Below are 56150 nucleotides of genomic sequence, written 5' to 3'. Positions count from 1 at the left end.
GTGACGGCGGGCGGGCAGCCGAAGGCGATGGCGACCGGGAGGCGCTCGCCCCGGCGGGCCGCGACCTGGTAGTGGTTGCGGCTGTCCTTGTGGATCTGCCAGTGCATGCCGATGGTGCGCTTGTCGTGGCGCTGGAGGCGGTACAGGCCGAGGTTGCGGATCCCGCTCTCCGGGTCCTTGGTGTGGGTCAGGCCCAGGTTGAAGAAGGAGCCGCCGTCCTTGGGCCAGGTGAACAGGGCGGGGAGCCGGTCGAGGTCGACGTCGTCGCCGCGCAGGACGACCTCCTGCACGGGCGCGTCCCCGGCCTTCACCTTCTTCGGCGGTACGTGGGTCATCGCGCCGAGCTTGCCGAACGCCTCGCGCACGCCGACGAACCCGTGCGGCAGCTCGGGACGCAGCAGGCCGCCGATCTTCTCGGAGATCTCGCCGTACGACTTCAGGCCCAGCGCCTTGAGCAGGCGGCGGTCGGTGCCGAAGACGTTCATCGCGAGGGGCATGTCGGAGCCCTTCACGTTCTCGAAGAGCAGCGCGGGACCGCCGGACTTCTGCACCCGGTCGACGATCTCCCCGACCTCCAGATACGGATCGACCTCGGCCTTGACGCGCTTGAGGTCGCCTTCGCGTTCCAGTGCCCTGAGCAGGGAACGAAGATCGTCGTAAGCCATGGGAACAAGTATCGGCCACCCGCTACCCTGACCCCGTCACCGGGGCCGGTCAGTGCCCCCGTCACCGCCTCCTGGGGGAACGCCCACCATGCTCCGGTATCTGCCCTTCCTGCTGGTCCTGGCGCTGTGGATCTACGCCTTCATCGACTGCCTGAACACCCCCGAGGAGCAGGTGCGGGGGTTGCCGAAGGTGGTCTGGGTGATCATCATCCTGCTCTTCGGCGAGGTGCTCGTCGGTCCGATCGCGTGGCTCGTCGCGGGCAAGGTCCGTACGGCCCCGGCGGGCGGCTCCACGCCCTCCGAGTGGCACCGCAACCACCGCGCCCAGTTCGTCGCGCCCGACGACAATCCGGAGTTCCTGAAGTCCCTCAAGGAAGAGGCCGCCTCTTCTCAAGACGTGAAGGACGAGTCGCTCCTGAAGGACTGGGAGGCCGACCTGCGCCGCCGCGAGGAGGAGCTGCGCCGCAAGGAGAGCGGCGAGGACCCGAAGGACAGCTGACACCTCCACGTCGCCCGCGAGCGCTCGGCAAGTCGGCCCGAATGGGCGGGAGATGATACATCGGACACGCTGCGCGACCGGAGAAGGACTGTTTCCCCGAGGAAGTTGCACAACTTTTTTCAGTCTACTGAACGGTAACAACTCCCTTCATTCGCAAGGGAGTTACTCGAACACCTCCTTCACATGCAAGGCCCGGGCACGAGGGCGCACACGAATGTCGACTCATCTATTCGAACATCGACCGCGCCCCCGCACAGCGACGCCTCCGGCCTTTCACAGCAGCCCAGTTGACCCACATGAGTGATAGGAGTTCCGGCCCCGACACCCGGTAGTCTCCTCCCTAGCTCTTCTCTGTGCCGGTGCCCGTGGGTGCCGATCGGGTTCATCAGGCCCGGCCACCTACAGAGAGGAGCAGGTCCGTGGCTAGCTCTGACCAGCCAAGCGACCGGGACGACGCCGTCCCCCCAGAACCGCGGGACCCGGACCCACCGGTCCCGGACACCGCGGAGCGGGACAGCGCCGCTTCCCCGCGCGGCATCCCGGAGCCGGACTGCGGTAACGCGCCGCGCAGCAATCGGGCACGCGTGGTCGGAGAGTGCCTTTACTGGCTCGTCCGGCTGATGCTCGACCTGTACGACAACGGCGGATGAGGTTGGGACCTCATCCGCCGTCAGTTACCGAATAGCCGGTACGTGGGCCCGTGCTCAGGTTCCCGCCAGGACACGGGCTCACGGTCGGTTCGGCAAGTCGTCGCGGAGCGGCGCACTCCGAGGGCAGCCCACTGTAGATCCCCCGAGAAAGCCACCCCCGTAAGCGGACTTATCCTCGCGCGTGCGCCGGACTTTTGTAACCCGAAGTGGTCCTGAACGGTACCGTGGCACGGGGATTGACCTACCAAAAGCGACCAACTCACCCCCCGGGATGAATTCGGCTACGCGAACGGGGGCCTGAACGGTACCGCGACGCTGGCAGCGGTAGTTGAACATATGACGAGAGGAGTCGGCGTCAGTGGCTCGTGGCACGGCGAACTTCGACGGTGAGGCCCTGCGCACCGCACGCCTGACCCGCCCGGTCGACGGCCGGCTCCTCAGCGCCGAAGCCGTCGCGAGACGCCTCGGCACCTCCAAGAGCCGCGTCCTCGCCTACGAGAACAACACCTCCAAGCCGGACCCCAAGCGCATCGCGCAGATCAGCGCCCTGTTCGACATCCCGGCCCGGGAACTGCGCACCAAGCGCGCCCTCGCCGACATCCACGGCCTGCGCTGCCAGAGCGGCCTGACCGCGGCCGAGGCGGCCTCCCTGGTCGGCATCAGCCGCAGCGGCTACGCCAACATCGAACGGCACGCCCTGCTGCCCGTACGGGACGACGGCACGGTCCGGATGAACCTCGCCCGCGCCTTCGGCGTGAGCCCCGCCGTCATCGACCGCGCGCTGTGGCGCCACCCCGCGGCGGTCACCCGCCAGGTCGAACTGGCCGAACGGCTGCGGGTCGTCTTCGAGCGGGCTCACCACAAGCACAGCCCGGCCGTGATCGACGTGGAGGACCCCCTCCTGCAGCAGATCGCCCCGCTCCTGCAACGCCCCGCGAAGGTCGCCTGCCGCCTGGTGAACGCGGAACTCGACGCCTACCGTGAGCTGTTGCGCGACCACGCGCGCGTGAAGGTCGACGAGGACTTCGCGCAGACCGCCTCCGCCGCCACCCGCGCCCGCAACCGCCGCACCCACCTGGAGACCCTGATCGAGGGCGCGGCCCCGGCCGCCGCGAAGAACCTCAGCAGGTTCCTGTCGGAGGCGATGAACGTCCGGCAGTGGCGCCTGATGGTCGCGCTGGCCAACGCCGGGCTCGGCGGCATCGCCTACGCCAGCACCTCGCGCTACGCCTCAGAGGAGGATTTCACGGTCCTCCAGATCCGCCAGTACGCCACCGTCCTGCTGCGCGGCGACCAGACGTACGCCATTCCCACCGAGAACGGCCTGATCACGGTCCGCAACAACTACGCCCGCTACGGCCGCCTGTATCCGCGGGTGCCGGCTCCCAGCCTGAGCCACTACTGGGAGCAGCGCCAGCGCCCGACGATCCTCATGCAGCGGCCGGGACGGTCGGTCCGGGAGAGCGGCTGACCCGCGGGTCTCACTCCTCCGGGTTCGCTTCCAGCCAGGTCAGGAGCATGTCGTCGAGGAGGGACTCCAGGCTCCGGCGCGACGCCTGGGCGTTGATCTCCAGTTGGACCGCCGACCAGCAGGTGAGGCTCATGATCAGAACGCGCAGGCCGTCCGTGCCGTACCGCTTCAGGATGTCATCCGCGCACTCCAGGGCCTCCTGCGCGACGCGTTCCTCCGGGTAGGTGCCGGCCGCCCTGCGCAACAGCTCGATGGAGAGGCGGGAGATCTCCGGGGCGATGGCCGCCAGCCGCTGGTCCTCTTCTTTGTCCACGCGATTCACCGTAGGAGACGGGGTGGATCCTGTAAGGCGTCCGCCGGAAATCCCCCTCTCCGGACGACGCGGAGCGCAGAGTGAGCGTATGGATCAGTCACAGGCACGCGCCTGGCTCGCCATCGCCGTCGAGGAGGCCCGCAGGGGCCTGGCCGAGGGCGGCATTCCGATCGGCGGCGCGCTCTACGGCGCCGACGGCACCGTGCTGGGCCGCGGCCACAACCGCCGCGTCCAGGACGACGACCCCTCCATGCACGCGGAGACGGCCGCCTTCCGCGCGGCGGGGCGGCAGCGGTCGTACCGGGGTACGACGATGGTGACGACCCTCTCGCCGTGCTGGTACTGCAGCGGCCTGGTCCGCCAGTTCGGGATTTCCCGGGTGGTGATCGGCGAGGCGGTCACCTTCCACGGCGGGCACGACTGGCTGGCGGAGCACGGCGTGGAGATCGTGCTGCTCGACGACCCGGAGTGCGTCGCGATGATGCGCGGCTTCATCGACAGGAACCCGGCTCTTTGGAATGAGGACATCGGTGAGTGAGCCCACGAGCACCCGTATCCCGACCATCGATCTGCGGCCCTGGCTGGGCGGGGAGCCAAAGACCCGGGCGTGGATCGCCCGGACCGTCGACGAGGCCCTGCAGACCGCCGGGTTCCTGCTGGTCACCGGGCATGGTGTGGACCCCGCGCTGCGCGCCGCGATCCGGGCGGCGGCCCGGAACTTCTTCACCCTGCCGTCCTCGGTCAAGGAGACCTACGCGGCGCAGGTCGGCGGCCGCGGCTGGCTCGGGCCCGGCGCGGAGGCCAACGGCTACTCCGAGGGGACCGAGACCCCGCCGGACCTCAAGGAGTCCCTCACCTTCGCCACGCACGAGCCCTTCGACGACCCGGTCGTCAACGCCGAGTGGTACGCACCGAACGTGTGGCCGGCCGAGGTACCCGAACTGCAGGTGCTCTGCGAGGAGTACCTCACGCGCATGGGAGAGCTGGAGAACCACCTCCTCGCCCTGCTCGGGGAGGCCCTCGGGCGGGAACCCGACTTCTTCACCCGGCACATGGATCACCCCACATACGGCTTCAACATCAACTGGTACCCCGGCGCGGACGTCATCGGCGAACCCCAGCCGGGCCAGTTCCGCATCGGCCCCCACACCGACTTCGGCACCGTGACGATCCTCGACCGGCAGGTCGGCAAGGGCGGGTTGCAGGTCTACACGGACGACGGCGGCTGGGAGGACGCGCCCCACGACCCGGAGGCGTTCACCATCAATGTCGGGGACCTGATGGCCCGTTGGACGGGTGACCGGTGGCGCTCCGGGCGTCACCGTGTCCTGCCCCCGCCGGCCGACGCGCCCACCGAGGAGCTGATGTCGCTGGTCTACTTCGGCGAGTGCACCCCGGGCACGCTCGTCGAGTCGGTTCCGGCGCCGGTGGGGCGGGTGGCGTATCCGCCGGTCGACTCGCACGTCTACCTGCGGGAGAAGCTGGATTCGATCACGATCGGCTGAGTCCCGCCGTGAACGCCGCCCAGGCGGTACGGCTGACGACCCTCCCGGCCAGCGCCTCCTGCGTGAGCATCGCGGCCTCGCGGAAGCGCTTCAGGACCCCACCGAACACGGCGGCCGTGGTGACCCCCGTTCCCGCCCCCGTCCCACCCCCGGCATTGCGTCGGCTCACCGTGAGTACCGGGACAACGTGGACCTGTACGCGACGCTCCGCCCGATCGGCGGTGGGAGGGAGTGGCAGGCCGACCCGGCGCTGATCCGTGCAGCGACGCAGGATGAACGACTGAGCGCGGGCGTGGAGGCGCTCAACGATCGTTACCGTGCTGCTTTGGTGACACCGGGTCCACTGGGCGACGACATGACGCGCCCACCTCTACCTGTGCCCGGGTGCACGACCTGCGCGGAAATCGACGCCCTGAGCGACAAGGCCTGTGCCGCGTTCAACCCCAGCGCGGTGACCGACGCGCATGTACTGCTGCGCCGGGACCACGGCGGCAGCACCCCGGCGGGGCGCCGCGTCTTCCGGCACGTGCCGTACTCGATCGTGCAGGACACCTCGGCCCGACCGGAGTACGAGGCACGCTGCGTGACCGGGGACGAGGCCGACTGCGGCGCCACGTCCGGGCCTCGCCACGATCCGGCGGAGGTCGAGGAGTGGCAGCGCCAGCACACTCAGAAGACCCGGCACACCCGCTACCGCCGCACTTTTGCGGACTACGCGGTGCTGGAGCGCCTTTGACAGGGGCGAGTTCAGAGTGTGGTGACGGGAGACTGAACGGGCGCCGTGGCCGACGCTTCGCGCGTGTGCCAGCTGTCCGATTTGATCTTGGTGATGGCCCAGTACTTGGCCGGGTAGACCACGAAGAACATCATCAGTGTGTACAGCGGCACCAGCAGAGGCGTGGTCAGTCGCTCGGTGAGGCTGAGACCAGGGCGCAGAATGGCGTAGAAAAGCGTTTCGGCGAGGAGGAACGCACCCGCAGTGGCGAAGGCGTGAGGCAGGAATGCGGCTGTTCCGCTGCGCCAGACGTTGACGGCCAGGCCTATGTAGAGGATGGGCAGCAGGGCTTCGGTGCACACCTCGATGAGTCGAGTGACCAGGGACGAGGTGGGCAGGTTGGTCAGTTCCCAGGGGATGAATCGCCAGCCTGACTTGCCCCAGCGCAGGCGCTGTCGATACGTGCCCTTGATGGTGTCGGGCATGTCGGTGGTGACGTAGGCGTGGGGGACGGAGACGACGCGACCACGCATGAGGGCGTAGTCGCACAGTTGCCTGTCGTCACCGTCCTTTCCGGAGGCCAGGTAGTGCTGAAGGTTGTCGCAGAGGACCCCTGCCCGATACAGGGACAGGGCACCGGATGTGGGGTTGACGACGCCGAAGGCGGAGCGCAGACCTCGGCTCAGAACGCAGAAGATGAACAGATTGAGATCCGACAGGCGGGCCAGCAGGCTGGCATGCCGGTTGCGCACCAGGACCGTGCCGGTGCATGCCTGGATGCGGGGGTCGTTCATGACGCGCATCATCTGCCAGACGGCGTCCTTGCGAACCTCGGAGTCCGAGTCGACAGTCAGGATGTAATCGAACGTCTGGCCGCGGCTGCGCATGTGGCGGATTGCTGCGGCCTGCGCGGAGCGCTTGCCGCCGTTGGGCTGGCGGTGCCAAGTGACCAGGGGATGCTCGAACGGGATCACGGGCACGGCGGATCCGTCGTCCACGACGTGGATGGCGGTCACCGGGCGGCTCTGGTTGATCAGCGACCACACCGTCGCATAGAGGCCTTCGAGGTTCTCCTCGTTGTAGGACGGGATGATCGCGACGACCGTCCCGGGGGCGGACCGCTCATACTGGCTCCGAGCCGGGAGCGCGGCCAGCAGCATGTACAGAAGCACGGATCCGGTGAGCAGAACGTAGTAGATCCCCAGGAACAGCCCGGAGACGTGATTGATGGAGTGGGCAGCGGCGGCCCATGCGGCCACCGCTCCCATCACCATCACGGCGGCCACGGTCTGCAGCCACTGGTGTGATGTCTTAGCCGGCATACCGGTTCTTCCTGGTGGCCACGCGGTAGGTGAGGCCGCCCACGACGATCAGTGCGACGACGAGCGCCGCGACGAGGCTGAGGGATGCGGAGATCCCGAGAACGGTGAAACCGACGCCGGTCTGAGCCAGTGTTCCCTTGCCATACATGAAGGGGTGTCCTTCCTGGTAGTGAGCTACAGATGCTCGATGTGATCGCCGGGCGGGATCGCCCGGCGGGTGTCCAGCACGTACGAAGCGTGTGCGTGAACAAGCTGCGGGTCGAACTCGGGGTGATCGGTCAGCACCAGGACGGCGTCGGCGGCGGCGAGTTGGGCGGCCTCCAGCCGAGTGGCCACGCGCAGTCCGGTGTCGTCGCCCACATGCGGGTCGACGACGGTGCAGGTCGCGCCACGTGCGGTGAGCGCGTCGATCACGTGACGGGCCGGCGATTCACGCATGTCGCTGGTGCCGGGCTTGTAGGCCAGCCCCAACGCCAGGATGCGTGCGCCGTTGAGGCACTTGGAGCGCTTGTTGAGGGCGCTCTGCAGACGCTCGACAACGTAGGCCGGCTGCCGTTCGTTGACCTCTTGCGCGAGTTCGACGAAACGGAAGGTCTCGCCGAGTTGTTGGCGCACGTGGTGGGAGAGATACACCGGGTCGATGGGCAGGCAGTGCCCGCCGACGCCGGGGCCGGGCGTGAACCGCATGAACCCGAAGGGCTTCGTGGCGGCACAGTCCAGGGCGTCACCGACGTCTATGTTCAACAGATGGCCGAGCTTGGCCAGTTCGTTGACGAGCGCGATGTTGACGTGCCGAAAGGTGTTCTCGAACACCTTCGCCAGCTCGGCCTCTTCCAGACCTGAGGCCGGCACGGTGACGTCGACGACCGAGTCGTAGAACTCCTTGACGCGGGCAAGGCAGGTCTGCGTCAGACCGGAGACGATCTTGGGTGTGTTCTCCAACCGCCAAGCGGTGTTGCCCGGGTCGATGCGCTCGGGGCTGAAGCCGACGTGGAAGTCACGTCCGGCCAGCAGACCGGATCCCTGCTCCAGAAGCGGAACGAGCACGTCGCGGGTGGTACCGGGGTAGGTGGTGGACTCGAGGACCACCGTGGCCCCCGGCTCAAGGCGCGGCGCCAGCGTCGCGGCGGCCTCGCGTACGCACGACAGGTCGGGAGCCCGGTCCCTCAGCGGGGTCGGGACCGTGATGACAGCGACGTCGAAGCCCTTCAGGTCCTCCGGCTCGGAGCTGGGGCGGTAGGAACCGGAGCTCAGCGCCCGTGTCAGTCGCGCGGAGTCGATGTCCTCGATGTACGAGGAGCCGGCGGCCAGTTGGTCGCGACGGGCCTCGTCGGGCTCGTAACCGACCACAGCGTGCCCCGCCTCGGCTGCTCGCATGGCCAGGGGCAGGCCGACGTAGCCCTGCCCGAGAACGCAGATGTTCATGGTGGATCCCCTCTGGAGCCGGCCCGCGATACATGCGGGCAGGCGAACGGCGCCCCTGAAGTGCGGTCGCTGCCCTGATCTGGGCAGGCGTCCGCGGCGTCGGGTACTGCATGGGTTTGCGGTACGGGTCCGCACCTTTGCTGCCACCCCCGCCGGGTTGCAGCAGACGTCCCGCTAATTCACTGCCGGCTCGACGACCGGTTCAGGCCCCCTGCCTGAAGGTGCGCAAGACGCACACGTCGATCTTCACAACTCCCCCTCATTCACACCGTTAAGAGTTCAACAGACTGGCGAAAAGTGGAAGCCCTGAAGTCGATTCAAGATCTGTGACTTATCTCGCAACGAGCAACCATTCAGCCTGTTGAGCCATCAGCAGGCAAGCTTTGGCCATGACTTGGGCGTCTCTTCGACACACGAGCGGGCGCGAACCGGGGGGCGGCGGTTTGGCGGCAGCCCTCGACGGCGCTCTCCAGAGGTGCGCCCTCATGGCCGATATCGATCTTCACAACTCTCGCCGAAATCGTCGTCCGACAAGGCTGCGACGGGCAGCCAGGGACATCGGCGGGGTCCGGAAACCTCGACAGTACTCAGAAGACGCGCACACGGTTTTGCTATTGACAACCGTTGCATTGCTAAAGCCCGTACACACGACGAAGGCCGGTGGGTCAGAGTCCCGCTTACGCGTGCTTGACCGGTGGCGGTCGGGCAGGCACCGGGTCCTGCCCCCCCCCCGGCCGACGCGCCCACCGAGGAGCTGATGTCGCTGGTCTACTTCGGCGAGTGCGCCCCGGGCACGCTCGTCGAGTCGGTGCCGACGCCGGGGGTGGGGTGGGTGGCGTATCCGCCGGTCGACTCGCACGTCTACCTGCGGGCGAAGCTGGATTCGATCACGATTGGCTGACGAGGTCTGAAAATTCGTGACCCAACGGACATCACGCGATCTAGTGCGAATCAACTTCCGCTCTTTACCCTGGCGTTGTAAGCCGTTCCAGGGGGAGGTGCGGTGCACAGACCGTTACACGGGCGGGGAGCGCTGTTCGACGGTGAGCCGCCGGGGCTGGTTCCCAGGCTGGTCGGGCTGCGCCCGTACGAACACCTCGCCGCGAAGGTCGACCATCCCCGCGCGTTACCGCTGCTGGTGCTCGCGGGCGGACGGGGTCTCGGCAAGAGCGCGGTGCTGTCCGAGCTGTGGGACGCGTACACGGAGCGGACCCGTAAGGGGGAGACCCGCAAGCGCACCCCGGTCGCGCTGATCGACTGCGAGGACGAGCAGTTCGCCGAGCCTGCGCACGAGGAGAGCCCCGAGTCCTGGTCGCCGGTGTGGCAGGCGCTGCTGGTGATCGCCGAGCAGTTGACCGAGCCGGTGAAGGCGGCCGGGCAGCTCACGTTCCCGAGGCTGACGGCGGGCCTGGTGGCGGTGCGGGCGAGCGACTGGAGCGGTCGTACGGACTCGGAGCGCATCCGGCGTGAGCTGGTGCGGATCCTGCTGCTGAACGAGCGGGGTTCACGGTTCAGCATGGCCGGGCGGTGGGCGGCGAAGGTCGCGGCGAAGGTGATCGCGGCCGCGAGCGGAGGCGGCCCGTTCGTCGCGGCGACCGTCGAGGCCACCCTGGAGGCGCTGTCCGAGGGCGTCACCGGACGCCGGGAGCAGCGGCCGTCCACCTGGTACCGCACGTATCCGAACGCGGGCGGCAACGCCAAGCGCGGTCTGCTGCTGCTCGCCGGGAACTTCCGGGCCGGCGGCACCTCGCGGGAGCACGCCGAGCGGTGGCTGGTGCGAGCACTGCTCGCCGACCTGGCCGAGGCGTACACGGGCCTGGGCTCGCACCTCACGCGGCTGGGCCGGCCCCTGGTGCTCCTGGACAACGTGCGGGACGGGCCGGGCCCGGGGCTGCTGGACGCGGTGCTGCGGGACCGGTCCGAGGGGGTCGCGGACCAGGTGGTGTTCATCGCGACCGTACGCGGCACGGAACTCGCGGCCCTGCGGGACGCGGTACGGCGGGAGCTGCCCGCCGTGGCGCGGGCCACGGAGTGGGAGCCGGGCGCCTCGCCGTCCTCGCGTGCGCTGCTGGTGCCGCTGCCGCCGCTGTCTCCGGACGACACCCTGCACATCGTGGGCGCGGTGTGCGACGACATCGAGGTGCCGCCGCAGCTCCCCCACGCGGTGCACCGGCTGACCGGCGGCAATCCGCTCGGCATCGTGCTGGTCGCCACCGCCGCGAAGCAGCATCCGCGCCGGGCCGCCTCCCTCGGCAGGCTGCTCACCGCGCGGATCACGGTGGAGGAAGACCAGGACGAGGGCCGTCCCGCCTACGGCGAGCTGCTGGACCGGCTGGTCCCGGCCGACCGGCTCGACGAGCTGACGGTGCTGGCCGCGGCCCACGACCACGACTCGGCGGTCGCGCTGGCCACCGCCCAGCTCCCGGACGACTTCGGCTCGTCGGGCGTACGGTCGCTGCGGGTGCGGCTCGCCGGGGAGGGGTTGCCCGCCGAGCCGGGCCACTTCGTGGGCGACCCCTTCGTGCGCGCCCTGCTGCTGCTCCGGCTGCACCACCGCACCGCGGACCACGCGAAGTGGCGTGAGGTGCACGAGACGCTGATCCGGCACTACACGGACGACGGGGAGGACAGCGACGGCGAGTCGGCCCGCTACCGCCTCCACCACGAGCTCGCCCTGGGCGACACGGCGGGCGCGGTGGCCCATCTGCGCGACACCTTCCACAGCGTGGACACCCGCACCTGGCTGGACACCCTGCGCTTCCTCGCCTCGGCGCCCTACTTCCACGCGCACGACGCCGAGGGCCGGGACTTCGCCGACCACGACGACCGGCGGGCGGCGATCGCGCTGGGCCGCACGGACGCCGGCCAACGGCCACCGGACGGCCTCGACGGCCTCTTCCACCTGCGGATACGGCGACTGCTGCACGCCGTCTGGCAGGTGGCCGACCCGCTGGTGCTGCCCGATCCGAGGGTGTGCGACCGGCTGCGGTTCGAGCTGCTGCAACTGTCCGACCTGCGGCCCGCGGGCGGGGCGCTGCTGTTCACGGCGTCGCAGACCTGGCCGCGGGACGCCCGCGCCGGGCGGCCGTTGCGCACGCCGGGTGAGGACGAGTCCGACGACCGGGACGGGGAGGCCTGATGGGAAGCCGTGCTGTGCGGTGGCTGCGCGACGTGTGGCAGATCCGCCTGTACCGCTATGTCGCCGTGCTGGTGGCGGCGGCGCTGATGGCAGGCCTGTTCTTCGGCATCAGGGCGCTGGCGCGGGAGGACCGCTCGTGTGCCGCCGGGGTCGAACGACCGGAGGACGGCGACGAGTGCGTGGGCGTCGCGACCACGGCATACGACTTCGGGCGGTCGCAGTTCCGGGAGGTGGTGCGGGCGATCGGCCGGGAGAACGAACGACTCGAGCCAGGCAGTTATGTGACGGTCGCGGTGATGCTGCCGTACACCGCGTCCAACCCGTCCACGGTGAGCGACATCCTGCACGAGGCGCAGGGCGCGTATCTCGCGCAGTGGCAGGCCAACCACAGCTCCAACGGGCAGGCACCGGCGATCCGGCTGGTGCTCGCCAATCCGGGGGCGACCGGCGACCACTGGCGGCACATGGTGGACCAGCTGGAGCGGATGGCGAAGGGCGCCGACCGGCTGCGCGCGGTCGTGGGGGTCGGTATGAGCACCGACAACAACAAGGCGGCGGTGCAGGAGCTGACCCGGCGCGGGATCCCGGTGGTCGGCAGTTCCATCACCGCCGACGACCTCGCAGGCGGCCAGGGGGGCTCGGACCCGTTCCCCGGGCTCGCCCGTGTCGCCCCCACCAACACCGACCAGGCCCGCGCGCTCGCCTCCTTCGCGAAGGTGTCGGCGGGCAAGGCGCTGCTGGTGTACGACAAGCCGGGCGACCCGTACACGCGGACCCTGCAGACGTCGTTCGCGAAGCTGATCGAGGGCTCGCCGTACGAGCCGCAGCCGTTCACGCCACCGGCCGACCGCAGTCAGGAGGGGACGACCGCGAACACGTTCCGGCAGATCACCCACCTGGTGTGCGACACGTCCCCGGAGACCGACACGATCCTGTTCGCGGGCCGGCACACCCAGCTGCGGCAGTTCATCAACGCGCTGGGCCGGCGCGGCTGCCAGGAGCGGAAGTTCACGCTGCTCACGGGGGACGAGGGTTCGTACCTGACCCATGAGAAGGACCTGGACCGCGGCGCCCTCAAGCGCAACCTCTCCGTCCGCTACACATCCCTCGCCCATCCGGACGCCTGGCTGAAGGACACGGCGAAGACCGGCGGCTCGGCGACGGACACGCGGGCCCTGACCGCGCTGCTGGCGCGTGCCGCGCGCGAGCCCGTCGGGCCGCTCGGCCCGGTCGGTCTGGACGACGGGCAGCTGATCATCGGGTACGACGCCATGCTCCTCGCCGTCCACGGCATCCGCGAGGCCACCCCCGACGGCAAGGTGGTCGCGCCGCTCGCGGACGTCGGCCTTCAGTGGCCGCAGGTCAAGGGCTCACTGCGGGTGAACGGCGTGAGCGGCTGGATCTGCCTCGACGTACACGGCAACCCGTACGACAAGGCCGTCCCGGTCGTCGAACTCACCGCCGAAGGTGGCTCCCGCTTCGTCCGCATCGCCTGGCCGGAGGGCAGGCCCCCGGGTAAGGAGTGCCTGCCGCCGTCGTGACCGGACCCCTCGGCGCGTCACACGCCCGCGTACGAGTGCTTGCCGCTCACGAAGATGTTCACGCCGTAGTAGTTGAACAGCCAGCAGCCGAAGGCGGCCATCGCGAGGTAGGCGGCCTTGCGGCCCTTCCAGCCGGCGGTGGCGCGGGCGTGCAGGTAGCAGGCGTAGGCGACCCAGGTGATGAAGGACCAGGTCTCCTTGGGGTCCCAGTTCCAGTAGCGGCCCCAGGCGTCGCCCGCCCAGATGGCGCCCGCGATGATCGTGAACGTCCACAGCGGGAAGACGGCCGCGTTGACGCGGTAGGCGAACTTGTCCAGGGAGGCGGAGGACGGCAGCCGGTCCAGGAACGAGTTGGCGAACTTGCCGGGCTTGCCGCCGGTCGCCAGCTTGTTCTCGTAGGAGTCCTTGAACAGGTACAGGATCGTGGCGACCGCGCCTACGTAGAACACCGCGCCGCAGAAGATCGCGGTGGAGACGTGGATGTACAGCCAGTACGAGTGCAGGGCGGGGACCAGCTGGTCGCTCGCCGTGTACAGGACGGTGACCGCGAGGCCGAGGTCGAGCAGGACCGTGGTGATCAGGAACAGGCCGAGCCAGCGGATGTTCTTCTTCAGCGCCAGCAGTCCGAGGTACACGCCGACGGCGACCGTCGAGAACGTGATGTTGAACTCGTACATGTTGCCCCACGGCGCCCGCTCCACCGAGGCCGCGCGGGCGACGACACCGCCCAGCTCGACGATGAAGGCAAGCACGGTGAGGGAGATGGCGATCCGCCCGTAGAGGTCGCCCTGCTCGTCGCCGCCGTGCGCGCCCGGCCCGTCGGGCACGTCACGCGTGCCGGACGCGGACCGGACGACGACCTTCGGCCGCTCGAGGACGGCGGTGCCGCCGCTGTTCTGCACGGTGACGGCGGGCGCCTTCGCCTTGGTCTTCACGTCGGCGGTGAGCGCGGCGGCGGTACGGCCGACCTTGCTGCGGCTGCCGAGGATCCACTCGGCCATGTAGGCGAAGAAGGCGAGGGTGTAGACGGCCATCGCCGAATAGATCAGCGTGTTGCTGATGTTGGCGAGATTCTCGTTGGTGGCGGCGGCCAGATCGGTTGCGGCGGCGAGAGTCACTTCGTCTCAGCCCCTTCGGCAGGTACGACTTGGGGGTCGGGGGAATCTGGGAGGTCTGCGGAGTCGTCGTGGTCGGCTGCTCCGGGGGCCTGGTCGTACAGGATTCCGGCGAGGTCGCCGAGCTCCTCGGGCACCTTGGCGGACTCGCTGCGGCCGAGTCCGGCCATCTCGACGACGGTGACGCCGTCGGCTCCCTTCACCGCACGCACCCACACCCGTCGGCGCTGGATGAACAGGGAGGCGGCGAGGCCGAAGATCGCGGTGAGGGCGCCGACGAGGGCCCATCCGCCGCCGGGTTCCTGGACGATCTGGAAGTTCGCCCACTCCTTGGTGCCCTCGTAGGTGATCGAGCCGGCGCCGTTCGGCAGCTTCATGGTCTCGCCGGGCGTGAGGTTGTCCCTGAGCTGGGCACCCTTGGCGTCCTTGAAGTCCTTCATGTGCGCCTTGTCGAGCTGGTACACGCTCTGCGGGATGCCCGAGTTGACGCCGAGGTCGCCGTGGTACGGCGCCAGGTTCATCACCGGATTCAGCAGCGCCGGGAACTGCGAGGCGACCTCGTTGCCCTTGACGTAGGTCGGCAGGAAGAAGGCCTGGAAGGCGAGCTGTTCGCTGACGCCCTTGGCGTTGCGGTAGCCGTCGAGGACCTTGATCACGCCGGAGGAGGTGACGTTGGAGTCGAGCGGGAGCAGGGGCACGGCGTCCTGGTAGACGATGTTGCCCTTGCCGTCGCGGACGGTGACCTCGGGGGCGTAGCCGTGGGCGGTGAGGTAGACCTTCGCGTCGCCGATCTCCAGCGGGTGGTTGACCTTGACGAGGGTCTTCCTGTCCTTGCCGTAGGCGCCCTCGCTGTAGGTGATGGCGGCCTGGTAGGTGCGCGGGGTGCCCTTGTTGGGGCCGGAGGTCTCGTACGTGCCGGTGAACTTGTTCAGGGTGAAGCTGAACGGCACCAGGTCGTCGGTGCTGAAGAGGTTGCCGGACTTGATGTCGTCGTAGGAGATGAGGGTGTTGGAGAAGCCGTCGCCGTCGCCCTCGACGACCAGCTTGTTGCCCTCGGACTTGTACAGCTGGCCCACGGCGAAGGCGACCAGCAGCACGATCAGCGCGATGTGGAAGGCGAGGTTGCCGATCTCGCGCAGGTAGCCCTTCTCGGCGGCGACGGCGTCACCGGCGAGGTGGGCGCGGAAACGGCGCTTCTTCAGCAGGGCGAGCGCGGCCTCGCGGACCTGCTCGGGCTCGGCCTCGGTGCGCCATGTCGTGTACGCGGGCAGCCGGGTCAGGCGCTTGGGGGCGCCCGGCGGGCGGCTGCGCAGCTGGCCCACGAACTGCCAGGTGCGGGGCACGATGCAGCCGATGAGGGAGACGAACAGCAGGATGTAGATCGCGGAGAACCACACCGAGCCGTAGACGTTGAAGAGGCCGAGCTTGTCGTAGATCGGCGCGAGGGTGGAGTGGCTCTTCTCGAAGTCGGCGACCTTGGTGGCGTCCGGGCCGGTCTGCGGGATCAGCGAGCCGGGGATCGCGCCGAGCGCGAGGAGCAGCAGGAGCAGCAGGGCGACCCGCATGGAGGTCAGCTGGCGCCAGAACCAGCGGGCCCAGCCGATGACACCGAGGGCGGGTACGTTGGCGAGGGTCTCGACGGGCGCTGTGGAGAGCTGGGAGCCGGCGGCGCCGAGATCCTGGTCGTCGGGGGCGGCGGCCGGGGTCGTCTCGCCGGTTGCAGTGGTCTTGCTCATGGATCAGATCCCCACGGTGAAGCCGGCGGACCAGGACTGAAGGTCCTGCACGATGCGGTCCCACACACCGGTCAGCAGCAGCAGACCGGTCAGGATCATCATCGTGCCGCCGATCCGCATCACCCAGACATAGTGACGTTTGACCCAACCGAAGGCGCCGAGCGCCTTGCGGAAGGCGACCGCGGCAAGCACGAAGGGCACACCGAGGCCGAGGCAGTAGGCGACGGTCAGTATGGCACCTCGGCCGGCGCTCGCCTCGTTGTAGGAGAGCGCGATCACAGAGGTCAGGGTCGGGCCGATGCACGGTGCCCACCCGATGCCGAACAGCGCGCCCAGCAGCGGAGCGCCGACCAGTCCGGCCACGGGCCGCTTGTGGATACGGAACTCCCGCTGGGTCATGCCGGGCAACAGCCCCATGAAGAAGATGCCCATGAGGATCATGAGGACGCCGAGCACCTTGGACAGGACGCCCTTGTGCTCCTGGAGCGTGTCCCCGAAGTAGCCGAACAGGGCACCGCTGGAGACGAACACGGCGGTGAAGCCGAGGACGAAGAGGGAGGCGCCGGCGACCATCCGCCCGCGCCGGGCCTCGGCCAGATCCGTGCCGGCGACCCCGGTGACGTACGACAGATAACCGGGGACGAGCGGCAGGACGCAGGGAGAGAAGAAGGAGACGAGACCGCCCAGCAAGGCGATGGGCAGCGCGATCAGCAAAGCGCCGCTCATCACCGTCTGATTGGGGTCGGTCGCCGCGGCGAGCGTGGTGAGCGCGCTCACGTCACTTCTCCGCGAGGACCGGGTCGATCATCGAGCGAAGCCTGTCCTCGCTGAGGGCGGCCAGTGAGCGGGCCGCGATCTTCCCGTCCCGGTCGAGTACGAGCGTGGAGGGGATCGCCTGCGGGTTGAGCGTGCCCTTCTTGAAGCGGAGCATCAGCTTGCCGGTCGGGTCGTACAGGCTGGGGTAGGTGACGCCCTGCTGCTTCTCGAAGGCGAGGGCGTTGCTGGTCTTGGTGTCACGGGTGTTGATGCCGACGAACTGGACGCCCTTGCCCTGGAGGTCCTTGTAGACCTTCTCGAAGTTGGGCGCCTCGGCGCGGCACGGGGCGCACCAGGAGCCCCACACGTTCAGGACGACGACCTTGCCCTTGTAGGAGTCGACGTCGAGCTGCTTGCCGTTGATGGTCTTGCCGGAGAGGTCGGGGGCCTGGGCCCGCTCGCCCTTCTTGGCGGTCGCGATGCCGTCCTTGCCCATGACGAAGTTGGTGTCGCCGCCCCCGCCGGACGTACCGCCCGAACTGCATGCGGAAAGGGTCAGTGCGGTGACCGCGGCGCCTGCGCCGATCAGGGCGGCGCGGCGCGAGCGGATCCATGCGGTGGAGCTCTGGGGGGCGCGGCTGGCACTCATGTGAAAAGTTTCGCATGCCCGTTCCGGGGATCTTGCGCACCCCCCTTGCGGGCGGAAACCCGCATTTCAGGCGGCGTTCGAGGAGCCCGTCGCGGGGGTCTTCGGGGTCTCCTGGAGGAACGTCTTCCAACCCCCGGCCGGCTGCTGCCCGACCCCGAGCGTGCGCAGCTTGGCCAGCACCTCGGGCTTCTGCACGTCGATCCAGTCCACGAACTGCCGGAAGGAGACCAGCCGTACGTCGCCGCCCTTCTCCTTCTCGCGCGCGATGTGTTTGAAGGCCTCCTCGACGGCGTCCATGTAGATGCCGCCGTTCCACTGCTCGAAGTGGTTGCCGACGAAGAAGGGTGCGCGGTTTGTCTCATATGCCCGCTTGAAGCCGGATATGTACGCCTGGGCCGACTGCTTGCGCCAGCCCGGGTAGTTGGCGGGCGGCGCCTTGGTCGAGTTGATCGACTGGTTGGCGAGCATGTTGTAGTCCATCGAGAGGACCTCGAAACCACGTCCGGGGAAAGGTATCTGCTGCAACGGCAGGTCCCAGATCCCCTGCTTCTTCTGCGGCCAGACCTGCGTGCCGCCGGAGGAGGAGGCGTCGTAGCGCCAGCCGAGGGCCTTGGCCGTGGGCAGCAGGTTGCTCTGGCCGAGCAGGCAGGGCGTGCGGGCGCCGACGAGTTCCTTGTCGTAGTCGAAGGGCAGGGACGGCATGTCGGTCCAGCCGGTGTTGGTGCGCCACTCCTTGACGAAGGACTTCGCCTGGTCGATCTCGCTGCGCCACTGCTTCGGCGTCCAGTTGCCGACGGTCCCGCTCCCGGAGCAGAAGTGCCCGTTGAAGTGCGTGCCTATCTCGTGCCCTTCGAGCCAGGCCCGGCGGACGTTGGTCAGCGTCATCTTCACGTGCTCGTCGGTGAGGTAGCCGATGTCGGAGGCGCCGCGCGGGTTGTTCGGCGGGTCGTACAGCCGCTTCTTCGACTCGGGCAGCAGATACAGCCCGGAGAGGAAGAAGGTCATGCTCGCGCCGTGCTCCTTGGCGAGGTCCAGGAAGCGCGGGAAGAGTCCGTTGCCGACCTCGCCCGCGCCGTCCCAGGAGAAGATGACGAACTGCGGGGGCTCCTGACCGGGCTCCAGCGGCACCGGCTTGCCGGGCTGGTGGGGCTGCTTGCCGGTGAAGGAGGTGGAACCGTCGCCGATGGGGCGGGCGGTGGGCTTCGGGCTGCCGGAAGGTTTGCCGGAACGGCCCTTACCGGAACCGGTACTGTCCTTCGACCCGTCTGACGACGTGAGGCTGCCGCAGCCCGCGAGTCCTGCGGCGGCCGCGGCGCCCGCGCCGAGTCCGAGCATCCCCCTGCGAGTGAGAGCGCGCATTGCTTCCCCGATTCGTACGTCCTCTGGTGGTCACCCAGTCAGAGGACGTGACGAAGGGGGAGGTTCCCCGCGATTACCTCAAAGTTGCAATATTTGTCACGAACGTGTCATAGAGGCACTCGGGTCGCTCAGCTCACGCCCCGAAGGCCTTGCCCTGCCCCTTCACCGGCTTGGCACCGGCGAGAAGATGGGCCGGGACCAAGTCGCGGGCGGGCTCGGTGTAGCCCACGGACACGATCTTGTCGCCCTGGTACGTGAACGTCGTCAGCGAGGCGAGCGTGCACTGCCGCTTGCGCGGGTCGTGCCACAGCCGGCGCCGCTCGACGTACGAGCGCACGATCCAGATCGGCAGCTGGTGACTGACGAGCACGGCCTCGTGCCCGCGGGCCGCGTCCTTCGCCGCGTCCAGCGCCCCCTTCATCCGGACGACCTGGTCGACGTAGGGCTCACCCCACGACGGCTTGAAGGGGTTCACGAGGTGCTTCCAGTTGCCGGGCTTGCGCAGCGCACCGTCGCCGACGCCGAACGTCTTGCCCTGGAAGACGTTCTCGGCCTCCAGGAGCCGCTCGTCCGTGGCGAGGTCCAGGCCGTGCGCCTTGGCGATCGGCGTCGCGGTCTCCTGGGCCCGCTCCAGCGGGGAGGCGACGACGTACGTCACATCGCGGGAGGAGAGGTGCTCGGCGACCCGGTCGGCCATCTGCCGCCCGAGCTCGGAGAGGTGGTACCCGGCGAGCCTGCCGTACAGGATCCCGTCCGGGTTGGCCACCTCGCCGTGACGCATGAGGTGGACGACGGTGATGTCCTCGTTGCTGGTCATGCCGCTGTGGCCTCCGCAGCCGCTCGGGCCGCCGCCGGGAGGGCGTCGGCGATCCGCTGGACGGCCCGCTCGTCGTGGGCCGTGGAAACGAACCAGGACTCGAAGGACGACGGCGGCAGGTAGACGCCGTTCGCCAGCAGCGAGTGGAAGAAGGCGGTGAAGCGGAACGACTCCTGCGCCTTGGCGTCGTCGTAGGTGCGCACCGCGCGGTCCGTGAAGAAGACGGAGAACATGTTGGAGGCGCTCTGCACGGTGTGCGCGACGCCCTCCTTGGTGAGCGCCTCGGACACGAGCGCCTGGATCTGCTCCGACACGGTGTTGACCTTGACGTACGCGGCGTCGTCGAGGAGGCGCAGCTGGGCGAGCCCGGCGGCGGTGGCGATCGGGTTCCCGGAGAGGGTGCCGGCCTGGTAGACGGGCCCGGCGGGCGCGAGGTGCGCCATCACGTCGGCGCGACCGCCGAACGCGGCCGCGGGGAAGCCGCCGCCCATGACCTTGCCGAAGGTCATGAGGTCGGGCTTGACCCCGTCGATCCCGTACCAGCCGGCGCGGCTGGTGCGGAACCCGGTCATGACCTCGTCGGAGATGAAGAGCGCGCCGTTCGCCCGGCAGGCGTCCTTGAGTCCCTGGTTGAACCCGGGCAGCGGCGGTACGACGCCCATGTTGCCGGGCGAGGCCTCGGTGATCACGCAGGCGATCTCGCCGGGGTGCCGGTGGAAGGCCTCCTGCACGGCCTCCAGGTCGTTGTACGGCAGCACGATCGTGTCGCCGGCCTGGGCGCCGGTGACGCCCGGGGTGTCGGGAAGCGCGAAGGTGGCGACGCCGCTGCCCGCGGCGGCGAGGAGCGAGTCCACGTGGCCGTGGTAGCAGCCGGCGAACTTGATCACCTTGGACCGCCGGGTGAACCCGCGGGCGAGCCGGATCGCCGACATGGTGGCCTCGGTCCCGCTGGAGACGAGCCGCACCTGCTCCACGGGCTCCACGCGCGCGACGATCTCCTCGGCGAGCGCGACCTCGCCCTCACCGGGCGTACCGAAGGAGGTACCGCGGGCGACGGCGTCCTGCACGGCGGCGATCACGTCGGGGTGCGAGTGCCCGAGGATCATGGGCCCCCAGGAGCAGACCAGATCGACGTACTCACGACCGTCCGCGTCCGTCAGGTACGGACCGGTACCGGACACCATGAACCGGGGCGTTCCGCCCACGGCGCGGAAGGCGCGCACCGGGGAGTTCACGCCACCCGGCGTGACGACGGCCGCACGGTCGAATAGAGCCTGCGAGACAGGCGCATCGTATGAATAAGGCAGTTCGCTCATGACCTGCGACTTCTCCGACCTCTCGGACTCCGGTTGCCATGTGACTACCTCAGGGTAGGCCAGCGGGCGCGGCGGGCAGCGGGGAGCGGGCCCCGGGCTGCCGGGAGACCCCGCGCAGCCCCTCGGCGCCCCTTGCTGAACCGGCGCACAGTCCGCATAACGTGGCGCGCGACCCGGGGCCCCGCATGATCTGCGAGACTGAGACCTGATACACGCAGCTCAACCGGGCCATGGTGTACAGAACCTTGCACCGTGGCGCGTTCAGGGCTGCAAAGATCCTGCGGACAGGTGTTTCAACGCACGTTTCGGCGGGCGACCGTGGGGGAGGTCACTGACACGATGATCGGGTTGCGCGGCGGGGGCCACGCGTCCTAAAAAAGCAGTCGGGTGGAGATATGCATCGCGGTGGCGGACTGGGCGAGGGGACTGACGATCTGGGTCCTCGACGTGCCCGGCGGGGAAGGCACCGACGCGACGCGGAGGACGCGACCGAAGCACGTCAGACACACGGTGTACCGAGTGAGTCCGATCGGCTCGACCGACGGGTCGAGCAGTTGAAGGCGGGGAGCAGGAATGGTGGTCGGGTGGGGGTGACGTACAAGTACTTCGGCGCGCCCGACGGCGCGACCGCGGCCCGCGTCCCGATCTCGATGCGCCCCGAGGAACTCGGCGGTGACGAGCTGGGCATGAACGGCATGTTCACCAAGATCAAGCCGGAGACGATGGCGGCGATGGTGCTGACCGGCATCGAGGGCGTACCCCTGCACAAGGTGCCGCCCCTCGAACTGGTCGTCCTGCACCCCGACTACGCCGTGGTCAAACTCCCCATGACGGTCGTGGACCCCCTCCGCGACATCGGCGAGGAAGCCGTCGGCGCGGCGGCCTTCATCTGGTCCACGGTGCCGGACCGGGGCGGGCCTCGGGACGCGTTCAACGTGTACCAGCTGCTGCACGAGTGGCAGGACTTCTCGCATCGGTTGCATGAGGCGGGGCATCAGCCTTATTGCCTGGTGTGGCCCTGAGCGGGAGTTCCACTGGTTTCGGGCGGGGTTTTCGGACCCCGCCTTCGTCATGTGCCGGGTGGAGCCGTCAGGCGGCCAGGCACTGCGGGTGCCCTCACCGACACGGTTCGATTCGGCGGGGGGCGCACCTACGCCGAAACGGGCTCAGTGCCGATGCCCCTCGCCGGTCTCTCCCGTGGCCGCCGCCCCGCCGGAGCGGACCGTGAACGCCGCGGTGTGAACGCGTCCCTCATGCTTGAAGTCGAGGAAGAGGCGGTAGGTGCCGCTACTGGGCGCCGTGGCCGTGAACGAGATGTCGGGGCCGGGCCTGGTGGCGCCGTCGCCGGGTTCGCCGCCTGGGTGGACGTGGAGGTAAGCGAGGTCACCGGAGCGCAGGGCGACGAGGTGGCCGTACGCACCGAGGTAGGGCTGGAGGTCGGTGACCGGCCTGCCGTCGCGGGACACCGTCAGTTTCAGTTCGCCGGCCGCGCCCGGGCGCAGCTTTCCGGCGAGCTCGACGTCGTAGCCGTCGGTCTTGGCCGTGGTGCTGGGCGCGGGCAGGCCCTTCGGTTCGTACCGGCCCGAAGCCTCGAGATCCGCGCCGAGGACGAGGTTCTTCGCCCCCTTCTGCGCCGGGGTGAAGTCGGCGAAGACCCGGTAGCCGCCTGCCCGGGGCAGGTTGACGGGGGTGCTCCAGGTTCCGTCGGCGGCGCGGGTTGGGTGCAGGTGGCGGTAGGTGTTCAGGTCGCGTGAGGCCAGGATGAGGTGGAGTTCCTTGTCGTGCTCGCGCCGGTACTCGGTGACGGCCGTGCCGTTCCCGTCCCGGATGGCGAAGCGCAGATCGGCCTGCCGCCCCGCTGCGGCCCTTGGGGTCTTGAGGTCGAGGGTGTAGCCGCCGTCGGAAATCTGCAGCCCGCCGGCCGCCGGAGTCGACGCGTGCCCCGCATGGGCGCCGCCGTCCGGTGTCGGTGATTCCTCACTGTGGCTGTCATGGCGCGCGGGTTCCTCCTTCGCGGTGACGGGGTCGACGCCCTTGCCTACGCCGTAGGCGGTGCCGAACGTCGCGGCGAGCGCGGCGGCGAACGCGGTGATCTTCAATCCAGCACGCATGGGTGCCTCCCGGAGAACGGGGCCCTCGGGACTTGGGCGGAGGACCTCAACGCACCTCAAGATACCCCCAGGGGGTATGAAGTCAAGTGCCCGCACCGCTTGCCCTGCATACCCCACAGGGGTATACATGAGTCACGCCACAGATACCCCTACCCCGTATCCGGGGCGAGATCGTGACCGTGACCGAGATCGAGACCGACCAGGAGGAAAACCTCATGTGCCCCATGTCTTCGTCTTGCTGCTCCGCCGAAGCCGTCACCACGACGTACGCCGTCTCCGGCATGACCTGCGGCCACTGCAAGGCCACGCTCACCAAGGTCATCGGCGAGCTGGACGGCGTGACCGCGGTCGACGTCGACCTCGACACCGGCCGGGTCACCGTCACGAGCGCCGCCGAACCGGACGACGCGGTGATCGCCGAGGTCGTCGACGAGGCCGGCTACGAGCTGACCGGCCGGGCCTGACCCACACGTCCCCCGATGCCACCGGGACTTCCGGTTCCGGTGGCCCACCCGTACGAGGAGCAGCAGCCATGACCAGTACGACAACCGGCGCCGAAGTAGAGCTCGCCATCGGCGGCATGACCTGCGCCTCGTGCGCGGCGCGTATCGAGAAGAAGCTCAACCGCATGGACGGAGTCACCGCCACCGTCAACTACGCCACCGAGAAGGCCAAGGTCAGCTACGGCGGTGATGTCTCCGTCCAGGACCTGATAGACACCGTCGAGGCGACCGGATACACCGCGCAGGAGCCCGCCCCCGTACGCGCCCGGCCCGAGGAAGGCGACGAAACGGCGGCCGCGGACGACGAACTGCGGCCGCTGCGGGAGCGCTTGGTCACCGCGGTGGTGCTGGCGGTCCCCGTCGTCGCGATGGCGATGGTCCCGGCGCTGCAGTTCGAGTACTGGCAGTGGCTGTCCCTGACCCTCGCGGCACCCGTGGTGACGTACGCGGCCTGGCCCTTCCACAAGGCGGCCTTCACCAACGCGCGGCACGGCGCCGCCACCATGGACACGCTGATCTCGGTCGGCACGTCGGCCGCGTTCCTGTGGTCGCTGTGGGCACTGTTCTTCGGGACCGCGGGCATGCCCGGCATGACCCACCCGTTCGAGCTGACCATCACCCGCGCCGACGGCGCCGGGAACATCTACCTGGAGGCCGCCGCCGGTGTGACCGCCTTCATCCTGGCCGGGCGGTACTTCGAGGCGCGCTCCAAGCGGAAGGCCGGCGCGGCCTTGAAGGCGCTCCTGGAACTGGGCGCGAAGGACGTCACCCTGCTGCGCGCCGACGGTGGCGAACAGACCGTCCCCATCGCCGAATTGAAGGTCGGCGACCGCTTCCTCGTGCGCCCCGGCGAGAAGATCGCCACCGACGGGACGGTCGTCGAGGGCTCCTCCGCGGTGGACGCCTCCATGCTCACGGGCGAGTCCGTCCCCGTCGAGGTGGCGCCCGGCGACTCGGTCACCGGTGCCACGATCAACGCCGGCGGCCGTCTCGTCGTCGAAGCCACCCGGGTCGGGTCCGACACCCAACTGGCCCGGATGGCCAAGCTGGTCGAGGACGCGCAGAACGGCAAGGCCGCCGCGCAGCGGCTCGCGGACCGGATCTCCGCCGTCTTCGTGCCGATCGTGATCGCTCTCGCGCTGGGCACCCTGGGCTTCTGGCTGGGCAACGGCGCAGGGCTGACGGCCGCCTTCACCGCCGCGGTCGCCGTACTGATCATCGCCTGCCCGTGCGCCCTCGGCCTGGCCACGCCGACCGCGCTCCTGGTCGGCACCGGACGCGGCGCCCAGCTCGGCATCCTCATCAAGGGCCCCGAGGTCCTGGAGTCCACCCGCAAGGTCGACACCATCGTCCTCGACAAGACCGGCACCGTCACCACGGGCCGCATGACCCTGCTGGCGGTCCACCCCGCGGAAGGCGCCGACGAGGGCGAAGTCCTGCGACTGGCCGGCGCTTTGGAGCACTCCTCGGAGCATCCGATCGCCCGCGCCGTGGCCGACGGGGCACTGGCGAAGCTGGGCTCGCTGCCCACGCCCGAGGACTTCGCGAACGTCCCCGGCCTCGGCGTGCAGGGCATCGTCGACGGCCACGCGGTCCTCGTCGGCCGGGAGCGGCTGCTCGCCGACTGGGCCATGGAACTGCCGGAGAGGCTGGCGCAGGCCAAGACGGAAGCCGAGGCAGCCGGCCGTACGGCCATCGCGGTCGCCTGGGACGGTGAGGCGCGGGCGGTCCTGGAAGTGGCCGACGCGGTGAAGGAGACCAGCGCCGAGGCGATCACCCGGCTGCGCGCGCTGGGCCTGAGGCCGATCCTGCTGACCGGCGACAACGAGGCCGTGGCCGTGTCCGTCGCCCGCCAGGTGGGCATCGCGCCCGAGGACGTCATCGCCCAGGTGCTGCCTCAGGACAAGGTCGACGTCGTCAAACGCCTCCAGGACGAGGGCCGTTCGGTCGCGATGGTCGGCGACGGCGTCAACGACGCGGCCGCCCTCGCCCAGGCGGACCTGGGACTGGCCATGGGCACGGGCACGGACGCGGCCATCGAGGCCGGGGACCTGACCCTCGTACGAGGTGACCTGCGCGCCGCGGCCGACGCCATCCGCCTCGCCCGCAAGACTCTCGGCACCATCCGCTCCAACCTGTTCTGGGCCTTCGCCTACAACGTGGCCGCGCTCCCGCTCGCCGCCGCCGGCCTGCTCAACCCGATGATCGCCGGGGCGGCCATGGCCTTCTCCTCGGTCTTCGTCGTCGGCAACTCCCTGCGCCTGCGCTCCTTCCAGGCCGCCCGTTGAGCCATCCACAGCATCAGACGCCGGCCGGGTGCTCATGTCCCGGCCGGTTTATCATCGCCCGGTGAACACCTACTGGCACGTCGTTCTGCCCCCGCTCTGCGCCTGACGGGCGCAGAGACTGGCGGCTTGATCCCCAGCCCCGGCTGACCGACACGGCGGTCCGGGATATGTGTCGTGCGCCCGTTTCGGATCCGGTCCCAGACGCATTCGACGACGGAAGACAACGACTGTGCCGAACCGCACGACCCCTCTGACTCCCGCGCGCCCGGCCGCCTCCGGCCCGCGCCCTTCGCGTGGCAGGCTCCTCAGCGGCCCCGCACCCATCCTCGCCTCGGCCGTGCTGTGGGGCACGACCGGGACCGCGAGTTCCCTGGCGCCCGACGACGCACCGGCGGCGGCCATCGGCTGCGCCGGGCTCACCCTCGGCGGCATCCTGATGTTCCTCACCTCCCGCGGCGCCCGCGCGTTGCCCGCCGCCTGTACGCGCGCCGAGCGGTGGCTGCTCGTCCTCGGCGCACTGGCCGTGGCCGGGTATCCGGTCACCTTCTACCCGGCGGTGGCCCGCATCGGCGTGGCCGTGGCCACCGTGATCGCGCTGGGCAGCGCGCCGGTCTTCGCCGGACTGCTGGCCTGGATCACAGGACAGGCCCGGCCGACCGCCCGCTGGTCCTGCGCCACCACGGCCGCCGTGCTGGGCTGCACCCTTCTCGTGCTGGGCCCCGAACTCACCGGGCAGGCCACGCCGATGGACGTGCCGGGCGTCGTACTCGCCGTGGGCGCAGGGCTGTCGTACGCCGCCTACTCGCTGATCGGCGGCAGGCTCATCACCCGCGGGCACCCGTCCGACGCGGTGATGGGCGTGCTGTTCGGCGCGGCCGGGCTGCTGGTCCTGCCGCTCGTGCTCTTCGTCGACCTGCGCTGGCTCGCCACCATCCGCGGCGCGGCGGTAGCGGTGTACCTCGCCCTGTTCACCGTCTGCGTGGCCTACCGGCTCTTCGGGCACGGACTGCGCCACACCCCCGCGTCGATGGCCACCGCGCTGACCCTCGCCGAGCCCGCCGTCGCGGCGATTCTGGGAGTCACCGCCCTCGGCGAACGCCTACCGGTCGCCTCCTGGTGCGGGCTGGCTGTCCTCGCTGCGGGCCTGCTCCTGCTGACCGCCCCCGCCGGGGCCGGCCGACAAAAGCGCTAGGGCCTCTCGTTTGGATCAGGCCGGATCAGGGCCCGCGAGCCCGGCATGATCCAAACGAGAGGCCCTAGCCCACCGGTTGGCGTTCGTCGCGGTGGACGACCGTGATGTGGTGTTCGGCGCCAGGGGTCTCCAGTTCGTCGAGTACGGCGACGGCCAGGTCCTCGGCGCTGATCCACGACCGCCCGTCGGCGCCGGTGAGCAGGGTGTCGGTGCCCCGCCGATAGCAACCGGTTCGTTCGCCGGGCTCCAGCAAGGCCGGTGGGCTCATATAGACCCAGTCGGCACCGGCACGGGCCTGGCAGGTCCGCAGCTGAGCGATGCCGGCGGCGGCGACGGCCCTCAGGTCGGCGGGCACATACGCGGGGTTGTCGGCGACCAGCAGCTCGTGGTCGTCGGGGCTGCGCAACGCACCGGCGCCGCCGACCACGAGGGTGCGGATCCCGAGCCGGGCGGCCACGTCGAGCACCGTGGAGGTGGCGTCGACCAGGAACTCCTGGTCGACCGGGATGGTCCGCACGGTCAGTACGACGGCGTCCGCGGCGCCGTGCGAGGCACAGCCCGCGAGCGCCTCGCCCACGGCGTGCGAGTCGCGCGCGTCGACGGCGACCGGCGTCACGTCCGGATCGTCACTCGCGGGCTTCCGGGACAGGGCGAGCACCCGGTGCCCGCGAGCACCGGCCTCGGCGATCACCCGGCTGCCGACCATCCCGGTGGCACCGAGCACGGCGATCCTCATGCCTGGCTTCCTGGAACCTGTCATCGTCATGCCCGACCCCGCCGAACCCGTATGCAACGCCGTCCTCCTGGAAACTGGTTCTCACGAACCTGGTCCTCACGAACCTGGTCGTCACTGATGTGATCTCCACGCATGCGGTCGACTCGCTGGCTCGGCGCATTGAGCTGCGCGGCGAGCAACGCGGCCAGGGCGAGGACGAAACCAAGGGTCTGCGACAGGCTCAGTGACTCGCCGAGCGCGATGCCGACGACGGTCGCGACCAGCGGAGACAGCAGTACCAGCGGCGCGGAGGCGCCGACCGGCAGCTTTCCGATCCCGCGGAACCACAGCATGTGCGCGATCAGCCCTCCCATGCTGCCGAGCCACAGGTAGCCGACGACCGCTCCGGCGTCGATCCGTGGTGGCCCCCCCTCGATCGCGAAAGCGAGAGGGAGGAGCAGCAGCCCTCCGGCCGTCAGTTGCCAGCCCGCCAGGGTGAGCGGGCCGACCCCCGCGGGACTGCCCCAGCGTTTGATGAGGACGACGCCGCCGGCCATGGTGGCCGTACCGCCGAGGCCGGCGAGGATCCCTACGACGTCCAGTCGGGCCGCCGGCCCCAGTACGACGAGTCCGACACCGACCACGCCGATCACACCCCAGATCCATCGCCAGGCTGTCGGCCGGTCGCCGAGCACCGCCACGGCCAACCCGGCGACCAGCAGCGGCTGGGTGGCGCCGAGGGTGGCGGCCATCCCTCCGGGGAGTCGTTCGGCCGCCAGGAACAGGAGGGGATACAGGGCGCCGATGTTGAGCACGCCCAGGACGGCGGCCTTCCACCACCAGTCCCCGCGCGGGAGCACCCGGGTGATCGCGAGGCCGATCAGCCCGGCGGGCAGGGCGCGCATCAGCCCGGCGAACAGCGGATGCCCCGGTGGTAACAGCTCCGTGGTCACGGCGTACGTGGTGCCCCACGCCGCTGGGGCGAGTGCGGTCAGTGCGACGGTCGCCGTTCGCTGCGCGTACGGCGCGTACTGCGTGTACGAGGAGCGCGGCGGGCCCGGTGACCGCTCGGTCAAGGTCTGCATGGGATGAAGTCTCAGCGGCAACGGCCATGAATCCAACACATGCTTGCGATGGCAGCTATGAATAGTCACGATGACTGTGTGGATCTTCAGCAGATGCGCTACGTCGTCGCCGTCGCCGAAACGCGCAACTTCACCCGCGCCGCGGAGCGCTGCTCCGTGGTGCAGTCGTCGCTCAGTCACCGGATCGCCGGCCTGGAGCGGGAGCTCGGGGTCAAGCTGTTCGCCCGGTCCAGCCGCCGCGTCGAGCTGACCAGTGCCGGAGAAGCGTTCCTCGTCGGCGCACGCGAGTGCCTGGCCGCCGCCGACCGCGCGGCCGCCGACGCCGCCGCCGCGACCGGTGTCGTACGCGGTCGGCTCGCCGTCGGCGTGATCGTGACCACAGCTGCCGTCGACGTACCAGAGTTGTTGCAGCGGTACCGCGCCCTGCACCCGGACGTCCGCGTCGTCCTCCGCTCGGGACGCAGCGACGAACTGGCGGCCGCTGTCCGCGACGGCGATCTGGACATCGCCTTCCTGGGCCTGCCGGAGGGCGAACGGCCATCAGGTGTGGAAGCCGTGGTCCTCGATCACGACGAGCACGTGCTGGTGGTGGCGGCCGGCCACCGGCTGGCGGGCGGGCGCGAGGTGACGCTGGAGGAGATCGCCGAGGAGACGTTCGTGGACTTCGTGCACGGGACGCCCGCCCGGGCCCAGTCCGACGAGGCGTTCTCCGCCGCGGGACTGGTCCGCGACGTCGCGTACGAGGCGGGCGTCGTCGAGCTGATCACGCGACTGGTCGCACGCGGCCTCGGCGTCGCGCTGCTGCCGTCGGCGTTCATCGGACCGCTGGCCGCCGACGACCCCGAGCTGGCGCTGGTGCCGGTGGTCGACGGGCCGCACCGGGTCGAGTATCTGGCGTGGAGCCTCTTCAACCCCAGCCCGGCCACCAGGGCGATGCTCGCCGTCCTCGGGGTCGTACGGCAGGCGGCCCAGGAGTCGTACGGCAGCGCGGAGCGGCTCGCCCCCTAGGAGGGGCACGACGACCTCGCCCTCCGCCCGCCGGGGTCAGTCCCGCCTGACCACGCACAGGGCCCAGATGACGAACCCGTACAGGGCGATCAGCGTGAGTGACCAGACCGGGTAGTACGGGATGGACAGGAAGTTGGCGATGATCAGCAGCGCCGCGATGCCGACTCCGACGACCCTGGCCCAGGTGGCCACCGCGAACAGGCCGAAACTCACCAGGAGCGCTACGACGCCGAGTATCAGCTGGATCCAGCCCCAGCTCGTCAGGTCGAACTTGAAGACGTAGTTGGGGGTGCTCACGAAGACCTCGTCGTCGGCGATCGCCATGATGCCCCGGAACAGGTCGAGGATTCCGGCGACGAACAGCATGACGGCGGCGAACAGGGTGAGACCGGTGGCGCCGGTATGGGTGCCTGCCGTCCCGCGGTGCGGTGTGGCGGTGGTGGCCATGGATGCTTCTCCGTTCGTGCCTCGGTTGTTGAGGACTGGCTTGAGCACTGCACTCAGCAGCACTGCATGGAGCACTGCCTCGGTCGCTGAGCGCGATCACGCCTTGGAGGCGGCCTCCGCCGCTTCGAGCGAGGCGATGACCGCCTGTACGGGAAGCCGCCCGGAAGCGACCAGTTCGGCTCCGCCGCGGCGCAGTGCGGCGGCGAAGGGGGCGGCCCAAACGTTCTCGTAGATCAGGAGACCGGCGGAGTTGCCGGGCTCCACGGCGGCGGCCGCTTCCTCCAGGTCGTCCTGGCCGAGCAGGCCGGAGTGGACGCCTTCGAAGACCGCGAGATCGAGCTTGCCGTCGCCGGTGAGGTCGGCGATCTCCAGCGCGGTCACCGAACCGTCCTCGTCCTTCCTGATGAACACCAGGTCGAGGATCCGGATGAGGCCGCGGTCCACGAGATCGACCAGCAGGGGAAACCCCTCGCCTGTCATCCGGTTGCCGGGAAACTCCACCACGATGTAGTCGATGGGTCCCGTGTCGACGAGTCCCATGTAGTCGCTCTGCTGGCTCACGACTCACCTCTTGTGCTCGTGGGTCCCCCGAATTCCCATTGCAGCACCGGACCCGGACGGGCGCACCCGGGCCCCGGGTAGCTGGGCAAATCAGTCGGACATACCATGAAATGTCCTCTGTGTGCCGAAGACGGAATCCTCCGAAGACGGAATCCCACCATGAGCGAAACCCATCGGACCGGCCACCACCTACGGCACAGCACACCGGAAGAACGAGCCGCGTTCGGCAAGGCCGCCCGGTCGACGGCCCCGCGCTCCGCGCATGCCGAGTACGTCCCGCCGCCGAAACGCACCGACCCGGTGGATGTCATCGAGACGCAGTCGGCGAAACGGATCCCGGAACTCGTACCGATCCGCTACGGCAGGATGAGCGAGTCGCCGTTCCGCTTCTATCGCGGAGCCGCCGCCATCATGGCCGCGGACCTCGCCGACACCCCCCGCAGCGGTATCCGCGCCCAGTTGTGCGGCGACGCCCACATGCTGAACTTCCGGCTGCTGGCCTCCCCCGAACGCCGTCTGATGTTCGACATCAACGACTTCGACGAGACGCTGCCGGGCCCGTGGGAGTGGGACGTCAAGCGGCTGTCGGCGAGCCTGGTCATCGCGGGCCGGGCGAACGGCTTCAGCGGCAAGGAGCGGGCGTCCGCGGTGCTGGCGGCCGTACGGTCCTACCGCGAGCGCATGCGGACCTTCGCCGGGCTGGGCAATCTCGCGGTCTGGTACACACGCTTCGACGCCGACGAGCTGCAGAAGCAGTTCGCGCCGGCCATCAGCGCCGGGGACCGCGACCGCTGGGAGCAGGCCCGGGAGCGGGCCCGCGCGCACGACACCCTGCAGGCCTTCGACAAACTGACCCATGTCGTCGGCGGACAGCGCCAGATCGCTCCCGACCCGCCGCTTCTCGTACGGCTCGCGGACCTGCTCCCCGGCACCGAAGGGGGCGCGCTGGAGAAGGAGATCGGCCGCCTGATCGAGGGGTACGGCCGGACCATGGCGTCCGATCGGCGCTTCCTGCTGGAGAGCTACCGGGTCGCCGACATGGCCCGCAAGGTCGTCGGGGTGGGCAGCGTGGGGACGCGCTGCTGGATCGTGCTGCTGCTGGGCAGGGACGACGAGGACCCGCTCTTCCTCCAGGCCAAGGAGGCGGACGAGTCGGTGCTGGCGCCCTACGCCGGCGCGAGCACCTTCGTCTCTCAGGGCGAGCGGGTCGTCGCCGGCCAGCGGCTGATGCAGGCCACCAGCGACATCTTCCTTGGCTGGGAACGCGTCCACGGCATAGACGGGCGACGCCGGGACTTCTACGTACGGCAACTGCGGGACTGGAAGGGCGTCGCGGTGACCGAGAACATGTCACCGCGGCAGATGCGCCTCTTCGCCGAGCTGTGCGGCGCCACGCTGGCCCGCGCCCACGCCCGGTCCGGTGACCGGATCGCGATCGCCGCCTACCTGGGCTCCGGCGACGTCTTCGACCGCGCCCTGGCGACGTTCGCCGAGCGGTACGCGGACCAGAACGAGAAGGACCACCAGGCACTGCTCGACGCGATCGAGGCGGGACGGGTGACGGCCGAAGCGGCCTGAGACGGCCTACTCCCCGATCGTCGCCACCGAGACGGCCTACTCCTCGATCGTCGCCACCGCGTCGACGCCGGACCGCCGCAGCGTCCGCTGGACGTCGCGGCGGGCGCCGCGGACCGTGAGGGCGGCCGGTGCCGGTGCACGCGTCGCCGCACGGAGCAGGGCGAAGGCGCACGAGAGGTCGAGCCGTTCCAGACCGTTCATGTCCAGCGTCCAGACAGCGGCCTGTTCCAGACGCTGGTCGAGGAGCAGTACTTCCAGCTCGGACAGCGCTTGGGAGTCCAGGACACCGGCGAAGGCCAGAACGGCGTGCCGCCCGTCGACCTCGACGATCCTCACCGTCCCCGTCCGGTCCGGCACGGGGTGTTCGTCAGCCACGGCGACCTCCTCGGCAGCCAGTCCAGGTGTCCCCCCATTCTCTCCGCCTGGAGGCCCGCTCGCCCACAGCGAGGTTCACCTCACCCCCACCACCCGCAGCACCCCCACCACCACCGCCCGGGCCACCGCCACCACCTCTCGCACGTCCACGTGTTCGCGCGGGCTGTGCGCCACGCCGATGTCGCCCGGGCCGAACTGGAGGGTGGGGATGCCGGCTCCGGCGTAGAGGCGCAGGTCGCTGCCGTAGGTGGCGCCGCGTTCCCGGGCGGCCGGGGCGCCGCCGGTGTCGGCGTAGGCGTGGCGCACCACGTCACGCAGCGGGTGGTCCTGCGGGAGGCGGCCACTGGCGAACTGGCCGCCGGGCCAGGTCACCGTGGCCGGGTGGTCGCGCAGCCACGGGTCGGAGGCGCAGGCCTCCCGGACGCAGCGTTCCAACTCGGCGCGGGCGGAGGCGGGTTCCTCACCGAGGCGGACTCCGAGGCGGCCTTCGGCGACCAGCAGGTCGGGGACGCTGCTCGCCCAGTCGCCGGAGTGGAGGGTGCCGACGGACAGGGCGTACGGGATCGGGTACTCGGCCATCAGCGGGTGCGGGTCGCGGTTGCGGTCGGCCTCCAGGCCGGCCAGCGCGCGGTGCAGCGGCAGATACGCGTCGATCGCGCTGACCCCGGCCTCCCGCGAACTGGCGTGGGCCGCCTTGCCGGGGACGGTGATCCGGAACGTCAGCGCCCCGGCGTTGGCGGTGATCAGCGTCCCGCCCGTCGGCTCGGCGATGACGCAGGCGTCGCCCCGGTGCCCGCGCCGCAGCGTGCCGAACGCTCCGAGGCCGCCGTCCTCCTCGCCCACCACGAAGTGCGCGGCGACCCGGCCGCGCAGCCGCAGCCCGGCCGTGCGTATCGCCTCCAGCGCGGCGAGGTGCGCCACCAGGCCGGCCTTCATGTCACAGGCACCACGGCCGTGCACCAGGTTCCCGGTCGCCCTCGGCACGAACGGATCGCCCTGCCAGGCCGCCCGGTCCCCGGGGGGTACGACGTCCACGTGGCCCTGAAGGATCAGCGCCGGGCCGTCGCTGCCGTCCCCGGTGGTGCCGACCAGGCCCCACGCCTCGTCCCGGGGCACCTCGATGCCGGGGAAGCCGGGGTCCGCGAGCAGCGACGGCAGGTCCATGGACCACAGGTCGACGTCCAGGCCGAGCCGCGCCAGCCGCCCCGCGAGATGGTGCTGAACCTCCGACTCGGCGGCACTCCCCGTCACGCTCGGAATCGCGATCAGCTCCATGAGCGTCCGCGCCACCGCCGACTCGTCGATCGCCGCGACCGCCGCGGCCTCCTCGTCACTCAGCACGCCGACCCCACCCCACTCCGTCTCCGGTGCGACCGCGGGTCGCCCCGAACAGCCCCGGACAGTCACATGCTCATCCCGGCACGCTCGTACGCTGCGGCCGCGGTCACCCTGTCATACGCCCCCACCCCGCGCCCCCGGCTCCCCGCCCACCGTGAACCCGATCACCGTCCCGCCGCCCTCCCGCCGGACGGCGAACGGCGCTCCCCCGTGCGCCAGTGCCACCTCCCGCACGATGGACAGGCCGAGCCCGGAGCCGGGCAGGGCGCGCGCGTCGGCGGCGCGGTAGAAGCGGTCGAAGACGCGGACCAGGTCGGCCTCCGCGATGCCGGGCCCACGGTCCAGGACCTCGACACGGACCGCCGCCCCGGGGGTGTCGAGACCGGTCACCGCGATCTCGACGGGAAACCTGCCCTCGCGGTCGAACTTCGACGCGTTCTCCACCAGGTTCGACACCGCCCGCGTCAGCATCCCCGGCCGCCCGTCCGTCGTCGTGTCGCCGCTCGTGCGGAGCACGATCTCCCGCCCGGTACGGCGGCGGGCGAGGCCCGCGACGTCCTCCGCGATGTCGGCGAGGTCGACTCGCTGCGGCGGCTCCGTGTCGGACTGCCCGGCCGCCAGGTCGACGAGCTCGTTGACCAGGTCGGTCAGCTCGCGGGCCTCCTGGGTGAGATCGGCGACCAGGTCCTCACGGGTCGCCGGGGGCAGCTCGTCGATGCGCCGCAGCAGCGAGATGTTCGTCCGCAGCGAGGTCAGCGGCGTACGCAGCTCGTGCCCCGCGTCCTGCACCAGGCGGCGCTGGTCCTCCTCCGACTGGGCGAGGCGGCCGAGCATGCGGTCGAAGGCACGGCCGAGGCGGCCCACCTCGTCGTAACCGGTGACGGGGACCTCGATGCCGAGCCGACGGGTGCGGGCGACGTCCTCGGCGGCCGAGGTGAGGACGATCAGGCGCCGGGTGATGCGCCGGGCCAGCCACCAGCCGACCAGGCCCGCCGCGACCACCACCGCGATCATCAGCACCAGGGTCCGTTGCTGGAGCGCCCGCAGCAGGTCCTCGGTGTCGCTGAACTCCTGCGCGACCTGCACCGCACCCCGCGCCCCGCCGAGCGAAACGGTCGCGACCCGGTAGATGTCGCTGCCGACGTCGACGTCCTTGTGCTCGGCCAGGCGCCCGGCGCTCGCCGCGGCGGCGATCCTCCGGTCGCCTGCGATCACGGGCAGCGGCGGGCTGCCCGGGTCGACCACCCCGCCGTCGGGGCCCAGCACCTGTACGTCGGTACGGGCCGGACGGACGAGGTCGTGGCCCGGCGCGGAGGAGGAGAAGTCGTCGGGGGTCATCCGGTGCTGACGCACCTCGTCCCGCAGGTCCTGCACGACCTCGTCGAACACCGACTGCTGGTCCACGCGCACCAGCCGGGCGGCCGCGCTGTAGGACAGGATGCCGACGAGGACGGTGACGGCGGCGGTGACGGCCGCGAACGACACCGCGAAGGTGGTGCGCAGGGAGACGAGGTGGGCCCGCCGACTCGCCGACAGCCGCCCGAGGCGGCCCACTCAGTCCTCCCGCAGCACGTAACCCACGCCCCGCACGGTGTGGATCAGCTGCGGCGCGCCGGGCTGGTCGAGCTTGCGGCGCAGGTAGCCGACGTACACGGCGAGGTTCTTGGAGCCGGGGCCGAAGTCGTAACCCCAGATCCGGTCGTAGATGGTGGAGTGGTCGAGGACGATGCCCGCGTTGCGGACCAGAAGCTCCAGGAGCTCGAACTCCGTCCGGGTCAGCTCCAGCTCACGGCCACCCCGCCAGGCCCGCCGCGCCTGCGGGTCCATGCGCAGGCCGGCGGCCTCGATGTGACGGCCGGTGGGGAGGGGCTCCCTGCGGGCCTCGGGGGTGATGACCTCACCGGCGGAGCCGCTGGAGCCGACGGAGTTCGTGGCGCTGTTGGAGCCGACCGGGCTCGTGCGGCGCAGCAGGGCGCGCAGGCGGGCGAACACCTCCTCCACGTCGAACGGCTTGACCACGTAGTCGTCGGCGCCCGCGTCCAGACCGGCGATACGGTCCGCGGTCTCCACCAGAGCCGTGAGCATGAGGATCGGCGTGCGGTCGCCCTCGGCGCGCAGCACCCGGCAGACCTGCAGGCCGTCGATGCCGGGCATCATCACGTCGAGGACGAGCACGTCCGGCGGGGTCTTGTGGGCGTGCGCCAGCGCCTCCACGCCGTCGGCGACCGCGGTGACCCGGTAGCCCTCCAGCGTCAGGGCCCGTTCCAGGGCGTGACGGATGGCGCGGTCGTCTTCGGCGAGGAGCACTGTCTGGGGCACGCCCCCAGTGTGCCCCGGCCCACGACGGTACGGCCGTGGCGAGGGCTGCTGCGACCACCCTTTTTACCGGCCTCTCACCGTCCAGAAGCCAACCCGAACCGACCCCCCTGTCGTCTTCTCACCAGCACGCCCTGCTCCCCCGCAGCTCACGCCGTCGGCCGCAGCGCGGCGAGCTGCTCGGCGAACGGCACGACCTCCAGATCGGGGTCGCCCTTGGCGGGCTGGGCCACCAGCCCCGCCATCAGCCCGGCCAGCTCCCCCGCCGCCCGCTCGATCCGCTCGGGCAGCCCCGCCGCGCCCCAGTCCTCCGAGGCGGCGTACACCGCGGTCGGTACGACGACGGCCCGTAGGTAGGAGAAAAGGGGCCGCAGGGCGTGCTCCAGGACGAGGGAGTGGCGGGCGCTGCCGCCGGTCGCGGCGATCAGCACCGGCTTTCCGCTGAGCGCGTCCGGATCGATGACGTCGAAGAAGGACTTGAACAGCCCGCTGTACGAGGCCGAGAACACCGGGGTGACGACGATCAGCCCGTCGGCCCCGGTCACCGCGTCGATCGCGGCGCTCAGACCGCGCCCCGGGAACCCGTTGGTGAAATTGTGCGCGATCTCCACGGCGAGGTCGCGCAGCTCCACGACCCGTACGTCGGCCGAGGTCCGCCCCGCGGTGGCCGCCGCCAGCCGGTCGGCCAGCAGCCGGGTCGACGACGGGACGCTCAGCCCCGCCGAGACGACGACGAGCTTCATGCGACGGTCTCCTTCCGCGCGGCGGTGAGCAGGGACCGGTGGGTCGGCGCCTCGGGCACGTCGGCCGGCCGCCGCTTGGCGAACTCCTCGCGCAGCACCGGCACGACCTCCTCACCGAGCATGTCGAGCTGCTCCAGGACGGTCTTCAGCGGCAGCCCGGCGTGGTCCACCAGGAACAGCTGACGCTGGTAGTCACCGGCGTACTCCCGGAAGCTCAGCGTCTTCTCGATGACCTGCTGCGGGGAGCCCACGGTCAGCGGGGTCTGGTCGGTGAAGTCCTCCAGGGAGGGCCCGTGCCCGTAGACCGGCGCGACGTCGAAGTAGGGCCGGAACTCACGCACCGCGTCCTGGGAGTTCTTCCGCATGAACACGTGACCGCCCAGGCCGACGATCGCCTGCTCGGCCGTGCCGTGCCCGTAGTGGGCGTACCGGGTCCGGTACAGCTCGACCATCCGCTTGGTGTGGTCGGCCGGCCAGAAGATGTTGTTGTGGAAGAAGCCGTCGCCGTAGTACGCGGCCTGCTCGGCGATCTCCGGGGAGCGGATGGAGCCGTGCCAGACGAACGGCGGGACACCGTCCAGCGGCCGGGGCGTGGACGTGAAGCCCTGGAGCGGCGTACGGAACTTGCCCTCCCAGTCCACGACGTCCTCGCGCCACAGCCGGTGCAGCAGGGCGTAGTTCTCGATGGCGAGGTTGATGCCCTGCCGGATGTCCTGGCCGAACCACGGGTAGACCGGGCCGGTGTTGCCGCGGCCCATCATCAGGTCCACGCGCCCGTCGGCCAGGTGCTGGAGCATCGCGAAGTCCTCGGCGATCTTCACCGGGTCGTTGGTGGTGATGAGGGTGGTCGAGGTGGAGAGGATCAGCTTCTCCGTCCGCGCCGCGACATATCCGAGCATGGTCGTCGGGGACGACGGCACGAACGGCGGGTTGTGGTGCTCGCCGGTGGCGAAGACGTCGAGCCCGACCTCCTCGGCCTTCAGCGCGATGGCGACCATGGCCTTGATGCGCTCGCGCTCGCTCGGCGTACGACCCGTGGTGGGGTCCGGCGTGACGTCGCCGACGCTGAAGATCCCGAACTGCATGGTCGCTCACCCTCCGAAGTTGTTGACCGTTCAACTATACCGCTCAACGATCGGCCTCGTCCCCTTATTCCATTGACCCACCCAGGTCTTCCCCGCCATATTCATCTGCGTGACACAGATACTGCATGACGAAAAAGAGGGACCATCCCTCCCCGCCCGCACCCGCTGGGCGATCCTGGCCGTCGTCCTCGCCGCCGACGTCCTCGACCTCCTCGACGCCACGATCACCAACATCGCCGCCCCGACCATCACCGCCGACCTCGGCGGCGGCCCCGCGCTCGTCCAGTGGCTCGGCGCCGGCTACGCCCTCGCGCTCGGCGTGCTGCTCGTGCCCGGCGGACGGCTCGGCGACAAGTACGGGCGCCGACGCCTGTTCCTGACCGGACTTGTCGGCTTCGTCGTCGCCTCCCTGGCCTGCGGCCTCGCCCAGAACCCGGAGCAACTGGTCGCCGCCCGGCTCACCCAGGGCGCCTTCGGGGCCCTAGTCATCCCGCAGGGCTTCGGCATCCTCGCCGCCACCTGGCCACGCAACCAGATCGGCAAGGCGTTCAGCCTCTTCGGACCCGTGATGGGCCTGTCCGCCGTCGGCGGCCCGATCATCGCCGGCTTCCTCGTCGACGCAGACCTGGGCGGCCTCGGCTGGCGCCCGATGTTCCTCATCAACCTGCTCCTCGGTGGCGCCGCGCTACTCGCCGCGCTCCGGTTGCTCCCCCGCGACACCGGAACACCCGCCACGGTCGTCGACGGACCCGGCTCGGCCCTGCTCGGCGGTGCCATGCTCGGCCTGCTCGGCGGCCTCATCGACGGCTCCGCGCAGGGGTGGAACGCACGCCCGCTCACCCTGCTCGCCCTGGGCCTCGCCCTGTTCGCCGGCTTCTGCCACCGCCAGCGCACCGCCGCCCACCCGCTCATCCGGCCGGCCCTGCTGCGCAACCGCGGCTTCACCTCGGGTCTGCTCCTCGGCATCGTCGTCTTCGCCGCGGTCGCCGGCCTCCTCTACGCCGTCTCGCTCTACCTCCAGCGCGGCCTCGGCCGCACTCCCGCGGGCACCGCGCTCGGCCTGATCCCGCTGTCCGCCGGAATCGTCGTCGCCTCCATCGCCTGCTACCGGCTCATCCACACCCTCGGCCGCCGCCTCGTCCTCATCGGGCTGCTGATCATCCTGGCCGGGTGCGGCTGCCTCCTCGCCATGAACGTCGCCGACCTGACAGGCGGTTGGGCCCTGACCCCACCCCTGCTCGTCATCGGCCTCGGCATGGGCACCTGCTTCGGCACGGTCTACGACGTCACCATCGGCGACATAGCCCCCGACGAGGCGGGCAGCGCGAGCGGCTCCCTCAGCGCGGTCCAGCAACTCGCCAACGCGACCGGCGCGGCCGCCGTGACCACCGTCTACTTCCACGCGACCACCGACGGCGAGGCCCACGCCATGAACCTCAGCCTCACCGTGGTCGCCACGGCCATCGCCGTGTGCCTGCCCCTCGTACGGCTGCTGCCGCGCAGGGCACCACAGGAGCAGCAGCACTGAAGCCACAGCGCGCGGCTTCCTGTTGCGCCGCGCCGAGGGCGTGGTGCGAACGTCCCGCCTGCCCCGCGACACTCGGCGCGCGCGCTCGCCGCGCTGCCGGGATCGCCCACGTGCGCCCAGTACGCGGGCGGCCCTCCGCCGTGCGAGCGCACACACCGGACGCCGCAGGGCCCGCCCTTCGGGCGGACGACGGGACGTTCGCAACGCGCCCTACGGGACCAGCACCAACCGCCCCCGCACCCCGCCCTCCCCCAGCCGGGCGTGCGCCTTCGCGGCCTCCTCCAAGGCGTACGTCTCGGCCACCCGCAGCGTCAGGACGCCCGCCTCGACCAGCCGGACCAGCTCGGCCAGTCGCGCCCCGTCGGCGCTCACCTCGACCGCGCCGGTCCGCACCCCGCGCTCGGAGGCCGGCTCGGCCTGCGGGATGACACCGGCGTAGGCACCGCCGTCCCGCACCCACGCCAGTGCACGCTCCCCGAGGACCGCCGCGTCCAGCACGGCGTCGGCGCTGCCCGGCTCGACGTCCCCGGCGGTGAAGTGGGTGGCACCCAACGACCGTACGATCTCCTCGTCGCCCTCCCGGGCCAGCGCGGTCACCGGGATCCCGCGGTGGGCGGCGAGCTGGACGGCGAACCCGCCGACCGCGCCCGCCGCACCCGTCACCAGCAGCGACGCACCCGGCGCCAACTCCAGCAGATCCAGGGCCTGTACGGCGGTCAGGGCGTTCAGCGGAAGCGTCGCCGCGTGCACCGCGTCGACCGTCGTCGGCGCCTTGGCCACCGCGTCCGTGTCCACGACGACGTACGCGGCGTGCGTGCCCAGCGGCTTCACCATGCCGTAGTCCAGCGCCACCACCTCGTCGCCGACGCTCCACGCGGTCGCCACCCCGGTCGCGTCCACGGTCCCGGCGACATCCCAGCCCAGACCGATCCGCTTGCCCGCACCCCCGAAGACACCCTGCCGCACCCCCGCGTCCACCGGGTTCAGCGCGGCCGCCGCGACCTTGATCCGCACCTGCCGAGCGCCCGGCTCCGGTATCTCGGCGTCCACGACCTGCACGGCCTCGGGACCACCGAACGTCGTCACCACTGCTGCACGCATCACAACTCTCCCTGTTCACCGGCCACTTGGGGCGACTCCCACCCCGTTGCCACAACCCTAGGAAGAGCTACTATCTATGGGGAAGTAGTTACCTGAAGGTGCCTACCTCACCCGGAGGAGAGCCATGGCGACCATGACAGCGGCCCAGCGACGCGAGCAGGCACGTCTCGAGTACGACGCGTTCATCCGTGGCTGCCCCACCAACCAGCTCCTCGGCCGCCTCAGCGACAAGTGGGTCAGCCTGGTCGTCGCGGCCCTCTCCGGCGGCGACCCCCTGCGCTACAGCGACCTCGGCCGCAAGATCGCCGGCGTCAGCCCCAAGATGCTCACGCAGACCCTGCGCACGCTCGAACGCGACGGCATCCTCGTCCGCACCGTCACCCCGTCCGTCCCGGTCCGCGTCGACTACGAGCTCACCCCCCTCGGCCGCAGCCTCGCCCTCCTGCTGACCGCGGTGAAGGACTGGGCGGAGACCCACATCGAGGAGGTCCACGCGGCACGGGAGCGGTACGACACGGAGAACACGGCGAACGGCGAGGCCTCCGGGCAGAGCGCGAGCCAGGGTCTTGCCGGCAGGCGCTAGGGTCTGAGGCCCTAGACCCGTCCCTCCCGGAGCCGGGCGATCTGTTCTCCGCTGAACTCCACGGTCCGCCGCATGTGCCCGATGATCAGGGCGAGTTCGGTGTCGTCGAGGTCGCCGAAGAGGGCGGACCAGTTGCCGCCCAGCCGGTCCCAGACGCGGCCGAACTCCGCGATCTTCTCCGGCACGGTCGCCACGAGCACGCGCCGCCGGTCCTCCGCGTCCCGCTCCCGCACCACGTACCCGGCCTTCTCCAGCCGGTCCACCAGCCGCGTGGCCGATCCGGTGGTCAGCCCCGTCAGCTCGGCGACCCGGCCCGTCGTCACCGGCTCGCGTTCCAGCGTGAGCAGGTTCAGGCACTGCAGATCCGTCGGGTGCAGGCCGAGGTGGTCGGCTACGGCCTGGTTGAAGAGGGCGTACGAAGCCATGTAGCGGCGCGAGACGGTGGACAGTTCGTCCAGCAGTCGCGACCGCGTGTTCCCGGACATGGCCTGCACCCCTTTGTTCGCGCCGTGCGGTGATCGTAGTCGGAAGTGGGAGGCGGACGGTCAGAAGGAGTGCGGGTCCCGCGTGTCCAGCACGAGCACCCGCTGCCGGTCGGTCCCCCGGTTGCGGTCCACCGTGCCGCCGCTCCACACCGCGCGGGCGTCCGGCACCACCTGCGACGGCCTGCCCGCCAGCCGTACCGCGCCCCGGATGCGCTCCCCCAGCCCGTCCGCCGCGAGCGCACCCGTCCGGCACACCACCTCACGCTCCCCGGCCCGCGCGCACCCGGACGGCACCCACGCCTGCCCCGCCGCGAGCGGCTCCGGCCACCGCAGCGACGGAGCGCCGTGGCAGGTTGCACGCATGCTCGCGCTTCGCTCCGCCGCCCTTTTCGTCCTCGCCGCCCTCTTCGAGACCGGCGGCGCCTGGCTGGTCTGGCAGGGCGTGCGCGAGCACCGCGGCTGGCTGTGGATGACGGGCGGGGTCCTCGCCCTCGGCGCGTACGGCTTCGTCGCCACCTTCCAGCCTGACGCCCACTTCGGCCGCGCCCTCGCCGCGTACGGCGGTGTCTTCGTCGCCGGTTCGCTCCTGTGGGGCGTGGTCGCCGACGGCTACCGCCCCGACCGCTGGGACATCGCGGGCGCACTGATCTGCCTCGCCGGCATGGCCGTGATCATGTGGGCACCACGAGGCGACTGAGCGGCGGCATCACATCGCTCGTCGGGCTCACAGCAGCTCGTCGGGCAGCAGCCCCAGCTGCCCCAGGAGATCCATCTGGTCGAAGTACAGCCGGTAGCTGACGATCCGGCCGTCGGCCACCTTCGCGAAGTCGACCCCGCGGATGCTGAGCTCCCTATGGGTGGCGGGCAGCGACTCCCCCGACGGCAGCGGAATCGGCCCCGTGTTCCTGCCGTGGAAGTACCCCTCGTCGATCGCCGTGTCCCCGACCTCGTACGAGTTCACCGACTCGTAGCGGGCGTCGGTGATCATCTCGGTCATCTGACGCCAGTAGTCGGCGATGTTCTCGCGCCCGTGCAGCTCCCCGCCGTCAGGGGTGACGGCGACCGCGTCCGGCGCGTACAGCTCGGCGATGAGCTTGGGGTCCGCCTCCGTGGTGAGCGCCTCGGTGAGCCGGTCCATGACCTCACGCGCTTCACCCATGATCCACCTCCGTGCGTCAGGGGATCACCCCCCTCATTTTCTCACGACACGCCTGCACATGTCCGGTCCGGAAAGCCGCCCCGGAGCCCGTTCCGCGAGCTTGTTCCACGACCCGGACTCCCGGCCGTACGCATGCCCCCGCCACCTATCCTGGGCGCCGGAAGCCGCTCGTACGAACGCCCGAGGACCCGAGGAGCAACCCCATGGCCACCGCCGCACCGTCCGCCGCCTCCCGCATCGCCGTCGTCACCGGTGCGAGCAGCGGAATCGGCGCCGCCACCGCCCGACAGCTCGCCACGGCCGGCTACCGCGTGGTCCTGACGGCGCGCCGCAAGGACCGTATCGAGCAGCTCGCCGAGGAGATCAACGCGGCCGGCGGCTCGGCGACGGCGTACCCGCTGGACGTCACCGACCGCGCGGCGGTCGACGAGTTCGCCACCGCCTTCAAGACGATCGGCGTACTCGTCAACAACGCGGGCGGCGCGCTGGGCGCCGACCCGGTCGCGACCGGCGACCCGGCCGACTGGCGCACGATGTACGAGACCAACGTCATCGGCACCCTGAACCTCACCCAGGCCCTCCTGCCCAAGCTGGTCGCGAGCGGCGACGGCACGGTCGTCGTCGTCTCCTCCACCGCCGGCCACGGCACGTACGAGGGCGGCGCGGGCTACGTCGCCGCCAAGCACGGCGCCCACGTCCTCGCCGAGACCCTGCGCCTGGAGATCGTCGGCCAGCCGGTCCGGGTCATCGAGGTCGCCCCCGGCATGGTCAAGACCGACGAGTTCGCGCTGACCCGCTTCAGCGGCGACCAGGAGAAGGCGGAGAAGGTCTACGAGGGCGTCGCCGAGCCGCTCACGGCGGACGACGTGGCGGACACCATCACCTGGGCGGTGACCCGCCCCAGCCACGTCAACGTCGACCTGCTGGTCCTCCGTCCGCGTGCCCAGGCCTCCAACACGAAGGTGCACAGGGAGCTGTGACGCCGGGTCAGGCAGCGTTGTGATCTTCTAGGGTCGGTGAGCGTGGACAGACACATACCCTTCGAGTCGCTGCACAACTTCCGCGACCTGGGCGGCTACCGGACCGCCGACGGCCTCCGCGTCCGCCCCGGCCGCCTCTTCCGATCGGACTCCCTCGGCAAGCTGAGCCCCGCCACCGAGGACTGGGACCGTTTCCTCTCCCTGGGCGTCCGTACCGTGGTGGACCTGCGCCACCCTTGGGAGGCGGACCAGGGGAACCGCGTACCGGCGGACGCGTCCTTCACGTACCACAACCTCAGCATCGAGCACCGGCCCTACAACCAGGCGGCCCAGACCCCCGACATCGACCCGGGCCCCTACCTGGCCCAGCGCTACATGGAGGTCGCCGAGGACGGCACGAAGGAGATCCGCGCGGCCCTGGAACTCGTGGCGGGGACGGACGAACCCCTCGTCTTCCACTGCGCCTCGGGCAAGGACCGAACGGGCCAGCTGGCGGCCCTGATCCTCGGCCTCCTGGGCGTCCCCGGGCCGACGATCACCGAGGACTTCAGCCTCACGGAGCTGGCCGCCCCGGCCCTCCTCGCCGACTGGCGCACCCGCAACGCCGGCCGCACCCCGGCCTGGCCCGGCTTCGCCCGCGCCCCCGAGCGGGCGATGCGCCTGTACCTGGACGCGTTCAGAGCCCGCTATGGCTCCCCGGAGCGGTACGTGTCCCAGGCCCTGGGCCTGAACGCGCAGTCGCTCTCGGAAACCCTCCGCTCGAACCTCCTGGAACCGGTCCCCACCTCCTGGCCCGCGTTGACATACCGCAAGGCGACCCCGTCCGACGCCGCCACCCTCGTCCGCCTCCGCGACACGGCGGCCCTCTGGCAGATCGCCCGAGGCATCGCCCAGTGGCAGCCCGGCGAGAAGGACGAGGCCCACTTCCTCAAGGTCATCCAAGAGGGCGAAGCCTGGCTGGCGTACGCCGGAGACCACCTGGTCGGCGGCTGGGAACTATGGTGGACCGACCCCGCGGCCTGGGGCCCCCGCCCACCCGACGCGGGCTACGTCCACCGCCTGATGACGACCCCCCACACGGCCCCGCCCGGCACAGGCCGCCAGATGCTGGCCCGGGCGGAATCCCGCATCGCGGCCACCGGCCGCCCCTACGCCCGCCTCGACTGCCTCTCCGCCAACCCCCGCCTGCGCACGTACTACGAATCGGCGGGCTACACGGTCGTCGGCGAACAGCGCGCGAAGGACGGCGGCACGGGCAGCCCGTACGCGGTGACTCTCCTGGAGAAACGGCTCGCTTAAGTCAGACCTGGAGAAACGGCTCGCTTGAGTCAGAGCGCGAGAAGGCCGCGGCAGACTCGCTGAGCACCGGGACCCGGCCGGCGGACATGAGGTTGCCGGGTTGCCATGCCGGCGGAGCGCTGGTCCGCCGACGCGGCCCCGGTCGTCCACCGGGGCCGCGTCGGTCAGCCCTTCACGCAGACGACCTGCTTCAGCTTCGCCACGACCTCCACGAGGTCGCGCTGCTGGTCGATGACCTGCTCGATCGGCTTGTACGCGCCCGGGATCTCGTCCACGACACCGGAGTCCTTGCGGCACTCCACGCCCCGCGTCTGCTCCTCCAGGTCCTTCGTCGAGAAGCGACGCTTGGCCGCGTTGCGGCTCATGCGCCGACCCGCGCCGTGCGACGCCGAGTTGAAGGCCTTCTCGTTGCCGAGGCCCTTCACGATGTACGAACCCGTGCCCATCGAGCCGGGGATGATCCCGTAGTCACCGGAGCCGGCCCTGATCGCGCCCTTGCGGGTGACGAGCAGGTCCATGCCGTCGTAGCGCTCCTCGGCGACGTAGTTGTGGTGCGCGCTGATCTCCGGCTCGAAGACCGGCTTCGCCTTCTTGAACTCCTTGCGGACCACGTCCTTCAGGAGCGCCATCATGATCGAGCGGTTGTACTTGGCGTACTCCTGCGCCCAGAACAGGTCGTTGCGGTAGGCCGCCATCTGCGGGGTGTCCGCGACGAAGACCGCGAGGTCGCGGTCGATCAGACCCTGGTTGTGCGGGAGCTTCTGGGCGACGCCGATGTGGAACTCGGCCAGCTCCTTACCGATGTTCCGGGAACCGGAGTGGAGCATCAGCCAGACAGAACCTGTCGTATCCGTGCAGACTTCCACAAAATGATTTCCGGATCCGAGCGTTCCCATCTGCTTCGTGGCGCGCTCCTGACGGAACTTCACCGCATCGGCGATCCCGTCGAACCGCCCCCAGAAGTCGTCCCACCCTCCGGTCGCGAACCCGTACAGGCCCCCCGGGTCCACGGCGTCGTCGTGCATCCCCCGCCCCACCGGAATGGCCTGCTCGATCTTCGACCGCAGCCGTGAAAGATCCCCCGGCAGGTCGTTCGCCGTGAGGGACGTCTTCACCGCCGACATCCCGCAGCCGATGTCCACGCCCACCGCGGCGGGGCACACGGCCCCCCGCATGGCGATGACGGACCCGACGGTCGCGCCCTTGCCGTAGTGGACGTCCGGCATGACGGCCAGGCCCTTGATCCACGGAAGGGTCGCCACGTTGCGCAGCTGCTGGAGTGCGCCCTCCTCGACCGTCGCGGGGTCGGTCCACATGCGGATCGGGACCTTCGCGCCCGGCATCTCCACGTACGGCATATCGTCCTCATTCCCCCGGAAAACAAACAGAAGTATCAAGTCGCAAAACCAGCGCCAAGGTCATGGAAAAGGGACAACGGACCGGCGTCCACAGCTCTGCGTGCGATACACATTGTCTGCCGGTGCAGCCCCCGCGCGGCAAGCGAATAACCAGCGGGGACACTGGCACACACACGGCATAGCAAGGCCGGACACACCGTCGAGAGGAGCCTGACCGTGCAGCGGAAGGCGTACGTACCCGGCGTCGCCGCGCTCCTCGCGGCGCTCCTCGCCGGCTGCACGGGCAGCTCGGACGACGGCGGTACCACGGACGACTCCAACCCCGGCGACGCCGGTACGGCGTCCGCCGCGGCGCAGCCCGGCAAGTACACCTCGCTCCCCGAACCGTGCGGCGCGGTCGGCCGCGGCACCCTCGACTCGATGCTGCCCGGCCTCAAGCAGATCGCCGACCCCGACCAGCGGGAGAAGGCGTACGAGGGCGAGGCGACCTTGACGTACAACACGGACCGCAAGGTCGGCTGCGGCTGGAAGGTACAGGCCACGGACGCCACCGACCATCTGCTCGTCGACTTCGAGCGCGTGGTGTCCTACGACAACACGGTCAGCGACGACAACCAGGCCGAGCAGCTCTTCGCGACGAAGCAGACCGCGGCCGACCTCCCGGAGCCGACCGTCTCCGAATCCGGCGACAGCGACGACACCGCGTCCCCCTCCGCCGGCTCCGGCGCCTCACCGTCCCCCTCGGCGCCCACGTCCCCCGCCTCCCCCTCGCCCTTGGGCTCCTCCCCTTCCGCCGGCCCCTCCGCCACCGGCACCGCCACCCCGACCGACCTCCAGCCCCGCGTCCTCACCGACCTCGGTGACGAGGCGTTCCTCGACGACGAGCTGAGCAGCTCCGGTTCGACGGCCAAGCAGCGCACGGTAACTGTGGCGTTCCGCACGTCGAACGTGATCGTGACGATCGAGTACATGGAGCAGCCGACGACGGTGGGCATCGTCCCGGACAACGAGGAAATGCAGGACAGGGCGCGGAAACTGGCCTCCCAGCTGGCCGAGTCACTGTCGGGCTGACGCCCCTTCACCGCGGCCCCGTCAACTGCCGCGAAGGTCACAAAGAGAGAACACACAGCTCCTTCACCGCGTACCGTGGCCCCTCGGACCCGATCCGACCGCAGGAACCACGAGCGTCATGAGTGAAGGAACCATGCAGCGACGAGCCCAGCGAGACCAGCCCGAGCAGCGAGCGAAGCGCCTGAGCCGTGCACTTGTCAGCGCGGCCGCCGTCCCCGTGATGCTGGTGGCCGCCGGCTGCTCCTCCGACTCCGACAGCGGCTCCGGCTCCGCCGACGCCGCGAAGCAGGGGGCCGGGAGTGAGGTGAGCACGTCCGCGAGCGCGTCTCCGACCGTGCAGGCGGCCGCGTACCGGACGCTGCCCGACTCGTGCAAGGCGTTGGCGAAGAAGACCCTCGAAGACCTGGTGCCCGAGGCCAAGTCGGGCAAGGAAGGCAAGTCGAGCGACGCCTCGACTCGGGGCAGCTGCTCCTGGAGCAGCCTCGCCAACAACGGGGTGAAGGGCTCCCAGTTCCGCTGGCTGAACGTGTCGATGCTGCGTTTCGAGTCGGACCAGACGCGGGGCGCGGGCGACAAGCTGGCGCAGGAGTACTACGCGTCGCAGATCAAGGACGCCCAGGCGGTGTCGGGTGCGAAGGACAGCAAGACGGAGCCGGTCGCCGGTACGGGCGACGAGGCGACGCTGGTGCGCTACGGCCTGAAGAAGAAGGAAGGCAGCTTCAAGCAGCAGACGGTCGTGGCGCGCGTCGAGAACGTCGTCGTCACCGTCGACTACAACGGTGCGGGCCTGGCCGGGGACAAGGCGCCGAGCGCCGAGGAACTGACGAAGGCGGCGGAGAAGGCGGCCAAGGAGGCCGTGGCGGCGGTCTCGTCGGCGAACGGCAAGGGCGGATCGGGCTCCGGTTCGGGCACGGGCTCCGGTTCGGGCTCCGGTTCGGGTGCGGGCACGGCGAGCCCGACGCCGTCGAAGTCGGCGTCCAAGGAACCGTCGGCGAGCCCGTCGAAGTCCGCGAGCGCCTCCCCCTCCAAGTCAGCGGCAAAGAAGAGCTGACTGTCACACCTGGTGGTCAACTCCCTGCTCGGAGCGGCTGTTTGACGGAGCCCGGCCCCCCTCGGGGGCCGGGCTCCGCCCGTACCGACCACGCGTTCACCGGACACATGTGCCACCCTGTTCCGCGCAACAACACGCAAGGGGAGGGGAGTACGGGTGGCCGCGCCCATGCAGCTGACTCGGATGCACCGCGTTCTCATCGGCGTGGTCGTGTTCGGCGCCGTGATCATCGCCGGGATCGGCTTCGCGGGTTCGTACGCAGCCGTTCGCGAGCTGGCCCTCAAGAAGGGCTTCGGGAACTTCAGCTACGTCTTCCCGATCGGCATCGACGCGGGCATCTGCGTCCTGCTCGCCCTGGATCTCCTCCTGACCTGGATCCGCATCCCCTTCCCGCTCCTGCGCCAGACGGCGTGGCTGCTCACCGCGGCCACGATCGCGTTCAACGGCGCGGCGGCCTGGCCGGACCCGCTGGGCGTCGGCATGCACGCGGTGATCCCGGTCCTGTTCGTGGTGGCGGTGGAAGCGGCCCGGCACGCCATCGGCCGCATCGCCGACATCACGGCCGACAAGCACATGGAGGGTGTCCGCCTCACCCGCTGGCTCCTCTCCCCCGTCCCCACGTTCCTCCTCTGGCGCCGCATGAAGCTGTGGGAGCTCCGCTCCTACGACCAGGTCATCAAGCTCGAACAGGAACGCCTCGTCTACCAGGCCCGCCTCCGCTCCCGCTTCGGCCGGGCCTGGAGGAGGAAGGCCCCGGTGGAATCCTTGATGCCGCTGCGCCTGGCGAGGTACGGCGTGCCCCTGGCGGAGACCGCTCCGGCGGGCTTGGCGGCGGCGGGCATCGAGCCGGCACTGATCCCTCCGGCACCGCAACCCGAGCTGACCGCGGCCGACACCGCCGACCAGTACGCTCCGGCTACGGGCAGCCGCGAGATCGCCGCAGCTGCGGGCGCCGCAGATACGGCGGCAGCTGCGGGCAGTCGTGCCGCTGGGGCGGCGCCCGTCCCACAGAATGCGGCACCCCGCACCGGGCAGCCCCTCGACTCCCCCGACGGCACCCAGAACCCCGGGCAACTCGACTACGAGCCCGCGCCCGAACAGAACCCGTGGTTCAAGCCCCCCGCCGAGATCCAGTACCAGGGCGGCTACGACCCCTCGTACGACCCCGACGAACAGTACGAGCAGTGGTACGAGGAGCAGCAGTACCCCGACCCGCAGCAGTACGAGCAGCAGCCCCCCTCCCCGGAGGACACCGGCAGCTTCCCCATCCCGGTCACTCCAGGCCGCACGCGTGAGCTCGGCGAAGGCGGCGGCACCCCGCCCGTCGAGCCGGACGCGGAGTCGTACTACCAGGTCTTCAAGCAGTCGATAGGCGGCAGCGGCTACCCGACTCCGCGCGAGTTCATCGACAACGTGGAGGCCGAGTTCCGTATCACTCTTCCCGCAGAGGATGCGAAGCGCATGGTCAGCCGCTTCACCAAGCGCCACAACGCGCAATTGGAAGAAGACCACATCGCGTAAGGAAAATCGCGTAGAAAAAAGGGGGGCCGCTTGTGGAGGGCCCCCCTTTCTCAAGTGTTACTCCCCGAGCAGCGCCCGAACCCGCTCCTGCCCCACCGCCAACAGCAGCGTAGGCAGCCGCGGCCCCGTGTCCCGCCCGACGAGCAGGTGGTACAGCAGCGCGAAGAACGACCGCTGGGCGGTCTTGATCTCCGGCGGCAGCTCCTTGGGCGTGGCGTCCGCGGAGAACCCGGCCTGCACCTTGGGCACGCCGTACACAAGGTGCGTCAGCCCGTCCAACGACCAGTGCGAGTCCAGCCCGTCCAGCAGCAGCCGCACCGACTGCTGGGACGCCTCGTCGAGCGACTTCAGCAACTCGGCGTCGGGCTCGTCCCGCACGATGGTCCGCTGGTCGGCGGGAACGTGCGTGTTGATCCAGGCCTCAGCCTTGTCGTACCGCGGCCGCGCCTCGTCCAGCGAACCGAGCGGGTTCTGGGGGTCGAGGTCGGACAGGATGCGCAGCGCCTGGTCCTGGTGCCCGGCGGTGATGTCGGCGACGGAGGCCAGCGTCCGGTACGGCAGTGGCCGCGCCGTACGCGGCAGCTCACCACCGGCCGTACGCACCGCACGCGCATGGGCGGCGACGTCCGCCGGCAGCGCGGAACCGTCGGCGACCTTGCCGTCCAGCTTGTCCCACTCGTCGTAGAGCCGCTGGATCTCCTGGTCGAAGGCGATCTTGAAGGACTGGTTGGGCCGACGGCGGGCGTACAGCCAGCGCAGCAGCTGCGGCTCCATGATCTTCAGCGCGTCGGCGGGGGTCGGGACCCCACCACGGGAGGACGACATCTTCGCCATCCCGGAGATGCCGACGAACGCGTACATCGGCCCGATCGGCTGCTTCCCGCCGAAGATCCCGACGATCTGCCCACCGACCTGGAAGCTCGACCCGGGCGACGAGTGGTCGACGCCGCTCGGCTCGAAGACGACACCCTCGTACGCCCAGCGCATGGGCCAGTCGACCTTCCAGACCAGCTTGCCGCGGTTGAACTCGTTCAGCCGGACGGTCTCGGAGAAGCCGCACGCCGTGCAGGTGTACGTCAGCTCCGTGCTGTCGTCGTCGTAGGCGATGACGGTGGTGAGGTCCTTCTCGCAGTTGCCGCAGTACGGCTTGTACGGGAAGTACCCGGCGGAGGAGCTGCCGTCGTCCTCGCTCGCCGCGCCGGAGCCCTCGGCGGCCTCCAGCTCGGCCTCGTCGACCGGCTTCTGCTGCTGCTTCTTCGCCGGGGCCTTCTTCGTGCGGTACTGGTCGAGGATCGCGTCGATCTCGCCCCGGTGCCGCATGGCGTGCAGGATCTGCTCGCGGTACACGCCGGAGGTGTACTGCGCGGTCTGGCTGATCCCGTCGAACTCGACACCCAGCTCGGCCAGCGACTCGATCATCGCCGCCTTGAAGTGCTCGGCCCAGTTGGGGTGGGCGGAGCCCTTCGGGGCCGGGACGGAGGTCAGCGGCTTGCCGATGTGCTCCTGCCAGGAGTCGTCGACCCCGGCGATGCCCGCGGGCACCTTGCGGTAGCGGTCGTAGTCGTCCCAGGAGATGAGATGGCGGACCTGATGGCCCCGGCGGCGCACCTCGTCGGCGACGAGGTGCGGGGTCATGACCTCGCGCAGGTTGCCCAGGTGGATGGGACCGGAAGGGGAGAGGCCCGAGGCGACGACGACCGGTTTGCCCGGGGCCCGACGCTCCGACTCCTCGATGACCTCATCCGCGAAACGGGAGACCCAGTCGGTGGTCTCGGTGCTCTGAGCCACGATCGGCACGTCCTCTTTTACTGAAGTGAAGTACGGAAGGCTTGATGGTGGCCCCATTCTCCCAGACCGCATCGCGCCCGGGAAAACCCCTTTACCCACCATGGGATACTGGCTGTGTCTATCGACCCCACGAGGAGAACGGCACCCACTCATATGGCCCCGGTCACGTCCCTCAGCGACTCCGTTCAGCAGCAGCTCGCCTCCGCCCTCTCCGCCGCCCTGCCGGAGGCCTCCGCGGACCCGCTGCTGCGACGAAGCGACCGGGCCGACTTCCAGGCCAACGGCATCCTCGCGCTGGCCAAGAAGGCGAAGGCGAACCCGCGGGAACTGGCGACGCAGGTCGTCTCCCAGGTCGCCACCGGTGACGTGATCAAGGAGATCGAGGTCTCCGGCCCCGGCTTCCTCAACATCACCATCACCGACAAGGCGATCACCGAGAACCTCGCCGCGCGGTACGCGGACACGGACCGCCTCGGCGTGCCCCACCCGGAGCGGACCGGCACGACGGTCGTCGACTACGCCCAGCCGAACGTGGCGAAGGAGATGCACGTCGGCCACCTGCGTTCCGCGGTGATCGGCGACGCGCTGGTCCAGCTGATGGAGTTCGCGGGCGAGACCGTCGTCCGGCGGCACCACATCGGCGACTGGGGCACCCAGTTCGGCATGCTCATCCAGTACCTGGACGAGCACCCGCACGAGCTGGACCACAAGGCCGCCGAGGTGACCGGTGAGGAGGCGATGTCGAACCTCGACCGCCTCTACAAGGCCGCGCGCAAGTTCTTCGACTCCGACGAGGAGTTCAAGACGCGGGCGCGTCGCCGGGTGGTGGACCTCCAGGCCGGTGAGCCGCACACGCTCGCCACGTGGCAGAAGTTCGTCGACGAGTCGAAGATCTACTTCTTCTCCGTCTTCGAGAAGCTGGACATGGAGATCCGGGACCCGGACATCGTCGGCGAGTCCGGCTACAACGACATGCTCGACGAGACCTGCCGCCTCCTGGAGGAGTCGGGTGTCGCGGTCCGCTCGGAGGGCGCCCTGTGCGTGTTCTTCGACGACATCAAGAGCCCGGAGGGCAAGCCGGTCCCGCTGATCGTGCAGAAGTCGGACGGCGGCTACGGCTATGCGGCGACCGACCTGTCCGCGATCCGCGACCGTGTCTTCAACCTGAAGGCCGACACCCTTCTGTACGTCGTGGACGCCCGCCAGTCCCTGCACTTCCGGATGGTCTTCGAGACCGCCCGCCGCGCAGGCTGGCTGAACGACGACGTCACGGCCGTCCAGCTCGCCTTCGGCACGGTCCTCGGCAAGGACGGCAAGCCGTTCAAGACCCGTGAGGGCGAGACGGTCAAGCTGGTCGACCTCCTCGACGAGGCGGTCGAGCGTGCCACGACCGTGGTCCGGGAGAAGGCCGAGAAGGTGGGCCTGTCGGAGCAGGAGATCGACGAGAACGGCCGGTACGTCGGCGTCGGCGCGGTGAAGTACGCCGACCTGTCGACCTCCGCCGTGCGGGACTACAAGTTCGACCTGGACCAGATGGTCTCGCTCAGCGGCGACACGTCCGTGTACCTCCAGTACGCGTACGCCCGTATCCAGTCCATCCTGCGCAAGGCGGGCGAGGCTCGCCCGGCGGCCCACCCGGAACTGGCGCTGGCCCCGGCGGAGCGGGCACTGGGTCTGCACCTGGACCGGTTCGGCGAGACGGTCCTCGAGGTGGCGTCGGCGTACGAGCCGCACAAGCTGGCGTCGTACCTCTACCAGCTGGCGACGTTCCTGACGACGTTCTACGACCAGTGCCCGGTCCTGAAGGCCGAGACGCCGGAGCAGGTGGAGAACCGCCTGTTCCTCGTCGACCTGACGGCCCGCACCCTGCACAAGGGCATGGCCCTGCTGGGCATCAGGACGCCCGAGCGTCTCTGACGCCCAGCGGGCCCGCTAGTGCTCGGCGTGGGCCCACGCCCGCTCGAAGAGCACCGGTACCGGCATCATCGGCACGACCGCCGTATGGGCCGTGGACCGGTGCTCCACCGCGTGCGGCAGCAGCCGGGACTTCGCCCGCTCCACCGGCAGACGCGGCACCTTGGTCTCCTGCCAGGCACCGGGCAGGAACAGCGTGCGCCCGGCCCGCGCCCGGTCGGCGCGCACGACCCGCCCGGAACCGGCGAGTTCGGCGTGCGCCGCCTTGAACCGGGCGGGCTTCCAGGCGGTCCACTGCCTCACGTTCCGGTCGGTCGGATCGGGCAGGGCGAGGATCATGAGATACAGGGCGGCCGCGTCGGCACTGAGCCCGTACTCCGTCCGGCAGCTGTCGACGAGGTGGGGCACACTGCGGCTCGGGTCCTGCTCCCATCCGGTGGGCCGCTTCTCGTCGTCGGCGAGATGCTCTCCGAGGGCCGCGAACTCCGCTGAGAGCAGGGTCCGCAGGTCGACCAGACCGGGCAGACCGTACGGCGCGGGAAGCCACTGGGAGGGCAGGACGGAGTCCAGGTAGGCGTCCAGCCGGTCGAGCAGCGGGTCGTCGGCGCCGGTGAGCGCGGCCGGGTCGACGCGTATGTGCCGCAGCCCGCCGATGAACTCCGGGTCGTCCTCCCAGGACACGGCCGGATGGGTGTCCAGCCCCAGCGACTCGAGCGTGGCGGGCGCGCCCATCAGGTAGTTGCTCTGCACGGAGAACACGGTGAGCGGTCCCGCCGCGTCGACGGCAGCCCTCATCCGCCCGACGGCCGCCCCGACCGGAGGCCGCAGCGGATCGCCGGCAGGCGTCCGGTAGGCCATCCATACGGCGGCCCGGACGAGACCGAGGAGGTGGGGTGTGCCGGCGAGGGGGGAGAAGGCGCCCCTGGGTGGGCTGCTGTCGGCGCTCGTCGAGGAGCCTTCGGTGAGGGCGGCGGCCCCTGCGGCCACGTGGCCCAGGAGGGTGGCGGGCCTCAGGGTGGGCCACCACATGCCGTCGGATCCCTTGCGGCCGGCGGCGATGGCGTGCTCGCCCTTGGGTCGGGTGAACTCCTTCGCGGCAAGCGGCAGCAGGTCCACCGGCACGGGCAGCGGCGCGCCGTGGTGGGTGTGCCACCAGGCGGCGGCCCGCTCGATGTCCGGCCCTTCGGTCCACAGCCGCTCGGGGTCGTCGGGCAGGAGCTGTTCGTAGAAGCCGGCCAGGTCGTCGGCGTCCAGGACGGCGGTCAGCCCCTCGACGACCGCCTCGCGCTCCGCGCGCCGCACCTTCCAGGTCGCCTCGGCCCAGCCGTGAGGCGGCAACTTGGGGTCGGGTACGCACAACTGGTGGGGGGCACACTCCACCTGGGCGGCGAGCAGGACGGCCGCCTCTGCGGGGGAGACGCCCAGGAGCTCCGCCAGGCGCCCGGTGAGTTCCGTCCGGGCGGGCACCGGCCCCCGCGCGCGGCGGAGTTCGGCGAAGCGGTCGTACCAGGCGGCCGGGCGCGTGGGCCGCAGGACCTGGATGTCGACCGGTTCGGTCCCGCCGGCGGACAGCGCCAGGTGCGCTGCGAAGTCACCGGTGGGCGCGTATTCGAGGAGGGTGCGTCCCTGCGGGTCAGCGCCCACCACGACGGCCGCCGAGGTGGCCGTTCGGAAGGCCCAGCCGCGGTACAGCCCCCGGTTGTCGGCCCTCGGCGCCGTCCGGATGACATGCCAGTGCCCCGCCTGGGCGTCGCCCTCGTACCCGGCGACGATCCGGCGGCCGGACAGAACAGCGGCAGGACAGCCCAGCGAGGCGTCAGTCAGTGCCCGAGCCACGGCCACCGGAACCTGAGTATCAGCATCAATGTCAGTGCCCGCCCCTAAGACGTCATCTCATTTGGCTGGGTAAGCTGCCGGTCGTGGCAGGGATCGTTGAGCGGCTGGTGCCGGACGAGTTGTGGGAGCTGTTCCAGC

The 56150-nt window shown here is 70.3% G+C and carries 54 protein-coding genes and 1 pseudogene (1 of these 55 running past the window's edge); 24 read left to right on the top strand and 31 right to left on the bottom strand.

Features of this window, described 5'->3' with window-relative positions:
• Positions 1 to 665: the 5' end (the start) of a menaquinone biosynthesis decarboxylase gene (locus AC067M_RS36585; RefSeq protein WP_478701330.1), read on the bottom strand. The gene continues 793 nt to the left of window position 1, outside the view; the window shows 665 of its 1458 coding nt (coding positions 1–665); it begins with the start codon at positions 663 to 665; its stop codon lies off the left edge, out of view.
• Positions 666 to 753: 88 nt separating this feature from the next.
• Between AC067M_RS36585 and AC067M_RS36580 the strand changes: the two genes are divergently transcribed.
• The 3 genes from AC067M_RS36580 (at position 754) to AC067M_RS36570 (ending at position 3285) form a co-directional block, all read left to right on the top strand.
• A complete protein-coding gene (locus tag AC067M_RS36580; protein ID WP_478701329.1) occupies positions 754 to 1164 on the top strand; it encodes a PLD nuclease N-terminal domain-containing protein in 411 nt (136 codons plus the stop codon).
• A gap of 419 nt (positions 1165 to 1583) precedes the next feature.
• On the top strand, positions 1584 to 1814 hold the full coding sequence (locus tag AC067M_RS36575) for a hypothetical protein (RefSeq protein WP_478701328.1): 231 nt from the start codon (positions 1584 to 1586) through the stop codon (positions 1812 to 1814).
• Between the two features lie 358 nt (positions 1815 to 2172).
• Positions 2173 to 3285 (top strand): helix-turn-helix transcriptional regulator, encoded by a 1113-nt coding sequence (locus tag AC067M_RS36570; protein WP_478701327.1) that lies wholly within the window; start codon positions 2173 to 2175, stop codon positions 3283 to 3285.
• Between the two features lie 10 nt (positions 3286 to 3295).
• Here the strand turns inward: AC067M_RS36570 and AC067M_RS36565 are convergent, their stop codons facing one another.
• Positions 3296 to 3598, bottom strand: coding sequence for a hypothetical protein (locus AC067M_RS36565; protein WP_478701326.1), 303 nt, complete (start codon positions 3596 to 3598; stop codon positions 3296 to 3298).
• 88 nt (positions 3599 to 3686) lie between these two features.
• On the opposite strand from AC067M_RS36565, the gene AC067M_RS36560 reads away from it, so the two are divergent.
• The gene (locus tag AC067M_RS36560) at positions 3687 to 4136 is read left to right on the top strand and encodes a nucleoside deaminase (RefSeq protein ID WP_478701325.1); all 450 of its coding nucleotides are present in this window, start codon (positions 3687 to 3689) and stop codon (positions 4134 to 4136) included.
• The gene (locus AC067M_RS36555) at positions 4117 to 5103 is read left to right on the top strand and encodes an isopenicillin N synthase family dioxygenase (RefSeq protein WP_478701324.1); all 987 of its coding nucleotides are present in this window, start codon (positions 4117 to 4119) and stop codon (positions 5101 to 5103) included. The genes AC067M_RS36560 and AC067M_RS36555 overlap by 20 nt, the downstream gene beginning before the upstream one ends.
• Here AC067M_RS36555 and AC067M_RS36550 read toward each other — a convergent pair.
• Entirely contained in the window at positions 5090 to 5272 is a 183-nt protein-coding gene (locus AC067M_RS36550) for a hypothetical protein (protein WP_478701323.1), read from the bottom strand. The two genes, AC067M_RS36555 and AC067M_RS36550, sit on opposite strands and share 14 nt — an antisense overlap.
• A 186-nt stretch (positions 5273 to 5458) precedes the next feature.
• Between AC067M_RS36550 and AC067M_RS36545 the strand changes: the two genes are divergently transcribed.
• Entirely contained in the window at positions 5459 to 5839 is a 381-nt protein-coding gene (locus tag AC067M_RS36545) for a DUF7848 domain-containing protein (protein ID WP_478701322.1), read from the top strand.
• A gap of 11 nt (positions 5840 to 5850) precedes the next feature.
• On the opposite strand, the gene AC067M_RS36540 is transcribed toward AC067M_RS36545, so the two are convergent.
• Genes AC067M_RS36540 through AC067M_RS36530 form a run of 3 tightly spaced genes read right to left on the bottom strand, consistent with a single transcriptional unit; the run spans position 5851 to position 8565 of the window.
• A complete protein-coding gene (locus tag AC067M_RS36540; protein WP_478701321.1) occupies positions 5851 to 7140 on the bottom strand; it encodes a glycosyltransferase family 2 protein in 1290 nt (429 codons plus the stop codon).
• Positions 7130 to 7288, bottom strand: a complete 159-nt coding sequence (locus AC067M_RS36535) for a hypothetical protein (RefSeq protein ID WP_478701320.1) — start codon at positions 7286 to 7288, stop codon at positions 7130 to 7132. The genes AC067M_RS36540 and AC067M_RS36535 overlap by 11 nt, the downstream gene beginning before the upstream one ends.
• Positions 7289 to 7314: 26 nt before the next feature.
• Positions 7315 to 8565: a nucleotide sugar dehydrogenase gene (locus tag AC067M_RS36530; RefSeq protein WP_478701319.1), complete on the bottom strand. Its 1251-nt coding sequence runs from the start codon at positions 8563 to 8565 to the stop codon at positions 7315 to 7317.
• A 689-nt stretch (positions 8566 to 9254) separates the two neighbouring features.
• Here AC067M_RS36530 and AC067M_RS36525 point away from each other — a divergent pair.
• The 3 genes and pseudogenes from AC067M_RS36525 to AC067M_RS36515 all read left to right on the top strand — a co-directional run.
• Positions 9255 to 9466 (top strand): annotated as a pseudogene (locus AC067M_RS36525) (isopenicillin N synthase family dioxygenase); the annotation flags it as partial.
• 102 nt (positions 9467 to 9568) lie between these two features.
• Entirely contained in the window at positions 9569 to 11704 is a 2136-nt protein-coding gene (locus AC067M_RS36520; protein WP_478701318.1) for a hypothetical protein, read from the top strand.
• Positions 11704 to 13245: an ABC transporter substrate-binding protein gene (locus AC067M_RS36515; protein WP_478701317.1), complete on the top strand. Its 1542-nt coding sequence runs from the start codon at positions 11704 to 11706 to the stop codon at positions 13243 to 13245. The genes AC067M_RS36520 and AC067M_RS36515 overlap by 1 nt, the downstream gene beginning before the upstream one ends.
• A 17-nt stretch (positions 13246 to 13262) precedes the next feature.
• Here the strand turns inward: AC067M_RS36515 and ccsB are convergent, their stop codons facing one another.
• From ccsB to hemL, 7 genes are all read right to left on the bottom strand, one after another.
• On the bottom strand, positions 13263 to 14363 hold the full coding sequence (gene ccsB, locus AC067M_RS36510) for a c-type cytochrome biogenesis protein CcsB (protein WP_478701316.1): 1101 nt from the start codon (positions 14361 to 14363) through the stop codon (positions 13263 to 13265).
• Positions 14360 to 16096, bottom strand: a complete 1737-nt coding sequence (gene resB, locus AC067M_RS36505; protein WP_478701315.1) for a cytochrome c biogenesis protein ResB — start codon at positions 16094 to 16096, stop codon at positions 14360 to 14362. The genes ccsB and resB overlap by 4 nt, the downstream gene beginning before the upstream one ends.
• Before the next feature lie 3 nt (positions 16097 to 16099).
• Entirely contained in the window at positions 16100 to 16873 is a 774-nt protein-coding gene (locus AC067M_RS36500; RefSeq protein ID WP_478701314.1) for a cytochrome c biogenesis CcdA family protein, read from the bottom strand.
• A 1-nt stretch (position 16874) separates the two neighbouring features.
• Positions 16875 to 17501 (bottom strand): TlpA family protein disulfide reductase, encoded by a 627-nt coding sequence (locus AC067M_RS36495; protein ID WP_478701313.1) that lies wholly within the window; start codon positions 17499 to 17501, stop codon positions 16875 to 16877.
• Between the two features lie 66 nt (positions 17502 to 17567).
• Positions 17568 to 18860, bottom strand: coding sequence for a polysaccharide deacetylase family protein (locus AC067M_RS36490; protein WP_478701312.1), 1293 nt, complete (start codon positions 18858 to 18860; stop codon positions 17568 to 17570).
• A 133-nt stretch (positions 18861 to 18993) separates the two neighbouring features.
• On the bottom strand, positions 18994 to 19677 hold the full coding sequence (locus AC067M_RS36485; RefSeq protein WP_478701311.1) for a histidine phosphatase family protein: 684 nt from the start codon (positions 19675 to 19677) through the stop codon (positions 18994 to 18996).
• Positions 19674 to 20993, bottom strand: a complete 1320-nt coding sequence (hemL, locus tag AC067M_RS36480) for a glutamate-1-semialdehyde 2,1-aminomutase (protein WP_478701310.1) — start codon at positions 20991 to 20993, stop codon at positions 19674 to 19676. Before hemL ends, AC067M_RS36485 begins: the two co-directional genes overlap by 4 nt.
• A 395-nt stretch (positions 20994 to 21388) precedes the next feature.
• Here hemL and AC067M_RS36475 point away from each other — a divergent pair, with 395 nt between their 5' ends.
• A complete protein-coding gene (locus AC067M_RS36475; protein ID WP_478701309.1) occupies positions 21389 to 22015 on the top strand; it encodes a hypothetical protein in 627 nt (208 codons plus the stop codon).
• Between the two features lie 144 nt (positions 22016 to 22159).
• Here AC067M_RS36475 and AC067M_RS36470 read toward each other — a convergent pair whose 3' ends face one another.
• A complete protein-coding gene (locus AC067M_RS36470) occupies positions 22160 to 23104 on the bottom strand; it encodes a hypothetical protein (protein WP_478701308.1) in 945 nt (314 codons plus the stop codon).
• 224 nt (positions 23105 to 23328) lie between these two features.
• Between AC067M_RS36470 and AC067M_RS36465 the strand changes: the two genes are divergently transcribed.
• From AC067M_RS36465 to AC067M_RS36455, 3 genes are all read left to right on the top strand, one after another.
• Positions 23329 to 23568, top strand: a complete 240-nt coding sequence (locus tag AC067M_RS36465; RefSeq protein ID WP_478701307.1) for a heavy-metal-associated domain-containing protein — start codon at positions 23329 to 23331, stop codon at positions 23566 to 23568.
• Between the two features lie 68 nt (positions 23569 to 23636).
• The gene (locus AC067M_RS36460; protein WP_478701306.1) at positions 23637 to 25895 is read left to right on the top strand and encodes a heavy metal translocating P-type ATPase; all 2259 of its coding nucleotides are present in this window, start codon (positions 23637 to 23639) and stop codon (positions 25893 to 25895) included.
• Positions 25896 to 26124: 229 nt separating this feature from the next.
• Positions 26125 to 27087 carry a DMT family transporter gene (locus AC067M_RS36455; RefSeq protein ID WP_478701305.1) on the top strand — a complete coding sequence of 321 codons (963 nt, stop codon included), beginning with the start codon at positions 26125 to 26127 and terminating at the stop codon, positions 27085 to 27087.
• A gap of 64 nt (positions 27088 to 27151) precedes the next feature.
• On the opposite strand, the gene AC067M_RS36450 is transcribed toward AC067M_RS36455, so the two are convergent.
• Together AC067M_RS36450 and AC067M_RS36445 are read right to left on the bottom strand one after the other, a co-directional pair.
• A complete protein-coding gene (locus tag AC067M_RS36450) occupies positions 27152 to 27823 on the bottom strand; it encodes an NAD(P)-dependent oxidoreductase (RefSeq protein ID WP_478701304.1) in 672 nt (223 codons plus the stop codon).
• 26 nt (positions 27824 to 27849) lie between these two features.
• Positions 27850 to 28887 (bottom strand): EamA family transporter, encoded by a 1038-nt coding sequence (locus tag AC067M_RS36445; protein WP_478701303.1) that lies wholly within the window; start codon positions 28885 to 28887, stop codon positions 27850 to 27852.
• Between the two features lie 78 nt (positions 28888 to 28965).
• Here AC067M_RS36445 and AC067M_RS36440 point away from each other — a divergent pair, with 78 nt between their 5' ends.
• On the top strand, positions 28966 to 29895 hold the full coding sequence (locus AC067M_RS36440; protein WP_478701302.1) for a LysR family transcriptional regulator: 930 nt from the start codon (positions 28966 to 28968) through the stop codon (positions 29893 to 29895).
• Positions 29896 to 29931: 36 nt separating this feature from the next.
• Here AC067M_RS36440 and AC067M_RS36435 read toward each other — a convergent pair whose 3' ends face one another.
• Both AC067M_RS36435 and AC067M_RS36430 read right to left on the bottom strand, forming a co-directional pair.
• Positions 29932 to 30342 carry a DUF7144 family membrane protein gene (locus tag AC067M_RS36435; RefSeq protein WP_478701301.1) on the bottom strand — a complete coding sequence of 137 codons (411 nt, stop codon included), beginning with the start codon at positions 30340 to 30342 and terminating at the stop codon, positions 29932 to 29934.
• A gap of 96 nt (positions 30343 to 30438) precedes the next feature.
• Positions 30439 to 30882 (bottom strand): DUF6325 family protein, encoded by a 444-nt coding sequence (locus AC067M_RS36430; RefSeq protein WP_478701394.1) that lies wholly within the window; start codon positions 30880 to 30882, stop codon positions 30439 to 30441.
• A gap of 180 nt (positions 30883 to 31062) precedes the next feature.
• Between AC067M_RS36430 and AC067M_RS36425 the strand changes: the two genes are divergently transcribed.
• A complete protein-coding gene (locus AC067M_RS36425; protein ID WP_478701300.1) occupies positions 31063 to 32481 on the top strand; it encodes a DUF2252 domain-containing protein in 1419 nt (472 codons plus the stop codon).
• Between the two features lie 36 nt (positions 32482 to 32517).
• On the opposite strand, the gene AC067M_RS36420 is transcribed toward AC067M_RS36425, so the two are convergent.
• From AC067M_RS36420 to AC067M_RS36395, 6 genes are all read right to left on the bottom strand, one after another.
• Positions 32518 to 32856 (bottom strand): STAS domain-containing protein, encoded by a 339-nt coding sequence (locus tag AC067M_RS36420; RefSeq protein WP_478701299.1) that lies wholly within the window; start codon positions 32854 to 32856, stop codon positions 32518 to 32520.
• A gap of 75 nt (positions 32857 to 32931) precedes the next feature.
• Positions 32932 to 34197 (bottom strand): ArgE/DapE family deacylase, encoded by a 1266-nt coding sequence (locus AC067M_RS36415; RefSeq protein WP_478701298.1) that lies wholly within the window; start codon positions 34195 to 34197, stop codon positions 32932 to 32934.
• 111 nt (positions 34198 to 34308) lie between these two features.
• Positions 34309 to 35748: a sensor histidine kinase gene (locus AC067M_RS36410; protein WP_478701297.1), complete on the bottom strand. Its 1440-nt coding sequence runs from the start codon at positions 35746 to 35748 to the stop codon at positions 34309 to 34311.
• The gene (locus AC067M_RS36405; protein ID WP_478701393.1) at positions 35749 to 36501 is read right to left on the bottom strand and encodes a response regulator transcription factor; all 753 of its coding nucleotides are present in this window, start codon (positions 36499 to 36501) and stop codon (positions 35749 to 35751) included.
• Between the two features lie 158 nt (positions 36502 to 36659).
• A complete protein-coding gene (locus AC067M_RS36400) occupies positions 36660 to 37253 on the bottom strand; it encodes an FMN reductase (RefSeq protein WP_478701296.1) in 594 nt (197 codons plus the stop codon).
• Entirely contained in the window at positions 37250 to 38338 is a 1089-nt protein-coding gene (locus AC067M_RS36395; protein ID WP_478701295.1) for an LLM class flavin-dependent oxidoreductase, read from the bottom strand. Before AC067M_RS36395 ends, AC067M_RS36400 begins: the two co-directional genes overlap by 4 nt.
• 109 nt (positions 38339 to 38447) lie before the next feature.
• On the opposite strand from AC067M_RS36395, the gene AC067M_RS36390 reads away from it, so the two are divergent.
• Complete coding sequence (locus tag AC067M_RS36390) at positions 38448 to 39866, top strand: MFS transporter (protein WP_478701294.1); 1419 nt, start codon at positions 38448 to 38450, stop codon at positions 39864 to 39866.
• Positions 39867 to 40076: 210 nt separating this feature from the next.
• Here AC067M_RS36390 and AC067M_RS36385 read toward each other — a convergent pair whose 3' ends face one another.
• Positions 40077 to 40967 carry an NADP-dependent oxidoreductase gene (locus AC067M_RS36385; protein WP_478701293.1) on the bottom strand — a complete coding sequence of 297 codons (891 nt, stop codon included), beginning with the start codon at positions 40965 to 40967 and terminating at the stop codon, positions 40077 to 40079.
• 124 nt (positions 40968 to 41091) lie between these two features.
• Here AC067M_RS36385 and AC067M_RS36380 point away from each other — a divergent pair, with 124 nt between their 5' ends.
• Positions 41092 to 41550 carry a winged helix-turn-helix transcriptional regulator gene (locus AC067M_RS36380; protein ID WP_478701292.1) on the top strand — a complete coding sequence of 153 codons (459 nt, stop codon included), beginning with the start codon at positions 41092 to 41094 and terminating at the stop codon, positions 41548 to 41550.
• An 11-nt stretch (positions 41551 to 41561) separates the two neighbouring features.
• Here AC067M_RS36380 and AC067M_RS36375 read toward each other — a convergent pair whose 3' ends face one another.
• Positions 41562 to 42035 carry a MarR family winged helix-turn-helix transcriptional regulator gene (locus tag AC067M_RS36375; protein WP_478701291.1) on the bottom strand — a complete coding sequence of 158 codons (474 nt, stop codon included), beginning with the start codon at positions 42033 to 42035 and terminating at the stop codon, positions 41562 to 41564.
• A gap of 60 nt (positions 42036 to 42095) precedes the next feature.
• The gene (locus AC067M_RS36370; protein ID WP_478701290.1) at positions 42096 to 42398 is read right to left on the bottom strand and encodes a hypothetical protein; all 303 of its coding nucleotides are present in this window, start codon (positions 42396 to 42398) and stop codon (positions 42096 to 42098) included.
• Between AC067M_RS36370 and AC067M_RS36365 the strand changes: the two genes are divergently transcribed.
• Positions 42397 to 42732, top strand: coding sequence for a YnfA family protein (locus AC067M_RS36365; RefSeq protein WP_478701289.1), 336 nt, complete (start codon positions 42397 to 42399; stop codon positions 42730 to 42732). The genes AC067M_RS36370 and AC067M_RS36365 overlap by 2 nt on opposite strands.
• Before the next feature lie 27 nt (positions 42733 to 42759).
• Here AC067M_RS36365 and AC067M_RS36360 read toward each other — a convergent pair whose 3' ends face one another.
• On the bottom strand, positions 42760 to 43194 hold the full coding sequence (locus tag AC067M_RS36360; protein WP_478701288.1) for an ester cyclase: 435 nt from the start codon (positions 43192 to 43194) through the stop codon (positions 42760 to 42762).
• 203 nt (positions 43195 to 43397) lie between these two features.
• On the opposite strand from AC067M_RS36360, the gene AC067M_RS36355 reads away from it, so the two are divergent.
• Positions 43398 to 44174 (top strand): SDR family NAD(P)-dependent oxidoreductase, encoded by a 777-nt coding sequence (locus tag AC067M_RS36355; RefSeq protein ID WP_478701287.1) that lies wholly within the window; start codon positions 43398 to 43400, stop codon positions 44172 to 44174.
• 42 nt (positions 44175 to 44216) lie between these two features.
• Positions 44217 to 45473 carry a GNAT family N-acetyltransferase gene (locus AC067M_RS36350; RefSeq protein ID WP_478701286.1) on the top strand — a complete coding sequence of 419 codons (1257 nt, stop codon included), beginning with the start codon at positions 44217 to 44219 and terminating at the stop codon, positions 45471 to 45473.
• A 164-nt stretch (positions 45474 to 45637) separates the two neighbouring features.
• Here the strand turns inward: AC067M_RS36350 and AC067M_RS36345 are convergent, their stop codons facing one another.
• A complete protein-coding gene (locus AC067M_RS36345; RefSeq protein WP_478701285.1) occupies positions 45638 to 46831 on the bottom strand; it encodes an RtcB family protein in 1194 nt (397 codons plus the stop codon).
• 216 nt (positions 46832 to 47047) lie between these two features.
• Between AC067M_RS36345 and AC067M_RS36340 the strand changes: the two genes are divergently transcribed.
• The 3 genes from AC067M_RS36340 (at position 47048) to AC067M_RS36330 (ending at position 50474) form a co-directional block, all read left to right on the top strand.
• Complete coding sequence (locus AC067M_RS36340) at positions 47048 to 47902, top strand: DUF3558 domain-containing protein (protein ID WP_478701284.1); 855 nt, start codon at positions 47048 to 47050, stop codon at positions 47900 to 47902.
• 118 nt (positions 47903 to 48020) lie between these two features.
• Complete coding sequence (locus AC067M_RS36335; RefSeq protein ID WP_478701283.1) at positions 48021 to 48953, top strand: DUF3558 family protein; 933 nt, start codon at positions 48021 to 48023, stop codon at positions 48951 to 48953.
• A gap of 183 nt (positions 48954 to 49136) precedes the next feature.
• Complete coding sequence (locus AC067M_RS36330; RefSeq protein WP_478701392.1) at positions 49137 to 50474, top strand: DUF2637 domain-containing protein; 1338 nt, start codon at positions 49137 to 49139, stop codon at positions 50472 to 50474.
• A gap of 57 nt (positions 50475 to 50531) precedes the next feature.
• Here AC067M_RS36330 and lysS read toward each other — a convergent pair whose 3' ends face one another.
• The gene (gene lysS / locus AC067M_RS36325) at positions 50532 to 52271 is read right to left on the bottom strand and encodes a lysine--tRNA ligase (protein WP_478701282.1); all 1740 of its coding nucleotides are present in this window, start codon (positions 52269 to 52271) and stop codon (positions 50532 to 50534) included.
• Positions 52272 to 52415: 144 nt separating this feature from the next.
• Between lysS and argS the strand changes: the two genes are divergently transcribed.
• Positions 52416 to 54179, top strand: a complete 1764-nt coding sequence (argS, locus tag AC067M_RS36320) for an arginine--tRNA ligase (protein ID WP_478701281.1) — start codon at positions 52416 to 52418, stop codon at positions 54177 to 54179.
• 15 nt (positions 54180 to 54194) lie between these two features.
• Here argS and AC067M_RS36315 read toward each other — a convergent pair whose 3' ends face one another.
• Positions 54195 to 56012, bottom strand: coding sequence for a hypothetical protein (locus tag AC067M_RS36315; RefSeq protein ID WP_478701280.1), 1818 nt, complete (start codon positions 56010 to 56012; stop codon positions 54195 to 54197).
• Between the last annotated feature and the right edge of the window lie 138 nt (positions 56013 to 56150).

Source organism: Streptomyces sp. NPDC043427 (genome assembly GCF_056436655.1).
This window is presented reverse-complemented; position numbering and strand designations above follow the sequence as displayed.

What these genes read in the sequence shown, in the direction of transcription:
- AC067M_RS36430 (WP_478701394.1), bottom strand. Translation starts at nt 30,882, where the DNA reads ATGGGACTCGTCGACACGGGACCCATCGACTACATCGTGGTGGAGTTT.
- AC067M_RS36495 (WP_478701313.1), bottom strand. Translation starts at nt 17,501, where the DNA reads ATGAGTGCCAGCCGCGCCCCCCAGAGCTCCACCGCATGGATCCGCTCG.
- AC067M_RS36535 (WP_478701320.1), bottom strand. Translation starts at nt 7,288, where the DNA reads ATGTATGGCAAGGGAACACTGGCTCAGACCGGCGTCGGTTTCACCGTT.
- AC067M_RS36555 (WP_478701324.1), top strand. Translation starts at nt 4,117, where the DNA reads ATGAGGACATCGGTGAGTGAGCCCACGAGCACCCGTATCCCGACCATC.
- resB (WP_478701315.1), bottom strand. Translation starts at nt 16,096, where the DNA reads ATGAGCAAGACCACTGCAACCGGCGAGACGACCCCGGCCGCCGCCCCC.
- AC067M_RS36360 (WP_478701288.1), bottom strand. Translation starts at nt 43,194, where the DNA reads ATGGGTGAAGCGCGTGAGGTCATGGACCGGCTCACCGAGGCGCTCACC.
- AC067M_RS36355 (WP_478701287.1), top strand. Translation starts at nt 43,398, where the DNA reads ATGGCCACCGCCGCACCGTCCGCCGCCTCCCGCATCGCCGTCGTCACC.
- AC067M_RS36380 (WP_478701292.1), top strand. Translation starts at nt 41,092, where the DNA reads ATGGCGACCATGACAGCGGCCCAGCGACGCGAGCAGGCACGTCTCGAG.
- AC067M_RS36490 (WP_478701312.1), bottom strand. Translation starts at nt 18,860, where the DNA reads ATGCGCGCTCTCACTCGCAGGGGGATGCTCGGACTCGGCGCGGGCGCC.
- argS (WP_478701281.1), top strand. Translation starts at nt 52,416, where the DNA reads ATGGCCCCGGTCACGTCCCTCAGCGACTCCGTTCAGCAGCAGCTCGCC.
- AC067M_RS36365 (WP_478701289.1), top strand. Translation starts at nt 42,397, where the DNA reads ATGCTCGCGCTTCGCTCCGCCGCCCTTTTCGTCCTCGCCGCCCTCTTC.
- AC067M_RS36485 (WP_478701311.1), bottom strand. Translation starts at nt 19,677, where the DNA reads ATGACCAGCAACGAGGACATCACCGTCGTCCACCTCATGCGTCACGGC.
- AC067M_RS36515 (WP_478701317.1), top strand. Translation starts at nt 11,704, where the DNA reads ATGGGAAGCCGTGCTGTGCGGTGGCTGCGCGACGTGTGGCAGATCCGC.
- AC067M_RS36400 (WP_478701296.1), bottom strand. Translation starts at nt 37,253, where the DNA reads ATGAAGCTCGTCGTCGTCTCGGCGGGGCTGAGCGTCCCGTCGTCGACC.
- hemL (WP_478701310.1), bottom strand. Translation starts at nt 20,993, where the DNA reads ATGAGCGAACTGCCTTATTCATACGATGCGCCTGTCTCGCAGGCTCTA.
- AC067M_RS36370 (WP_478701290.1), bottom strand. Translation starts at nt 42,398, where the DNA reads ATGCGTGCAACCTGCCACGGCGCTCCGTCGCTGCGGTGGCCGGAGCCG.
- AC067M_RS36435 (WP_478701301.1), bottom strand. Translation starts at nt 30,342, where the DNA reads ATGGCCACCACCGCCACACCGCACCGCGGGACGGCAGGCACCCATACC.
- AC067M_RS36470 (WP_478701308.1), bottom strand. Translation starts at nt 23,104, where the DNA reads ATGCGTGCTGGATTGAAGATCACCGCGTTCGCCGCCGCGCTCGCCGCG.
- AC067M_RS36385 (WP_478701293.1), bottom strand. Translation starts at nt 40,967, where the DNA reads ATGCGTGCAGCAGTGGTGACGACGTTCGGTGGTCCCGAGGCCGTGCAG.
- AC067M_RS36460 (WP_478701306.1), top strand. Translation starts at nt 23,637, where the DNA reads ATGACCAGTACGACAACCGGCGCCGAAGTAGAGCTCGCCATCGGCGGC.
- AC067M_RS36540 (WP_478701321.1), bottom strand. Translation starts at nt 7,140, where the DNA reads ATGCCGGCTAAGACATCACACCAGTGGCTGCAGACCGTGGCCGCCGTG.
- AC067M_RS36545 (WP_478701322.1), top strand. Translation starts at nt 5,459, where the DNA reads ATGACGCGCCCACCTCTACCTGTGCCCGGGTGCACGACCTGCGCGGAA.
- AC067M_RS36335 (WP_478701283.1), top strand. Translation starts at nt 48,021, where the DNA reads ATGAGTGAAGGAACCATGCAGCGACGAGCCCAGCGAGACCAGCCCGAG.
- AC067M_RS36475 (WP_478701309.1), top strand. Translation starts at nt 21,389, where the DNA reads ATGCATCGCGGTGGCGGACTGGGCGAGGGGACTGACGATCTGGGTCCT.
- AC067M_RS36450 (WP_478701304.1), bottom strand. Translation starts at nt 27,823, where the DNA reads ATGAGGATCGCCGTGCTCGGTGCCACCGGGATGGTCGGCAGCCGGGTG.
- AC067M_RS36530 (WP_478701319.1), bottom strand. Translation starts at nt 8,565, where the DNA reads ATGAACATCTGCGTTCTCGGGCAGGGCTACGTCGGCCTGCCCCTGGCC.
- AC067M_RS36375 (WP_478701291.1), bottom strand. Translation starts at nt 42,035, where the DNA reads ATGTCCGGGAACACGCGGTCGCGACTGCTGGACGAACTGTCCACCGTC.
- AC067M_RS36560 (WP_478701325.1), top strand. Translation starts at nt 3,687, where the DNA reads ATGGATCAGTCACAGGCACGCGCCTGGCTCGCCATCGCCGTCGAGGAG.
- AC067M_RS36395 (WP_478701295.1), bottom strand. Translation starts at nt 38,338, where the DNA reads ATGCAGTTCGGGATCTTCAGCGTCGGCGACGTCACGCCGGACCCCACC.
- AC067M_RS36425 (WP_478701300.1), top strand. Translation starts at nt 31,063, where the DNA reads ATGAGCGAAACCCATCGGACCGGCCACCACCTACGGCACAGCACACCG.
- AC067M_RS36445 (WP_478701303.1), bottom strand. Translation starts at nt 28,887, where the DNA reads ATGCAGACCTTGACCGAGCGGTCACCGGGCCCGCCGCGCTCCTCGTAC.
- AC067M_RS36330 (WP_478701392.1), top strand. Translation starts at nt 49,137, where the DNA reads ATGCACCGCGTTCTCATCGGCGTGGTCGTGTTCGGCGCCGTGATCATC.
- AC067M_RS36465 (WP_478701307.1), top strand. Translation starts at nt 23,329, where the DNA reads ATGTCTTCGTCTTGCTGCTCCGCCGAAGCCGTCACCACGACGTACGCC.
- AC067M_RS36345 (WP_478701285.1), bottom strand. Translation starts at nt 46,831, where the DNA reads ATGCCGTACGTGGAGATGCCGGGCGCGAAGGTCCCGATCCGCATGTGG.
- AC067M_RS36580 (WP_478701329.1), top strand. Translation starts at nt 754, where the DNA reads ATGCTCCGGTATCTGCCCTTCCTGCTGGTCCTGGCGCTGTGGATCTAC.